Raw genomic sequence first — 57,072 nt, 5'->3', positions numbered from 1 at the left:
GAACTCATCGCCAGCCTTGAACAGCTCTTCACCCTTCTGGATCGGCTTCTTGCGCTCGATGATGCTGTCCAGCTGATCAAGCTCGTTGTCGTTCAGAGTGAAGGGAATACAGAGCTGACTGATGCTGCAATCCTGGCAATGAATTGCACAGCCACCGCTCTGGATACGTCTGCCAGGTTTCTTTTCCGGGATCATAGGCTCATACGAATAATTGATTTATATCAAACAAGTTTACCATCAACTCATCCGTTTTGGATAGGGTTTCAAAAGGAAGCAATGCCAATCCAGAAGGTATGTACCCCGAACAAAATGAGCAGCAGGGCCCCGCCAAGGCGCAAACTGCGCAGGGTGAGCCAGTATCTCAGGCGGTCGGCAAGCCCGCCCAACGCGAACAAGGTGGGCAGGGTGCCGAGACCAAAAAAGAGCATGATGAGCGCACCGCCACTGGCCGAACCGGCCGCCGCGCTCCAGGTCAACATGGAGTAGACCAGCCCGCAGGGCAGCCAGCCCCACACCATGCCAAAGGGCAATGCCTGCAGCGGTGAGGTGAAGGGGAGAAACTTGCCCGCCAGCGGTTTGATTCGGGGCCAAAGTCTGGCGCCGAGCCGCTCCAGCAGCAAGATCCCTTGCCACCAGCCCGCCAGATAAAGGCCAAGCGCAATCATCAATAGCGCAGCCACCAAGCGCAATCCGGCGATGGCGTGTTTGCCAGCCCCCAGCTCGCTGGTGGTGGCGAGCAGGCCGCCCACCAGGGCACCTGCAATGACATAGCTCAGGATCCGGCCGAGGTTGTAGTTGAGCAGATAGGCGAGTCGCCCCCAAAAATGCTGTTTGTTGGCGGGGATCGCCATGGAGAGCGCGGCAGAGACACCCCCGCACATGCCGATGCAGTGGGCGGAGCCTGCCAGTCCGACCAGCAGGGCGCCGGCCAGGTCAAGGTTGTGGGTCATTGTCAGCAGGCTTTGCGGGTTTGTGGGTGGGTTGCTCTTCGTCAAACAGGATGTTGGAACCCTGCCGGTCGAGATCTTCAAACTGTTCGGAGCGAATGGCCCAGAAGAAGACGACCCCAGCGATGATCACAAACAGGATAGCGATGGGGATCAGGACAAAAATTATATTCATGAGAGGTACCTTGGCGTTCATCCTTGGCAAGCGTCCCCTATGGTAACCCTGTTCGGGCAGAGGGCCAGCCGCTATCAATTAGAAATGTGGCCAGCATCGGAGGCAGGCCACATTTTCAGCTATTTTCCGCCACCGGTCTCATCGGTTGAGGCGCATGGAGTTGGTTACTACGATGAGTGAACTTAGCGACATGCCCGCCGCCGCCAGATAGGGGGGCAGCCAGCCGCAGGCCGCGAGCGGTAACACCAGCAGGTTGTAACCGATGGACCAGGCGAAGTTCTCGATGATGATCTTGCGGGTACGCATTGCCAGCACTCTGGCCTCGAGCAGTCGGCTCAGGTCATCGGCCAGCAGGATGGCATCGGCGCTGTTTTTCGCCAGATCGGTGCCACCAGCCATGGCAAACGAGGCGTGAGCGCCAGCCAGTACCGGCGCGTCGTTGATGCCATCGCCCACCATGATGCTGATATCCCCTTGGGCTTCCCGGGCCTTGAGGTAGGCCAGCTTGCCATCGGGTGAGACCCCCTTGACCAGCTCATCCACTCCCAGCTCGCGGGCAATCTCTTCTGCTTGCAGAGAGCTGTCACCAGTCAGCACGGTAGTTTGCAGACCAGCTGCCTTGAATGCCGCGATCAGCGCCCTGGCATCGGGGCGCAGGGTATCTTCCAGATTGAAGCGGGCCAATACCTGCTGCTCGTCGGCCAGATAGATAGCCAGACCGCGGCCATGCTCTTGCGCCGGATCCAGCCCAAGCCAGCGGGCACTGCCGATGCGGTAGCGTACGCCATCCACCAGCGCTGTGATGCCGTGACCGATGACCGGGGTGATCTCGCGGGCGGATGGCAACACGGCGATGCTGTCGGTGGGCAGCCGGAAGGCGCGAGCTATGGGGTGTTCGGATTGCGCCTCCATGGCCCGGGCGATGGCGAGGCAGTGCGTCTCGTCCATCTCTGCCAAGGTGGTGGTGCCTGTCAGACTGATCTCCCCTGTGGTCAGGGTGCCGGTCTTGTCCATCACGATCCGGTTGGCCTTGGTCAGCACGTCCAGCACATGACCACGGCGCAGCAGAATGCCGTTGCGGGTCAGATTGGCGGTGGCCGAGGTCAGTGCCGTCGGGGTGGCCAGCGACAGGGCACAGGGGCAGGTTGCGACCAGCACGGCGAGAGTGACCCAGAACGCCTGATCCGGTTGATGGAAGTGCCAGAAGGTCCAGACCGCGGCGGCAATGATCAGCAGCACCAGAATAAAGTGGCGCGACAGCTGATCCGCCATCTGGGCGATGGCTGGTTTGTCATCGAGGGCGTGATCCTGCAGCCGCATGATCTGGGCGATCCGCGACTCTTCGATGCGGTGGCTGACCCGGATCTGCAGCGGCGCATCCGTGTTGATGGTGCCGGCATAGACCTGATCACCGCGCTGTTTGAGCAGGGGCAGCTGTTCACCGGTCAGCATGGATTCGTTGAGGCTGGCTTGTCCTTCGACAATGATGCCGTCCGCCGGCAAGGTGGCGCCAGCCAGCACACGTACCCGATCGCCGACCTGCAAGGTCTTGGCCGCTACCTCATGTTCCCCTTCATCATCGATGCGGGTCGCCATGATGGGCACCAGTCTGGCCAGGTTGGAACTCGACTCCGACGCCTTGCGCCGGGCCCGCAACTCGAGAAAGCGTCCCAGCAGCAGGAAGAAGACGAACATGGTGATGGAGTCGTAATAGACCTCACCGGTATTGAACACGGTGGCCCACATGGAGGCGATAAAAGCCCCGATCAGCGCCAGCGACACCGACACATCCATCGACAGGTGACCCTGCTTCAGGCTGCGCCAGGCCCCCACGTAAAAGGGCTGGGCCGAGTAGATCATGATGGGGGTGGAGAGCAGCAGGCTTATCCACTTGAAGTAGACCATGAACTCATCTTCAACGCTGATGAAGAGATCCATGTAGAGAGCCACGGCGCACATCATCACCTGCATCGAGCCAAGCCCTGCCAGTGCCAGCCGGAACATATAGCTGCGCACCTCTTTGGCGTAGAGCGCCTCCTGTTGATGGGTCTGGAACGGATAGGCGCGATAGCCGATCTGGGCAAATCCCTTGAGGATGTCACTCAGGGAGAGCTGGTTCGGATCCCACTTGATGCGGGCCCGGTGTGTGGTGGTGTTGACGTTGATGTAGCGCAGGCCGCCAAGGGTCATCAGGTGGCGTTCGATAAGCCAGGCACAGGCGGCGCAGCTGAGCCCTTCAACTGTCAGCTGGATTTCGCGAAGGGTACCGTTGTCGGTGACAAACTCCTGTTGCACTTCTGCCAGATCGTAGTGGATGAGGGCAGCCAGCTCCTCGGGCACCAGATCCCCCTTGGTGCCGGGTGCGGTGCGGTGATCGTAGTAACTGGCGAGGCCGCACTCCATGATGGTTTCTGCCACAGCCTGACAACCGGGGCAGCACATGGGGCGAACAATCCCCTTTATCTCGAGGGAATAGCCACTATTGGCGGGTACCGGCTCGCCACAGTGAAAGCAGGGGGTCATGCGTTATACCCCCCTGAATGCAGAATGCAAGCAGCAGGGGCGCTGGCGAACACCGGCTCGCCACAGTGAGAACAGCCGGTCATGGCTTAGCGTCCTTTCGGGTCGAGTTCGACAGGGGCCAGGGTGGGCAGCTGGACGGTCTCTTGCAATCGCCATTGGTGATCGAAGGCATCGACCCGAATGTGCCACTTGCCGACCAGCGGCTTGTCGAAATGGAGGCGATAGGTGCCGCTCGCATCGGCGGTGATCATGTGTTCGCTGTCCTGACCGGCCAAGGTCGGGTGAAACAATGAAAGATAGAGAGCTTGCCCGGCAGGAATATCGCCGCTGATAGGTTTGAGGGTCAGCTCGTTGCCGTCAACTTCCAGCCCAAAGCGGATATTGAGCGCTTCGGAGCGGTCAAACTTGCTCAAGTCCTGATTGATCTCTTTCCCTTGTTTGTAATAGTCCTCGGCTACTAGATTGACCCCATCCTTGCTGGCGATGATGGCGGTGGCGATGCTGCCGACAACGGCGGCAGTGGGGAGGGCGATGATAAACCAGGGCCAGAATTGGCGATACCACGGTTTGGAGAGAGGTTGGGTCATGATTGCTACTGCCATGAAACGAATGATTAACGTGGAAGATGGTTTTTACGCAACACAAGATAACAAAAAGCCTCGAGGAGTCGAGGCTTTTTGCTGTGTAATCACGTGTTTATCACATGTTACAACGTTACGGGCGAACCTTATTTGGCAGACTGTTGATGAGACAGGCTGTAAACGTAGGAGGCCAGCAGGTGAACCTTGTCCTCACCCAGAATGTCTTTCCAGGCTGGCATCACACCGTGACGACCATGGGTGATGGTTTGTACCACCACTTCGCGGGAGCCACCGTAGAGCCAGGTGTTGTTGGTCAGATCTGGCGCTCCGACGGCAACACCGCCCTTGGCATCAGCCCCGTGGCAGGCAGCGCAGATGGCAAAGCGTGCTTCACCTTTCTTCGCTTCCACCAGGTCGACCTTGCGACCGGAGAGGCTCAGCACATAGGAGGCCACTTCCTGAACGCCATCTTTGCCGAGGATTTCACCCCAGGCAGCCATGATCCCCTGACGACCGCCCATGATGGTGGTCTTGATTTGATCAGGCTGGCCGCCCCATTGCCATTCGCTGTCGGTCAGGTTCGGGAAGCCGCGGCCACCACGGGCATCGGAGCCGTGGCACTGGGAGCAGTTCTGCAGGAACAGACGCTGACCCACTTTCAGGGCTTCCGGATCCTTGGCGATCTCGGTAATGGCACGATAGGTTTTGCCATCCGCTTCGTAGGTGAGTTCACGGAACTTGGCGCCGTAGATCTCGTCAGCCTTGGCGACCTCGCGGTCATACTCCACCGCGCGACCTTCGGCCTTTGCCGATGCGGTTGCAGCCTTGGACTCGGCCAGCGAGCGCACGTCCTGGTTGGAACTTTGCCAGCCCAGCAGGCCTTTGAAGTTGCCAAGCCCCGGGAAGGCGACCAGATAGACCAGACCGGTGACGATGAAGAAGAGGAACATGTATGTCCACCACTTCGGCAGCGGGTTGTTGATCTCCTCGATGCCATCGAAGGAGTGACCCATCGATTTGCCTTCTTCAACACCCATCTTGTCCTTGCGGCACCACATCAGCAGCAAGAAGCAGCCGAGGATGGTTCCCAAACTGATGACAGTCACAAAAATGCTAAACAGAGTGCTCATTATTGTTTCGCTCCTGCGTTCTTTTTATCAGCACCGGGTTGCTCATCATCGGCAAAAACCAGATTGGCAGCCTCGTCGAAAGAGGTCTTGCGGCGTTTGCTGTAGGCCCAGACGATGATGCCAATCATGATGGCCATCAACAGCAAGGTATACAGACCGCGAAATGTGCCGTAGTCCATTTTCGCCTCCTTATTTCAGGGCATGACCCAGTGATTGCAGATAGGCCACCAGCGCATCCAGCTCGGTTTTGCCCTTGACGGCTTCGCCCGCACCCTGAATATCGGCGTCGGTATAGGGCACACCGAAGTGATCGCGGAACAGCGCCAGTTTTTTGCCGGTCATCTCGCCAGTCAGCACATTGGTATCAAGCCAGGGGTAGGCGGGCATGTTTGATTCCGGTACCACATCGCGCGGGTTGATCAGGTGAACCTTGTGCCACTCGTCGGAGTAACGGCCACCGACACGGGCCAGATCCGGACCAGTACGCTTGGAGCCCCACAGGAAGGGGTGCTCCCAGACGCTCTCACCTGCGACCGAGTAGTGACCGTAGCGCTCGGTTTCGGCACGGAACGGACGGATCATCTGGCTGTGGCAGTTGGTGCAGCCTTCGCGAATGAAGATGTCGCGCCCTTCCATCTGCAGAGCGGTGTAGGGCTTGAGGCCCTCCACCGGCTCGGTGGTTTGCTTTTGGAAGAACAGCGGGGTGATTTCAACCAGGCCCCCCAGACTGATGGCGAAGATGATGCCGACCACCAGCATGGGAACGCTTTTTTCAAATATTTCGTGACGGTTATTGTTGCTCATGGGTTGACCTCTTCAATCATGCTGGCTGGGCGACAGGTTCCAGAGAACCTTTGGGCGCAGTGATGGTGCGATAGGCGTTGTAAGCCATCAGCAACATGCCGGTGACGAAGAAGCAGCCACCCAGGAAGCGCACGAAATAGAAGGGATAGGATGCCTGCAGCGCTTCAACGAAGCTGTAGGTCAGGGTGCCGTCTTCGTTGACTGCTCGCCACATCAGGCCCTGCATCACGCCGGAAATCCACATGGCAACGATGTAGAGCACGGTGCCCACTGTCGCCAGCCAGAAGTGAACGTTGATCAGCTTGACGCTGTACATCCGGCCCTGGCCGAAAAGGTTCGGGATCAGGTGATAGACAGCACCGATGGAGACCATGGCAACCCAGCCCAGCGCACCGGAGTGCACGTGACCGACGGTCCAGTCGGTGTAGTGGGAGAGGGCGTTGACGGTTTTGATTGCCATCATCGGGCCTTCGAAGGTCGACATGCCGTAGAAAGAGAGGGAGACGATCAGGAAGCGCAGGATGGGGTCATAACGCAGTTTGTGCCAGGCACCGGAGAGGGTCATGATGCCATTGATCATGCCGCCCCAGGAGGGGACAAACAGGATCAGGGACATCACCATGCCCAGTGACTGGGCCCAGTCAGGCAGTGCGGTGTAGTGCAGGTGATGCGGACCTGCCCAGATATAGAGGGAGATCAACGCCCAGAAGTGCACGATGGAGAGGCGATAGGAGTAAACCGGACGACCGGCCTGCTTGGGCACGAAGTAGTACATCATCCCCAGGAAGCCGGCGGTCAGCAGGAAGCCTACCGCGTTGTGGCCATACCACCACTGCACCATGGCGTCCATGGCGCCGGAGTACATGGAGTAGGACTTCATGCCGGAGAGCGGCACTTCCATGTTGTTGACGATGTGCAGCACCGCAACGGTGATGATGAAGGCGCCGAAGAACCAGTTGGCCACATAGATGTGGGAGGTGGTGCGCTTCATCAGGGTGCCGAAGAAGACGATGGCATAGGCGACCCATACCACAGTGATAGCGATATCAATCGGCCACTCCAGCTCGGCATACTCTTTGGCGGAGGTGTAACCCAGCGGCAGAGAGATGGCGGCAGAGAGGATGATTGCTTGCCAGCCCCAGAAGACGAAGGTTGCCAGCGGGCCACCAAACAGTCTGGTTTGACAGGTGCGCTGCACCACGTAGAACGAGGTGGCCATCAGTGCACTGACGCCGAAGGCGAAGATCACTGCGTTGGTATGGAGGGGCCGCAGACGACTGTAAGTCAGCCACGGGGTCTCGAAGTTGAGGGCAGGCCAGATCAACTGGGCTGCTATCAGTACGCCAACCGACATGCCGACAATTCCCCAGACAATCGTCATGACGGTAAACTGGCGAACAACGGTGTAGTTGTACTCAGGATGGTTAGTTGTATGGCTCATCGTTATATTCCGCTTCCGATGCTGCTGTTGTTTGGTTTTGTATCCGGAGAACCGGACTGGCTTCATCAGCCACCGCCGACCAGTTGTTAACATCTGTTAACGAAAGGAAAAGCAAAAGATGGCTAAATGAAAACTGCATGGGAATGATACTGAACTGACAGGTAAAATAACAGTATAAACAGTGATATATTTGGCTCCGTCCGGTCTCGATATGGCAGTTTTTTACCTTGTTCGAGATCACAAAAAACTATTTTAATTGCATCTTAATCGGGCTGTTTTTGATGAAAGAGAGACTTACCGCACGTAAAGTTTTGCACCTCGTACTGGTATTGGCGCTGTTATTGGCGCTGATGGCCTATCGCACCTGGTTTTCGGCCGATAACAGCGTCTCTGCTGACCAGAAAAAAGATCAGATTTGTGATCTTTCCCACACCCCTTGCAGCGCGCTGATTGGTGACAAGCCGCTGACGATCGCCATCAAGGAGTTACCGCTGCGTGCTGAACATGACTTTGCCATCGCTATTACCGGCGGCGATCCGGCCATCAAGCCGGTGAAAGCGACACTCGAAGGCAAAGATATGTTTATGGGCACCATCCCGGTGAGTTTTGAGCAAATAGACGGACAGTGGCAGGGGGTAACCCAGGTGGGGAGCTGTACATCACCCGTCATGATCTGGTTGTTAAATATCGAGTGGAGTAATGGTCAACGCCAGCAATTGGCGCTTTCCGTTGCCCGGGAATAACGGCGCAAGAGGTGGGGAGTGGAAAAAATATTTGAAATTTCCCGGCCAGGCGTTACCTTCCCCAAACCATCAGGGAGTGAAGTTCATTTAATCATGATTGAAAAACAACCGTTTTATCGCACCCTCAACCAGCAGGCCAAGGCGCTGCTGGAGGGGGAAACCGATCTGATTGCCAATCTGGCCAACCTCTCCGCGCTGCTGAATCAGGAGCTGGCGGAGATCAACTGGGTCGGTTTTTATCTGTTGCAGGGCGAGACCCTTGTATTGGGGCCATTTCAGGGCAAACCGGCCTGCGTGCGGATCCCGGTCGGCCGTGGGGTGTGTGGTACGGCAGTGGCAGAGGGGAGAACCCAGCTCATTGACGATGTCCACCAGTTCGACGGTCACATCGCTTGCGATGGCGCGAGCAACTCGGAAATCGTGATCCCGGTTCGCCGTGGTGGCGAGATCATCGGGGTGCTCGATATCGACAGTCCGATTTTTAACCGTTTCGACCAGCAAGACCGGATTGGCCTCGAAGAAACGGTGCAAATTTTGGAAAGCATGCTCTAAGTCATTGCTAGATGGTTCGCAAAAGGCCCCAAGCTCTCTATAATGGGGCCTTTGTTGTGCTCGGGACGTGCCCGTGCGTTTATATGAAAGCCAAGGTTATACATGGAAAACACTGAGAAGCTGAAGAACAGTAAAGAGATCGTTGCCTACCTGGTCGAGAAATTCCCGGCCTGCTTCGTTGCTGAAGGAGAGGCCAAGCCGCTCAAGATTGGCATCTTCCAGGATTTGGCCGAGCGTCTTGCTGACGATGCCAGAGTCTCCAAGACCATGCTGCGTTCCGCACTGCGTCAATACACCTCCAGCTGGCGCTATCTGCACGGTCTCAAAGCTGGCCAGGCTCGCGTTGATCTGGATGGCAACCCGGGTGAGCTGCTGACCGAAGAGCACATCGAGCACGCCAAGCAAGCTCTGAAAGAGAGCAAAGAGCGCGTATTCGCCAGCCGTCGTACCAATACCAAAGAGAAGGATGAGAAGGCCAAGAAGCCCCGTCGTCCTGCTGTGCGCAAAACCGAGAAAGCTGATGTAGCTGCCAAGCCGAAAGCTGCCGCCAAGGCACCGGTCGCTGACGCTCCGCTGGTTAAAGTGGATGCCGCTACGCTGAAAGTGGGCCAGGATGTGCGCGTCGTTATGGGTAAATTCCCGGTTCCGGCAACCATCAAGGAAGTAACCAAGGACGATGTACAGGTCCAACTGCAGACCGGCATGATGGTGCGGGTCAAATCAGAGCACTTGGTTCTCTAAGGAGACAAATGTTGAAGCATGGCGTAATTCGTTTTTCCCTCGTTGCCTGTAGCCTGGCGCTTGCCGGGCTTGCACAGGCCATCGAGCCGGTGCTCAAGGAGAGTGATTTGCCTGTGTTGGCTCAAGAGAGCCAACATGCTACGGCCAGCAAGCGAATTACCAATCTGTTTACCCGCTCGCACTACAAACAGTTCAAGCTGGACGATGCCTTTTCCTCCGTGATTTTCGATAAATATCTGGAGAATCTGGACTACAGCCGCAACCTGTTTTTGGCCTCTGATATCAGCCGTTTTGAAAAGTACCGTAACGGTTTTGACACCGACCTCGAAAGAGGCCGTCTGGCTCCCGCCTACGAGATGTTCAACCTGAGTCAGCAGCGGCGTTATGAGCGGTTCGAATACGCCCTCAAACTGCTTGATACTCCTTTCGATTTTACCCAGACCGACAACTATGTGTTTGATCGGGAAGGGGCGGCTTGGCCCAAAGATGAAGCAGAGCTCAACGAGCTGTGGCGTCAGCGGGTCAAGTTCGATGCCCTGAGTCTCAAGCTCAGCGGCAAGGAGTGGCCCGAGATCAAGGAGCTGCTTGGCAAGCGTTACAACAACGCCATCAAGCGGATGTCCCAGACCGAGAGCGAAGATGTCTTCCAGCTCTTCATGAACTCCTTCGCTCGCGCCATCGAACCGCACACCAGTTACCTCTCACCGCGCAGTGCCGATCGTTTCAACACCGAGATGAACCTCTCGCTGGAGGGGATTGGTGCCGTGTTGCAGGCGGAAGATGACTTTACCGTCATCCGTTCTCTGGTGCCCGGTGGCCCGGCTGCCAAATCCAACCACCTCAAACCCGATGACAAGATCACCGGGGTGGGGCAGGAAGATGGCAAGATTGTCGATGTGATCGGCTGGCGTCTTGATGACGTGGTCGAGCTCATCAAGGGGCCCAAAGGGAGCAAGGTCAAGCTGGAGATCCAGCGCGGCAAGGGCGCAACTGCCAAGACCGAGCAGATCGAGCTGACCCGCGACAAGGTGCGCCTTGAAGACCGGGCTGCCAAGTCCAAGGTGATTAACGCCGAAGGCAAGAAAATTGGCGTCATCGAGATTCCGAGTTTCTACGTCAATCTGCACGACGACGTGATCAAGGAGCTCTCCAGCCTGAACAAGAAGAAGATCGATGGTCTGATCATCGATCTGCGCGGTAATGGCGGTGGCGCCCTGACCGAAGCCTCCGCCCTGAGCGGTCTCTTCTTTGCCAGCGGTCCCGTGGTGCAAATTCGTGATCATATGGGCCGTATCACGGTCAATGGCGATGACGATGGCAACGTCTACTACGGCGGCCCGATGTCGGTGATGATCGACCGCTACAGTGCCTCGGCCTCCGAGATCTTCGCTGCTGCCATGCAGGATTATGGCCGCGCCCTGATCCTGGGTGAAAACTCGTTCGGCAAGGGGACGGTGCAGCAGCATCGCAGTCTCGCCAAGGTCTATGACTTCTACGAGCAGCCGCTGGGTCACGTGCAGTACACCATCGCCAAGTTCTACCGGATCGACGGTGGCAGCACCCAGAACAAGGGCGTTGCACCGGATATCAGCTTCCCGACACCGGTTGCTCCGGAAGAGACGGGCGAAAGCCGTGAGTTCAATGCGTTGCCGTGGGACAAGATTGCCTCCGCCAACTACGAGAAACTCGGCAACTTCGCCAGCGTACTGCCCAAGTTGCAGGCGGCGCACGATGCCCGGATCGCCAAGGATCCCGAGTTTGCCTATGTGATGCAGGACATCGCCGACTACAAGGAGGAGAAAGACAAGAAGTCGGTCTCCCTCAACGAGGCGGAGCGTGTTGCAGAGCAGGCGAAACAGGATGAGAAAGCGCTCAAACGTACCAACGAGCGTCTGGCACGTCTTGGCAAGCCGGCGGTGAAGAGTCTGGATGAACTGCCCGCTGATTTTGAAGCGCCCGATGAGTATCTCATCGAAGCGGCCAATATCACGGCGGATCTGGCCAAGGTCAGCAAACGCAGCTGACAAAGCGACCTGTAATGCACAAGGGCGACTTCGGTCGCCCTTTCTTTTTGTCTGGCGTATCTGACGTAATGCAAATTGTTTGACCCCGCCAGTTGGTTGTGACAGCCTCTTTCTCGCCTTTAACAAGCGTGGAAGCAGACAATAATGACCGATCACTCTCAGGCCATGACGGCCAAATATCGCCAGGATTATCAGGCGCCGCTCTACTGGATCGACACCATCGACCTCGATTTCCAACTGCAGGAGCCGCTGACCCAGGTCACCGCCATCACTCGCATTCGTCGCAACGGCGAGCACAATGCGCCGCTCGTCCTCGATGGTGAGCAGCTGACCCTCAAGAGCGTTGCCATTGATGGCATTCCCTGTGACCACTACGAGCAAGGCGAGAGCAGTCTGACCCTGTTCAACCTGCCGGCCGAATGTGTGCTGACCATTGTCACCCTGCTGGATCCGGCTGCCAACACCGCGCTGGAAGGGCTTTACAAATCGGGTGATGCCTACTGCACCCAGTGTGAAGCGGAGGGCTTTCGCCGCATCACCTATTATCTGGACCGCCCCGACATTCTGGCGCGCTACAGCACCCGCATTACCGCCGACAAAGCCCAGTTCCCCTTCCTGCTCTCCAACGGCAACAAGGTCGATAGCGGTGATCTGGATGGTGGCCGTCACTTCGTGCAGTGGCAGGATCCTTTCCCCAAACCGAGCTACCTGTTTGCGCTGGTGGCCGGTGATTTCGATGTGGAGCGCAGCAACTACACCACCAAGAGCGGTCGCAAGGTGGCCCTCGAGATCTTCGTCGACAAGGGCAACCTCGATCGCGCCGGTTTTGCCATGGAGAGCCTCATCAACTCCATGCGCTGGGACGAGCAGCGTTTCGGCCTCGAGTATGATCTCGACATCTACATGATCGTTGCGGTGGACTTCTTCAATATGGGCGCCATGGAGAACAAGGGGCTCAACATCTTCAACTCCAAGTTCGTGCTGGCCAATCCGGCCACCGCCACCGACAGCGACTACCACGGTATCGAACGGGTGATCGGTCACGAATATTTCCACAACTGGACCGGCAACCGCGTCACCTGTCGTGACTGGTTCCAGCTCAGCCTGAAAGAGGGACTGACGGTATTCCGGGATCAGGAGTTCTCCTCCGATCTTGGCTCCCGTGGCGTCAACCGCATCAACAACGTGCGTACCATGCGCGGCCCGCAGTTTGCCGAAGATGCCGGCCCCATGGCACACCCGATCCGCCCGGATGTGGTGATCGAGATGAACAACTTCTACACCCTGACCGTTTATGAAAAAGGGTCAGAAGTGATCCGCATGATGCATACCCTGCTGGGGGAAGATGCCTTCCAGGCCGGTATGCGTCTCTACTTCGAGCGTCACGACGGCTCGGCCGCTACTTGCGATGATTTCGTGCAGGCGATGGAGGATGCTTCCGGTGTCGATCTCTGCCGTTTCCGTCGCTGGTACAGCCAGTCCGGCACCCCCGAGCTGACCGTTACCGACGAGTATGATGCCGCCAGCGGTATCTATCGCCTCCATGTGAGCCAGCACACCCCGCCGACTCAGGATCAACCGCAAAAGCTGCCGCTGCACATCCCCCTCGATATCGAGCTTTATGACGAGCAGGGTGCCGTCATCCCGTTGCAGTATCAGGGCAAGGCCATCGGCAACGTGCTCGACGTGCTGGAAGCGGAGCAGACCTTCGAATTCGATCGGGTGCCGGTCAAGCCGGTTCCCTCCCTGCTGCGGGACTTCTCCGCGCCGGTCAAGCTGCACTATGACTACAGCGACGAAGCGCTCGCCTTTCTGATGCGCTTTGCCCGCAACGAGTTTGCCCGCTGGGATGCGGCCCAGATGCTGATCAACAAAGCGGTCATCGACGGAGTGGCGCGGGTCCAGCACGGGCAGGGGGTTGAACTCTCCCAAACCCTGCTGGCCGCCTTCGTCGCCATTCTTGACGATAGCGATCTCGATTTGGCCCTCAAGGCGGAGATCCTGGCGCTGCCCGGTGAGGCGACCCTGGCCGAGCTGTTCGAGGTGGCCGATATCGATGCCATCCATCAGGTGCGCGACGCTATCCACACCCGTCTTGCCGAGGCCTTTGGTGCGCGCTTGGCGGCGACCTATCAGAGTCTGCGTCTGAGCGGCTATCAGGTGGTGCATGCCGACATGGCCAAACGGGCCCTCAAAGGGGTAGTGCTCGGCTATCTGGCGGCGCTGGATGTGGAGCATGCCGATGCGCTGGTGCGCGAGCAGTATGCAACTGCCGACAACATGACCGACACCCTGGCGGCGCTGCAGGTAGCCAACGGCTATCTGTTGCCATGCCGCGCTGCGCTGCTGGCCGACTTTGAAGGCAAGTGGGCCAAGGATGGACTGGTGCTGGACAACTGGCTGCGGCTGATTGGCAGCAAACCAGCTGCCGATGTACTGAGCGAAGTGAAACAGGCGATGAATCACCCCACTTTCAGTATTCGCAACCCGAACCGGCTGCGGGCGCTGATCGGCAGCTTCGCCATGAGCAATCAGGTGCAGTTCCATGCGGTGGATGGCAGCGGTTACCGTTTCCTGACCGATCTGTTGATCGAGCTCAACGAGGTCAACCCGCAGGTCGCTTCCCGCCTCATCACGCCGCTTATCCAGTTCAAGCGATTGGATGAGGCGCGCAAGGCGCTGATCCGCGCCGAGCTGACCCGTCTTGCCAACCTTGAGGGGTTGGCACGGGATCTGTTCGAGAAGGTCAGCAAGGCGCTACAGCAGTAAGTATCGACGGGGCAGGGGCGTGAATGCGCCTGCCCCTATTGTGTGATTTGTCGTGTGATCAGGAGCAAGCGTGAAGCAGTTTACTTTTCGGCTCTCATTGAATAGCGATGAGGTGATGCTGATGTATCAGGGCCATGCCAGACGGCTGGTGGTGCGCAGCGAACAGGGATTGACCCTGGAACTTGGCATAGAAAAAATACGCCCCTTTGTCGCCATCAATGGTGTGCATGGCTACTTTCGGCTGAAAACCCAGGACGATTACCGCTTTATCAGTCTCGAACGCATAAATTAACAAAAATCGAACAGATTACCGACTGTTTATCTGCTTTGCGTCACTATCTATCCGGTAAACTGGCACAAAGGTAGTGGGAATTTCTGTATTTTTGGTTATTTGCAAAATTTCTCACAGTTTAAGCCGTGATCTGCACCTTGTTTTTAACATCTCATTAGCACCTTTCCTCGCCTTCCCTTAGCCAAGCCATTACACTTCGCAACAACTCTGCACCAGCGGGTAACCAGGGTGGTTGCCTCTGCGTCGGTGGTTAATGTCGTCCGATAAGGAATATAAAAATGGCATTGAAAGACGCCCCTACCTCAGTTCTGCTCGAAAACGTTCTCAGCCTGATCCATCAGAAGTTGCCCAAAAACAGCGCCTCTCTGGTCGAGCGCTTCGTTGCCAAGTTCTACGGCAACATGGCGAGCTCCGATCTGCACGATCGCAATGACAGCGATCTCTACGGCGCGGCCCTGAGCCTGTGGAATGCCCTCAATCAGCGCAGCGGTACCGATCCCTACATCCGGGTCTACAATCCCGAGCTGACCCGTCACGGCTGGCAATCGCCCCATACCATCGTCGAGGTGATCCTGCAGGACTCGCCCTTCCTGGTGGACTCCATCCGGATGGCGCTTAAACGGCTCAATATCACCGCCCACATGATGCTGCACCAACCGCTGCACCTCATTCGCGGTGCGGATGGCAAGATTGACGCCATTCTGGAACTCGACAACACCGACGGGCAGACCTCGGTTGAAACGGCATTCCTTATCGAGATCGATCACCTCACCAGCGAGGAGCAGATGGCCGCGCTGGCTGCCGAGCTCAACTCGGTGGCCGGTGAAGTGGCGCTTGCCGTGGGCGACTGGCAGCCCATGCTGGCCAAGCTCAATGAGATCATCGACGAACTGCCCAAGCGCAAGCACCCGGTCAGCAAGGAGGAGGTGGCCTCCTGCGTTGCTTTCCTTAAATGGGTGGCTGCCCACAACTTCACCCTGATGGGCTATCGCCGTTACGACGTCAAGGCAGTGGAGGGGGATCACGAGATCCTGCCGCAGGCGAGCTCCAGCCTGGGGCTGATGAAAAACTCCATCAAGGAGGTGGGCCAGCGCCTTGGCAATATGCCGGCCAGCGCCCGTCACGCCGCCCTGAGTTCTGACCTGCTGATCCTCACCAAATCCAACAGCAAGTCCCGGGTGCACCGTCCGGCCTATGTGGATTACATCGGCATCAAGCGCTTTGACGAGCATGGCAAGGTGATCGGGGAAGATCGCTTCATCGGCCTCTACGCCTCTTCCATCTACAACACCAGCGCGACCCAGATCCCGCTCATCAGCCATCGTCTCGAGCGCATCATGGCCGCCTCCGGTCATGAGAAGGGCTCCCACGCCTACAAGGCGCTGCTGAACGTATTGGAAACCTATCCCCGTGACGAGCTGATCCAGGCCCGCGAAGAGGAGCTGTTGGCTACCGGCCTTGGGGTGCTGGAGATGCAGGAGCGGGACATGCTGCGGCTGTTCGTGCGCCGCGATGTGTACGGCCGTTTCTTCTCCTGCATGGTCTATGTCACCAAGGAGCGCTACAACACGGCGCTGCGGATCAAAACCCAGCAAATTTTGCAGAAATATTTTGGCAGCAACGAAGAGGTGGAGTTCAACGTCTACTTCACCGAAGGCGTGCTGGCGCGGACCCACTACATAGTGCGGGTCAACAACAACAACGTGGATGTGGATGTGAACGAAGTACAGAACAACCTGATTGAAGCGGCCCGCAGCTGGGACGACCGACTCGACTCCGTGCTGCTCTCTCACTATGGCGAGGCCCGTGGCAACGAGCTGCGCCGCCGTTTCAGCACCGCATTCCCCCGTGCTTACAAGGAGGATGTATTGCCGGGCTCGGCCGTGGCCGACATCATGGCGCTCGATAACCTGAGCGAAGCCGAGCCGCTGGGGATGCTGTTTTACCGCGCGCAGGAGGAGGAGAACGACCGTCGGGTACGGCTCAAGCTGTTCCATCGCACCGAACCCATTCACCTTTCAGACGTGTTGCCGATGCTTGAGAACATGGGACTGCGGGTGATCGGCGAGACTCCGTATCAGGTTCGCACTCCGGGCGGTGATCTGTTCTGGATCCTCGACTTCTCCATGCTGCTGCATGGCGAGCAGCCCTTTGATCTGGCCCAGAGCCAGCAGCGCTTCCAGCAGGCGTTTGCCGCCATCTGGAACAAGCAGCTGGAAGATGATGGCTTCAACCGGCTGGTATTGGGGGCGGGTCTCACCGGGCGCCAGGTGTCGGTGCTGCGAGCCTATGCCAAATACATGCGCCAGACTGGCGTCTCCTTCAGCCAGTCCTATATCGAAGAGACCCTGACCCGCTACCCCGACATCGCCCAGCTGCTGTTTACCCTGTTTGAGCAACGCCTCGACCCAGCCGGCAAGCAGGACGCCCAGGTACAGGCCAAGCTGCACGAAGAGCTTGCCGCCAAGCTGGATCAGGTGGCCAACCTGGATGACGATCGCATCATTCGCCGCTATGTGGAGATGATCGACGCCACCCTGCGCACCAACTACTACCAGCTGGACAAGGCGGGCAACATCAAGCCCTATATCTCCTTCAAACTGGCACCCTCCAGCATCACCGACATGCCGCTGCCGCTGCCGAAATTCGAGATCTTCGTCTATTCGCCGCGAGTGGAAGGGGTGCATCTGCGCTGGGGCAAGGTTGCCCGTGGCGGCCTGCGCTGGTCCGATCGTAAAGAAGATTTCCGTACTGAAGTGCTGGGTCTGGTGAAAGCCCAACAGGTGAAGAACACCGTCATTGTGCCGGTGGGGGCCAAGGGCGGCTTCTACTGCAAACAGATGCCGGCAGGCGCCCCCCGTGCCGTTATTCAGGAGGAGGGCAAGGCCTGCTATCGCCTGTTTATTCGCGGTCTGCTCGATGTGACTGACAACATCATTGGCGGCGAGGTGATCCCGCCGAAATCCGTGGTGCGTCACGATGAGGATGACTACTACCTGGTGGTTGCTGCCGACAAGGGGACTGCTACCTTCTCGGATATTGCCAACGAGATCAGTCTCGAATACGGTCACTGGCTCGGTGATGCGTTCGCCTCCGGCGGCTCGGTCGGTTACGACCACAAGAAGATGGGCATCACCGCCCGTGGTGCCTGGGAGTCGGTCAAGCGCCACTTCCGCGAGATCGGCGTCAACTGCCAGACCACCGACTTCACTTGCGTGGGGATTGGGGACATGGCCGGCGACGTGTTCGGCAATGGCATGCTGCTCTCCGAGCACACCCGGCTGGTGGGTGCGTTCAACCACATGCACATCTTTGTTGACCCCGCTCCGGATGCGGCCAAGAGTTTTGTCGAGCGCCAGCGCCTGTTCGATCTGCCGGGCTCCAGCTGGGATGACTACAACCGCGAGCTGATATCACAAGGGGGCGGCATCTTCCTGCGCTCGGCCAAGTCCATCAAGCTCAGCCCCGAGATGCAGACCATGCTCGGCACCGACAAGACCAGCATGGCGCCGAACGAGCTGATCAAGGCGCTGATTTGCCTGAATGTCGACCTGCTGTGGAATGGCGGCATCGGCACCTACGTGAAGAGCGCTCGCGAGAGCGATGGGGAAGTGGGCGATCGCAGCAATGACGCATTGCGGGTCAATGGTCGCGATTTGCGGGCCCGTATCGTGGGTGAGGGGGGCAACCTCGGCTTTACCCAGCTTGGTCGGGTGGAGTACGCCAGTCAGGGCGGTCGCATCAATACCGATTTTACCGACAACGTGGGGGGGGTGGATTGCTCCGACAATGAGGTGAACATCAAGATCCTGCTGAACCAGTTGGTGGCGGCAGGGGATCTGACCCTCAAGCAGCGTAACCAGATGCTCTATGAGATGACCGACGACGTGGCGCAGATCGTGATCACCAACGCCTATCGCCAGTCTCAGTCCATCTCGGTCACCAGCTTCCGCGGCTCTGAACAACTGAAAGAGCAGCAGCGCTTTATTCAGGGGCTGGAGCGGGAAGGCAAGCTCGATCGTGCGCTCGAGTTCCTTCCCTCTGACGAGGAGCTCTCCGAACGGATGGCGGCAGGGCAGGGGCTGACCCGCCCCGAACTGGCGGTGCTGGTGGCCTACGGCAAGATGGTGCTGAAAGAGCAGCTCAATTGCCCGGAAGTGACCGACGAACCGTTCCTGGCCAACATGCTGGTCACCAGCTTCCCGGCCAAAGTGCAGCAGCAGTTTGGTGCCCAGCTGGCCGATCACCCGCTACGCGGCGAGATCATCGCTACCCGGGTGGCCAACATGCTGGTTAACGACATGGGGCTCAACTTCGCCAGCCGGATGAAGGACGAAACCGGTGCCTCGGTCGCCGAAGTGGCCTGCTGCTTTGCCATGGCCCGCGAAGTGTTTGGCATGAACCAGCTGTGGCGCGATATCGAAGGGTGCGACAACCTGGTGGATGCCCAGACTCAGCTCGAGCTGATGTTCTACAGCCGCCGGATCGTGCGCCGTGCCACCCGCTGGTTCCTGCGCGCCCGCAATCGCAGCTGGAGCATCAGCGAGAACATCGCCTTCTTCCGTCCAGCGTTCGAGACCTTAGGGAAGCACCTCTACGAGGTGATGGATGAGAGCGAAGTGGCCGAGCATCGTCAGGCTGTTGCCAAGTGGATGGAGAAACAGGTGCCTGAAGCCATTGCCCGTCAGGTCGCCCATATGAGCAGCCTCTTCTCCAGTCTGGATCTGGCGCAGATTGCCGCCGAGCACAAGACCGATATCCTGCGTGCCGCCAATGTTTACTATCGCCTCGGTGCCAAACTGGATCTGCACTGGTTCCTCGACCAGATCAACCATCAGCCGGTCGGCAACCACTGGCAGGCGATGGCGCGAGCCTCCTTCCGCGAAGATCTTGACTGGCAGCAACGCAGTCTCACTTCTGTGGTACTGGAAGGGTGCAAAGATCAGGGAGAATGCGCTACCATACTGGCCGACTGGATTTCGGAGCATGAGCAACTCTTGTCCCGTTGGACCCACATGTTGGCCGACTTCAAGACCACCAGTACTCACGAGTTCGCCAAGTTCTCGGTGGCCTTGCGAGAGTTGAACCTGCTCCAGTTGAATTGTCGGGCACTTTAATTGCCAGATTAAGGCATGACACCGACATTACACCCAAAGCCCCGGCCAGTTGCCGGGGCTTTCTTTAAGGAGCAAAGATGTTGTACCCCATCGCCAGGCATTTCCTGTTCAAACTCAATCCGGAACAGGCTCACGATCTCTCCATGAAATATTTGCCCCGCCTTCTCGGTACGCCACTCGATTGTTTCTTCCGCCAGAATTTGCCGAAACGCCCCGTCACTGTCATGGGGCTTTCTTTTGCCAATCCGGTGGGATTGGCGGCCGGTCTGGATAAAGATGGTGAGTGCATTGACGCGCTGGGCGCCATGGGATTTGGCTTTATCGAGGTCGGTACCGTCACCCCCAGACCCCAAAGCGGCAATGACAAGCCCCGCCTGTTCCGGGTTATTCCGGCAGAGGGGATCATCAACCGGATGGGATTCAACAACAAGGGGGTGGATCATCTGGTGGCCAAGGTAAAAGAGGCCAAATATCAGGGGGTCATCGGCATTAATATCGGCAAAAACAAAGACACTCCCATCGAACAGGGCAAGGATGATTACCTGATCTGCATGGACAAGGTTTATGATCATGCCGGTTATATTGCCGTCAATATCTCTTCCCCCAACACCCCGGGTTTGCGTTCACTGCAATATGGCGAGGCGCTGGATGAATTGCTGGCAGCTCTCAAGGTGCGCCAGCAAGAGTTGGCCGCCCAATATAAAAAGTATGTGCCGCTGGCGGTTAAAATTGCCCCGGATTTAAGCCTTGAAGAAATAGATCAGGTGGCCGCTTCGCTGGTGCGTAATGGCATTGATGGGGTTATCGCCACCAATACCACCCTCGAGCGCGAGATGATTTATGACATGCCTCATGCCGGTGAAGCGGGTGGCTTGAGCGGTCGTCCGCTGCAACACAAGAGTACCGAGGTGATCCGCCATCTGGCCAAGGCGCTCAATGGTGCTCTGCCAATTATCGGGGTGGGTGGTATTGATAGTGCCATGGCCGCCCGTGAAAAATTGGCCGCCGGTGCCAGTCTGGTACAAATTTATAGCGGCTTTATTTATAAAGGGCCGGGGCTGGTCAAAGAGATTGTGACCAATATTTAAGAAATAGATGGTGGAGCCCTTTATTTGACGTTGCTGATTTCCTGCATATGGAATAAAGTCAACTGGTAATTATCAAGTAAGGGCTCCAACATGTTTATCCAACCGACCGATAGCTGGCAATGGCACTATGATGCCCAGAGTGACCGTCTGATGTTGGACCTGTCTGATAACATGTTATTTGCGACCGAGTATAAAGGGCGGCAATTGGTGCCCAGCTCGTTTACGACCCAACCTTTTTGTGTCGATGATGCCGCCCTCTATTATCAGTTGATGGATAAAGCAGCCGAACTTGAGTGGAGTATTCCCCATCAGGTGCAACTGGTGCTTAATGCTATCGCGGTCAGTCGCTTTTATAAACCTCTGATGCCGCAAAGCTGGTTTTTTAGTGAACAGCATCCGCAAGTGATCCCGCAAAACGGTGATCTGGTCCTGATGAATACACCTCATGGCAACGGCGAATTTATGGTCATTGAGGCAGGGGATCAGGCTAGCGTCTGTTTGAACCTCACTGCCGATCTGGTATTGACCACCAGTAAAACCTTGCCGCGTTTCGGGGTGATCAAGGTGATGAATAACCGGATGAAGCCGCGTATTACCGTGACCGAGCAATATCGTCAGGTCAGTTGATATATTTTCATCAATCTTTTTATCTCTGTGATTACACCGCTGCCTCTTTTTACTGTTGTCACCTCAATCGCGCCTCGTTTCTGATACTTCATTGATCCGCGAACATCTTGCCCATTCTGATTGATCTTCATGGTTGTGATCCAGCCTCTCCTGAGGCTTATTACATCCTCTTGCACCTTGTATTCTGACCCACGCAGTATCTTGGTCTTCCGTGCTGCAAGCATGGTGCCTTCCTCTTGTTTCGTTCTGCTTGCGTAGTGCCTCCACCTCAGTGTCAACACATCACTCACTGCAGCGATTTTCTTCATACGACATTTTATGCTTGAAACGAGAGCTATTCTCACTTACATTTTGTTATAACATAACAAAATGGAGTTGCCATGAAGCCTCATATTCATCCTGATTATCGTTTGGTGCTGTTCCATGACACGGCGGCAGATGCCTTTTTCCTGGTCGGTTCAACCATCAAGAGCGATCGCCGCTATACGTGGCAAGACGGGAAGGAGTATCCCTATGTATCGCTCGATGTTTCCAGCCAGTCGCACTCGTTCTATACCGGCAAGCAGAAGCAGGTATCGAGCGAGGGGAGTGTGGCCCGTTTCAACAAGCGCTTTGGCGCATTTTCAAGCAAGAAGGAGTCCTGAATGCAGGTCGTCTGTTCACTCAAATCCGCACGGGCACGTCATCCCGATTGTCAGTTGGTGCGTCGTCGGGGAAAATTGTTCGTGATTTGCAAAAGCAATCCCCGTTTCAAGGCTCGCATGAAGTGATTCGTTAGATGATGTCTGGCCCCATGATCTCGCCATCGGGTAGTCATGGGGCCTTTTACCTTTTCGCCACCTATCAATCTGTTTCCATCCTGCTGTTTGCGCCGACTTTTGCATGCTCCAGCCCGCCTGATGAGGTATAATGCGGCACTATTTTTATGGGTTCCCCGTGAGCGTGATGAAAGAATTTTTTGCAACCTGCCCCAAGGGGCTGGAAAACCTGTTGGCCGATGAGCTGACCAATCTTGGCGCAGAGCAGGTCCGTGAGACCGTGGCTGGCGTCCACTTCAAAGGCGAACTGGCGATTGGCTACAAGGCCTGCCTGTGGAGCCGTTTTGCTTCCCGCATCGTGCTGGTGCTCTCCGAATTCCAGATGAACGATGACCTGGATCTCTATCTGGGCGCCCACACAATCCCCTGGGAAGAGCACTTCTCCGGTACCTCTACCATCGCGGTGGACTTTACCGGTACCAACCCTGCCATTCGCAATACCCAATATGGCGCGCTGAAGATCAAGGATGCCATCGTCGACCGCTTCACCAAGCGCGGTCACGTGCGTCCGGACGTGGACAAGAAGTCGCCGGATATTCGCATCATGGCGCACCTGGGCAAAGGCAAGGCCAATATCACGCTGGACTTGTCAGGCCCGGCGTTGCATCAGCGTTTCTATCGTCAGGGCACCGGTGAAGCTCCGCTCAAAGAGAACCTGGCCTGCGCCATGATTGCCCGTAGCGGCTGGGCCGGTGAGCCCATGATGGACCCGATGTGCGGTTCCGGTACCTTGCTGATTGAAGCGGCCTTTATCGCCGCCGACATGGCACCGGCGCTGCGCCGCGAGCGCTTCGGTTTCGATCGCTGGCTGCAGCACGATAGCGAGCTGTGGCAAAGCCTGATGATGGAAGCGCAAGTGCGAGCCAAACGCGGCATGCAGCGTTGCGAAGTAAAACTGTTTGGTTGTGATGCCGACCAGCGTGTGCTGCTCAAAGCCCGTGATAACGCCAAAGCGGCCGGTGTAGCGCATCTCATCACCTTCAAGCAAGCCGATGTCACCAAGCTGGAAAACCCGCTGCCGATGCCTGCCCCTGTTGAAGGGGAAGAAGGTCAAGGGGAGGCCCGCCAGGTCGGTATGCTGATCTCCAACCCGCCTTATGGCGAGCGTCTTGGCGAGTTCCCGGCGCTGTTGGAAGTGCATCAGGCCCTTGGCGATGCCCTGCGTCGCAGCTTCCAGGGTTGGAAAGTCTCCATTCTTTCCGCATCGCCCGAGCTGCTTAGCTGTCTGCGCCTGCGCGCCGACAAGCAATATCGCCTGTTCAACGGCGCCCTCGAGTGTCAGCTGCGTAACTACCAGATCGCACTGGACTCCGTGGCTTCCCAAAAAGAGGTGGCACAGGACTTTGCAAACCGTCTGCGCAAGAATCTGAAAACCCTCGAGAAGTGGGCCAACAAAGAGGGCATCGATTGCTATCGCATCTACGATGCCGACTTGCCGGAATACAACGCCGCCATCGACCGCTATCAGGACTATCTGGTGGTGCAGGAGTATGCCGCGCCCAAGGACATCCCCGCCCAGAAGACCCGTCAGCGTCTGCTCGACATGGTTCAGGCCGCCATCAAGGTGACCGGGATGGACGGCGAGAAGGTGATCCTGAAGGTGCGCGAGCGTCAAGAAGGTAAACAGCAGTATCAGAAGCTCTCCGAAGAGCAGCACCGGATGGAAGTGCAGGAGTACGGCGCCCGTCTGTGGGTCAACCTCTACGACTACCTCGATACCGGCCTGTTCCTCGACCACCGTCAGACTCGCCGCATGCTGGGCCAGATTGCCAAGGGCAAGCGCTTCCTGAACCTCTTTGCCTATACCGGCAGTGCCACCGTGCATGCAGGTCTTGGCGGTGCCAGCGAGACCACCACGGTCGACATGTCCCACACCTACCTGAACTGGGCGCAGGACAACATGCGCCTCAACTCGCTGGTGGGCCGTCAGCACAAGTTTGTCCAGGCCGATTGCCTGAAGTGGCTGTCGGAAGCCGATGAGCAGTACGACCTCATCTTCATCGATCCGCCCACCTTCTCCAACTCCAAGCGGATGGACGAGAGCTTCGACGTACAGCGCGATCACCTGCTGCTGATGCAGCACCTGAAGCGTCTGCTGGCGGCCGATGGCACCCTGGTCTTCTCCAACAACAAGCGTCACTTCAAGATGGATCTGGCTGGTCTCGAGGCCACTGGTCTCAAGGCCCAGAACATCACCCAGAAGACGCGACCGAAGGATTTCGAACGTAACCAGCACATCCACAACTGCTGGATCATCACCCATGCGCCGGAGCAAGGCGAGGCGTGATGCTGACCCTGTTTCATACCGACGGTTGCCACCTGTGCGAGCAGGCCTGGGCGCTGGTGGAGGAGGCTGGTCTTGCCACCGCCACCCGCCAGTGCGACATCATGGATGATGAGCAGTGGCTTGCCGCCTATCGGGTGCGCATTCCGGTACTGTGTGACGAGGCGGGCCGCGAGCTCGGTTGGCCCTTCACACTGGCCGAGCTCAAAAGCTGGGCCGCCCGTCAGGGGTGAGAGTGATTTGACGATAAAACGGGGGCAGACCCAGTCTGCTGCCCGTTTTTTTCATATGAAATAAGGAACACACATGGCTCTTTTAACATTGCACGGCGCATGTCTGTCGTTCAGTGATTTCCCGCTGCTCGACAATGCCGAATTGACCATCGAGCGGGGCGAGCGCCTCTGTCTGGTTGGCCGCAACGGGGCGGGCAAGTCCACCCTGATGAAGGTCATTGCCAGTGAATTGCCGCTGGACGACGGCCGCCTGGTGCTGCAACAAGATTTGAAAGTAACCCGCCTTGAGCAGGATCCACCGGCCTCCAGCGAGCTGACGGTGTTTGACTATGCCGCCGAAGGACTGGCCGGGGTAGGGGAGCTGCTCAAGCAGTACCACCACATCTCCATGGAGCTGGCGAGCGATCCGTCAGACGCCAACATTCGCAAGATGAGCGAGTTGCAAGAGCAGCTCGATTATCAGAACGGCTGGCAGTTCGAGACCCGCATCAGTCAGGTGTTGACCCTGCTGGGGCTGGATCCTGACGTGACCCTCGACAGCCTCTCCGGCGGCTGGCTGCGCAAAGTGGCGCTGGCCCGTGCGCTGGCCTGCGATCCCGACTTGCTGCTGCTCGATGAACCGACCAACCACCTTGATATCGAAGCCATCAACTGGCTGGAAGATTTCCTCAAGGATTTTCGCGGCGCCATCGTCTTTATCTCTCACGATCGGGAGTTCATCCACAAGCTGGCAACCCGGATCATCGATCTGGATCGCGGCGCCATCACCTCCTGGCCGGGTAACTACGACGAGTACCTGCAGGGGAAAGAGGAGTGGCTGCGGGTCGAAGAGCTGAAAAATGCCGAGTTCGACCGCAAGTTGGCGCAGGAAGAGGTGTGGGTGCGTCAGGGTATCAAGGCTCGCCGTACCCGTAACGAAGGTCGGGTGCGCGCCCTTGAGGCAATGCGCATGGAGCGCAGCCAGCGCCGCGAGCTGCAGGGCAAGGCCAAGCTGCAACTGGACGAGGTCAATCGCTCCGGCAAGCTGGTGTTCGAGACCGAAGGGCTGGGGCTGGACTTTGGCGATCGCACCTTGTTCAAGGGGCTCGATCTGCAAGTGCTGCGTGGCGACAAGATTGCGCTGGTCGGCCCCAATGGCTGCGGCAAATCGACCCTGATCAAGCTGTTGCTGGGGCAGCTTGAGCCGACCCGTGGCACCGTCAAGGGGGGCACCAATCTGGAGGTGGCCTACTTCGATCAGTACCGCGAGCAGCTTGATCCCGAGCAGACAGTGGTGGACAACGTGGGGGAGGGCAAACAAGAGGTGATGGTGCGTGGCCGCTCCCGTCATATCCTCGGTTACCTGCAGGACTTCCTGTTCGAGCCCAAGCGGGCCCGTACGCCGGTCAAGGCGCTCTCCGGTGGCGAGAAGAACCGGCTGCTGCTGGCCAAGCTGTTCCTCAAGCCCAGCAACCTGCTGATCCTCGATGAACCGACCAACGACCTTGACGTCGAGACACTGGAGCTGCTGGAAGAGCTGCTTTCCGACTACCCCGGCACCCTGCTGCTGGTCAGTCACGATCGCCGCTTCATCGACAACACAGTGACCGGCTGCTGGCTGTTTGAAGGGGATGGCCGCATCAGCGATTACGTGGGTGGTTACGCCAACATGATGGCGACCCGCGAACAGCAGAATGCCCAGCAACAGGCCAAGAGTGCACCGGTCAAGGCGCCCGAGCCGGTCGTTTCCGCCGCGCCAGAAGCGCCGAAGAAGAACAAGAAGCTCTCCTACAAGCTGCAGCTTGAACTGGAAGGGTTGCCCGCTCGTCTCGAACAGCTGGAAGCCGAGCTGGATGCGCTGCAAAGCGAGATCAACCAGCCAGGGTTCTTCTCGCTGCCGGCAGATAAAACCCAGCCGAAACTGGATGCGCTCAATGCCGCTGAAGCAGCGCTGGAACAGGCATTTGCTCGCTGGGAAGAGCTGGAAGGACTCAAAAATCAGGAGTAAGTTCCCTGTAATTAAAACTTAATCCAGTTCAGTGTCTTGTGTCACATAGCCCGGTTAGGGTGGAATTTTTTGTTTGACCGAGTGCGCTCGCAGGAGTAAAGATGAAAGCGACCGATGCAGAATTGGTCGCTTTTTTTGTTCCACGAAGAGGGTCGTAGATGATGAAGAGACAGAAGCGGGACCGTCTGGAAAGAGCTCGTGCTCGTGGTTATCAGGCTGGCGTGGTCGGCAAACAGAAAGAAGCGTGTCCGTATCAATGCCTGGATGCCCGAGGGCATTGGCTTGGTGGTTGGCGTGACGCCATGGAAGGGCGGGGCTCAGGCCTCTTCATGAAGTAGCAGGTACTTCATCACTCATTACAAAAGGAAAGGGGCCGTTGTGGCCCCTTTGCGTTAATGCTGTTTTACCACCAATCAGAGAGATCAGAATGCGGTGGTATCTTTGAACAGGCCCACTTTCAGGTCGGTGGCGCTGTAGATCGGACGGCCGTCAACTTCGACCACACCATCAGCAATCCCCATCACCAGCTTGCGGTTGATGACGCGCTTGAAGGTGATCTTGTAGGTCACTTTCTTGGCAGTCGGCAGGATCTGGCCGGTGAATTTTACTTCACCCACGCCCAGAGCACGACCTTTGCCGGGGCCACCTTTCCAACCAAGGAAGAAGCCAACCAGCTGCCACATGGCGTCCAGACCGAGACAGCCAGGCATCACAGGATCCCCCGGGAAGTGGCAATCGAAGAACCAGAGATCCGGAGTAATGTCGAGCTCAGCCAGGATCTCGCCCTTGCCGTGTTCGCCGCCGTTGTCATTGATCTTGACGATGCGATCCATCATCAACATGTTGGGGGCAGGCAGCTGACTGTTACCCTCACCAAACAGTTCGCCACGGCTGCAAGCCAGCAGCTCTTCACGGGTAAAAGAGTTCTTGCCCTGTTCGCACAGGGAAAGGCGGGCTTCCATGGTGGTATTGTCTACGGTCACGCGGTATTTCCTTCAAATGGGTCAAAGCCGGGCCAATTTAGCTTACAGTTGTTCGCTAAACAACTCCGATCACTTCATCAGCGGCCAAACAGGCGCCCCAGCAGGGATTGCAGCAGTCCGACTTTGGCAGTGGAGCCGTTCAACTCGTCCAACCGCTCCTGAATACGGCCAAACAGGGTATCGGGCATATCAGGCTCACCGGCGACACAGCCAGTCAGCAACTCGATGGCCTCTTCCACATGATCTACCGGGTGGATGTGGAACTGGCCTGCTTCAACCGCTGCAATCACCTCGTCAGAGAGGTTTAGCTGCTGGATGTTGGTGCCCGGCAAAATGATCCCTTGCTTGCCGGTGATGCCGTGGATTTTGCACACCCGGAAGAAGCCTTCAATCTTCTCGTTGACGCCACCAACGGCTTGCACATTGCCAAACTGATCGACCGCACCGGTCACGGCGAAGTGCTGATAGATAGGCTGGCGGGCGAGGGCAGAGAGCAGGGCACACAGGCCGGTTAGGGAGGCGCTGTCACCGTCAATTTCGTGGTAAGACTGCTCGAACACCAGATTGGCCGACAGGGGGGAGGGGTTCTCTGCACCAAATTTGTTGGAGAGATAGCCGTGGATAATCATCATCGCCTTGGCGTGGATATGACCGGCCAGCTCCGCTTTGCGCTCGATATCCGCCACATCGCCATCACCAAGGTGTACGGTAGCGGTTAGGCGCACCGGCTCGCCGAAGTCATAAGGGTGACCGGAGATCTGAATGACAGACAGGCCGTTGATCTGGCCAATCTCTTCGCCATCGGTTTGCAGCAGGATCTGGCCGTCGATAACCCCCTGATCGGACTGCTCAACCAGATAGTTGAGGCGGTAATCCTGCTCCTCCAGTGCGCCGCGAATATGCTCGTCGGTGACCACATCGGATTCCAGCTCCCGGGCCAGACTGTCAGCCATCCGCATGATGGCGGAGAGTTGCACTTCGGAGAGCGACAACCACTCCTGATGGTCACAGAGGCGGCTGGCATGACGACAAAGGGCGGCGAGGGCGGCTGGCGTGAAGTCCAGCAGGCTCCAGCGCTGGCGCAGCCAGGCCAGGTACTGCAGAAACTCCTGCAGATCCTCTTCAATATTCACCTCTGACACCAGATCCGCGCGCAGGAAAATGCGCTCGGACATATCGCGATCCAGCATCTGGAACTCGGCCACGTCGAGTCGGTCACCGACCAGGATCAGCTTGAGCTTGATGGGGGTCGCTTCAGGCGCGAAGAAGGGGGTCAGGGTTTTCCCTTCCTGATAGGCGTTCCAGTCCAGCTCGCCTTTTTGCATGGCATTTTTCAGTTTGAACCAGAGGTGCGGCTGATCCAGCAGCTCGTCCAGTTGCAAAATGAGGTAGCCGCCGTTGGCTTCGCGCAGCAAGCCAGGCTCCAACAGGTGCTGGTTAGCATAGACAGAGCCTTGCTCGGTCTGGTAGTTGATGGAGCCAAACAGGGTATCCCAGTTGAGATCACGGCCATAAATCACCGGCGCTTCCTGCGCTTCGTGATGGATCAACAGGTTGATCAGAATGGGGTGCTGAAACTCCAGACCCAATGCCACGTGAGCCGCCAAATCGGAGAGGAAATCATCGATTTTCGGATCATTGTTCTGCTTGCGCATGATGCGGGTCACGATGCGTTCGGCATCGAGATGGTGGCTCAACAGCTTGAGCAGCTCGCCAACCATTTCGCAAAACTCGACGCCGGTGCCCGGTTGCAGGCGCAGCCAGATAGGTTTGTAGGGGTTGTTCAGATTCTCGGTGTAGCAGAGATCAAACAGGTCACCGTCCTTGCCATTGGAGTCGGCAATCAACGTTTGGCAAACGCCTTCGTAATCTGCGCCGGGGAACCCGTTGAGCAGCATGACCGGACAGTCACCATCAAAACTGGCAAGACGTTTGATGCCGGAAATGGCTCTGGGTTGCAGTGCAGCAAAAGGGATAGGTTCAAGCTCGCTAAGCTTGGGGAACTGTTCAATCGCAAAAGCAGGTTTTAATTGTTCTGATGTTAATTCAGCCACTTAAGACATCCGGTCGAAGATAGGATCAATTGTTGCCATTATACACAGTTCAATAAGTGGTGACAGGAAACAAGATACTTAATTTAACATAATATACATTATGCGCAATGACGGGTGCAGGAGGACAGAATGAAGAAACCTGAGCAATGGAGCCGTTTTGATGTGGCTGACGGCTTGGCCACCGAGGCCGACATGGTTGCCTATCTGCAAGCAGCTCTTGAAGATGGCGATCCGGCGCTGCTGACTGCGGCGTTTGATGATGTGGAGCGTGCTCGCGCCAAACTGCGTGGCCAGCCGCGCTACACGCTGGAAGAACTGTTGGCTCAGTGTGATCCCAATGCTGGTACATTTGATGCGCTTGATAGGATGTTGAATTCAGGGTCAGAGATTTGATCTTTTATTCTCGTATGCCGTTCAACTTGTCCATGGGAATGTATTGTGCGATAAAAATGAGGCCTCTCATGAGGCTGCGCTAATCAACTATAGAGGATCCTTGAATGGCAAAGAAGCCTGCACCTAAGTACCGTGACGCAGAAACAGGACAGTATGTTCCAAAGAAATATGCAGATAAGCACCCCAGTACAACGGTGAAAGAAACTGATAAACCGAAGAAAAAGTAAATGAGAGCTACTTGTAATTAATGCCGATAATCCCATTTATCGGCATCATCGCGAGAGATAACAAGGCTTTATTCAGCCGGTTCTGCGGCACAATTCCTTCACCAATCCAGCGCATGACGATGAACCGTCACGAATGCCAGTCTCGGCCAGCTTAAGAAGATCCTCACCCAAGTCAGCAAGACCTGCCATCCGGTTCCCCTGCTGTTTGGCAATGTAGAGGTCGGCCAACTTGGCCCACTGATCCGCCAAAGCCCCCTCGCCCACAACATCTACTCGCTCAACCAGGAAGTCAGGCGGTGCCTTTTCCTGGTTGAAGTAGTCATCCCAATGATCAGACATACCCCCTCCCCTTAGTCGATATTCTGAAACCACAAATGTCCCATTTTGAGACAAGAGTCCACTATTAATCAGTACGTTGTGCTGGAGTCCCTTCCCCTATGGAACGTTAAGTTTGATTTTCACCGTTATAACCAAAGTCATTACCGTGAATATTCTTAGAAATATCTGCCCCTGACTTGAGAGGTCTCTCTCTGGAAATATTGATACTCTTTCTTGTAAAACAGCCATAAAAATGCCGACTATCGCGATAGACTCCCCTCCCCTTAAATCGTCACGGCTTATTCGGCTTGAAGAGTATTCGCCATTTCATTTTGGAAGTTGGGTCAATTCATATTCAAGGCACGTTTGGCGATGGCCAATGTGGGTGGCTGGCAGGTCAAGTAGAGGTTGCTGTTGAATTGCTGCAATATGCGTTTGAGCTCGTTCATATCATCGGGATGGAGGGTTAAGGACCAGAGTGCTCTGGGCTGGCCGTGATGGAGGCCATTGGTATAGATAATGGTGCAATCTTCGATACGCAACTCTTTGCAGTGGGCCTCCATCTGCAGGCCCACATCCGGAAACCAGATATGCAGTGTGCCTGAAGAGATAAAGGTGAACTGGGCCATGAGCGACCCTTTGCCAACGATCCTGAAGGTCTTTTCCACCACTGCCACTTGCATACCCGCTCCTTGGTAGCTCGTTAATATTGATATCAATATCACCAATGATGACTGGATATGCAAGTGTGATAACAAGGCGCTGTTCAACCGAATATGATTGCTTCCGGCATGTTACTTAGCTTTCGGCATCGGGTGTTCTCGGTGTTTCAGCAAGCAATTCCGTTTTTTGCTTCTCTGTTACGCGATAAATATGTATGCCGCAGATGGCAAGGAGCCTGTTCTGAATCATCCATGTGAGCCAAAAATATTCCCTGAACCGATTGCCATCCAGAGAAGTACAACATCGCCGCACCAACTTCTATGACATCCCAAACAAGCCATTCTGTGTTCTAAGAGCAGTCAATACAAATCAGGGTCATCATGTCACGTTGTTCGTTAGCTCCTGTGAATGTTATCTCTCACATGTTGGTTCAATCGGTCCAGCGGCTTTTGCTGGGCGCTCTCATGTCGTTCACTGTTGCTGGTGTGCAGGTATTTCGAAGTGGTGTCGATGCTGTCATGTCCTGCATCGGCTTGTACGTGGGAGAGCGGCCGCCCGTGCAGATTGATGTCATGGGTGATCCCGGTATGGCGGATCGCATGGGGAGAGAGTTGCCGCATTTCGGCTGCATCCTGGGCAAATCCATCCTGCTCTGCCAATTCTGCACCTTTACCGATGATCACCATGATCAAATCCCGTAGCTGGCGAATTCCCAGGTTGGCGTTTAGCTCACCCTGCTCGCGGCCGTGGGCTGCCGCTTTATGGCGAACGAACAGTGGCGTCTGTTCATCCGGTGTTGGCAAGGGAGAGAGACCGAGGAAACGGCGGTAGCGTTCGAGTGCCGCCAACAGCGCTTGGGATACAGCTACGGTACGCCGTTTGCCCCCTTTGCTTTGCGGAATAAAGTATCCCCAGACGCCAGTTTTGCGATCCCGCCTGAACTGCCCCATCACAGGGGTAAAGCCCGGCCGGGCAGCAACCTCAGAGATCCGCAGATAGCAGGCGTACATCAGAATGGTGAGAAAACGGCTGCGCTCGTGCTGCTCCGGATGGTCGTTGGCAAGGGTATCGGCGGCCTGCATCACGTATGACCACTGCAACTCGCTGAAGGCCTGCACCTGATCATCGGCCTCCAGCTGTTGCGGCCGTTTGACCCGCTGCAGTAGCAGAGCGGGATTCCTGTCCATGTACTCCTCCTGGATCAGGAACTGGAAGAAGGCCGACAGGATGGCGAGCTTGGTCTTCATCGCCTGCTCGCTCAGGCGATAGGGCAAGGTGCGGCCCAGCTCCCGTTTGCCGAGAAACGGTCGCCATTGCGGATTAGGCAACCGCTCTCCCCACTCCTTGTCGAGGATAAACTGCGCCACGTTGCGATAGGCGATCAACTCGTCAGGGGGGGACTGACAGTAGTCGAGATAGCGGATCATGATGCGGCGAGTGAGATCTGTCGGGCTGATGGCCGCCTCGCGAAAGCACCAGTGCAAAAAAGTGGTCAGTTCGCTGCGATAGGTTTTGTAGTTGTTTTCGCTGTTGCGCTGCTCCAGCAGCCAATCGACCGCCAGTTCGTAAACCAGCCCGGCATCGGGTACATCGTTGAGGCTGAGGTTGGCAAGGTACTGATTGACCTGCGGATTGCCAGCTTCCAGATAGATAAGGCTGTCAAACAGCGGCATGGCTGGCGGCAAGGATAATGGTTGTTGAGTCATGGTGTTGCTTGTTGATGCTGAGATGAATCGAAATGAGCCTGTGAGCCGAGTTGATAGAAAAGGTCTCGTGATACATGAATGCTGCTTCTATTGGGATTGGTACTGCCTTTTGCTGTTGCTGATTAAGGTCACCGGGAGCGATCTGGATAACGTTCTCTCCACTGTTTGCTCATTATTTCCTCATAGATCTGGTTAATGTCGCTCAGTGGTGCACGCTATTCAGTTATGCATTGGATATGCACCATTGTTAAAAAATTCTCGGGGTAAATAGCCGCAAAAATGGTTTTAAATGCAAATAAAGTGAATGCATTGAGCCATTTATCCCGAGAAATAAGGTCTGTGCAATCAGGCCACCTGCTTTAGTGGCTTCTCCTTGCGCTTGGCTGCTGGGGCCTCTTCCTCTTTCGTGCCTGCCTGAACCTTGCCGCCACGCAGCAGGGTTTGCAGCACATCACGCTGCTCTGCCAGGTAGAATGCCAGACTCTCTTGCTGCTCTGGCGCCAACTCGATCGGGGCGCCAGCCAACAGGGTCATCAACTCATCGGCCGTATCCAGCAGCTTGTCATAGGCATCGGCCTCTTTTTTGCTGGCAAAGGTCATTTTTTCCACTCCCCCACGAACAACCACATATTTGATCTCGACAGCCATGATGGCCTCCTCTTGGTGATGATGGATAGAGTATATGTATGGATATACAGTATTGCAAATAACCTCACCGGAAAAGAGTTCGCCGGGGTTTAGCGACAAAAGCCGCGCTGGATCAAGCTGTCTCAAAGTGCCATTTGACTTCCACGCCTGACTGGTCGGATCATGGCCTTATGACGATCGTACGACACCTGTTTATCCTGCTGATGGTAGAGGTGCTGCTCCTCGGGAGTATCGCCCACTTGGTCGTGGGACTCCCCTGGCTGCTGACCCTGCTGTTTGTGGTGTTTACCCTGCTTGGGTTGCGCTGTCTGGTGGTGCTCGGCAGCTGGCTGTTTACCCGTTTCTACCCCTCCCCGGCTATCGGCCCCTGGCGCAGGGTGAAGATGATGGCGCAGGAGATGCTGGCCTACCTCTACACCTTCACCTTGCTGTTGCCATTCGAGCCTTTGTTGATGGCTCCCGATCGGCTGCGGCCATGCCAGCGTCCCGTATTGCTGGTACATGGTTACGGTTGCAGTCGCGGTATCTGGCGCACCCAGCGCGCCCGATTGGAAGCCGCAGGCCATGTGGTCGCCACCATTACCCTGATGCCACCATTTGGTCATATCGATGAGATGGTGCCGTTACTGGCCAAGCGAATTGACGATGTGCTGGCGCAAACCGGGGCTGACAAGCTGGTGCTGGTCGGTCACAGCATGGGCGGACTGGTCTGCCGCGACTATCTGGCTATCCATGGTGGTGACAAGGTCGTGCGCCTGATCACCCTGGCTACGCCTCATCAGGGCAGTCAGCTTGCCGCCCTAGGGCTTGGGGCCAATGCCCGCGAGATGGAGCCCGGTTCCGGCTGGTTGCAGCGTTTTGCCTCTGTGCCGCTTTGCGTGCCCGGCATCTCGGTGCGCACCAGTCACGACAATGTGGTGATGCCGCAGGAGCGGCAACGATTGGCGGGAATGGAAGATATCGAGTTGCCCGCCATTGGCCATCTCTCTCTGCTCTACTCCCGTCGTACGACAGATCTGCTGCTTGATCTGCTGTCCCGAGTCTGACCCTCCTTATTCGTCCTTCAACTGTTATTTCAAATAAAACAGGGGCCTGATTGCTCAGGCCCCTGTTGATCTCTTTATCCCATCATCCGGTTAGAAGTGTATCCCCTTGATCAGGGTCGAGACGGCAACCTGATCGGCGGTCGCCTTGGACTTGTCGCCATCCTTGGGATCGGCAAAGGTGCGGAAGCTGGTGTTCATGATCACCTGGGCGACGCGCGGCGCCAGGGCATGCACCACCTGACCAAACACCCCGAGGCGAGTGGCCAGACGAACGTGCTTGTTGATGATGGTATCGCATACCAGATCGGCAGCCTCTTCCGGCGTCATCATCGGTACCTGCTCATAGACCTTGGTCGGTGCGACCATCGGCGTTTTCACCAGCGGCATATTGATGATGGAGAAGCTGACCCCTTTGTCGGCAAACTCGGAGGCGGCGGTACGCACCCAGGCATCGAGGGCCGACTTGGAGGCAACATAGGCGGAGAAGCGCGGCGCATTGGTCAACACCCCGATGGAGGAGATGTTGATGATGTGCCCTTTTTTCTTCTCAATCATGGTGGGCAGTACCCCCATGATCACCTTGAGTGCGCCAAAGTAGTTGAGCTGCATGGTGCGCTCCAGATCGTGGAAGCGATCGAAGGAGTCCTCGATGGAGCGGCGGATGGAGCGGCCGGCATTGTTGACCAGAATATCGACGCCACCGTGATCGGCCACGATGCGAGCGGTGATCTCCTCGGCCTGCGCCAGATTGGAGAGATCCCCCTGATAGATCTCGATGGTCAGCCCCAGCTCGGCAAACTCGGCTTTAGTCTCGGCAATTTTCTGCTCGTCGCGAGCGATGGTAACGACGTTGGCCCCCGCCCCCGCCAGCTTGCGCGCGGTTGCACGGCCAATGCCGGAGGTGGCCCCGGTCACCAGCACCACCTTGCCCTCTACCCGACCACGCAGGGAGCGATCGATAAAAAGCTCCGGGTCGAGATGACGCTCCCAGTAATCCCACAGCCGCCAGGCGTAGCTGTGCAGCGGTGGCACTTCGATGCCTGTCCCTTTCAGTACCCGCTGGGTTTCGCGACTGTCGAAACGGGTGGGATAGCTTATAAGGCGGAACACATCCTTGGGCAGACCAAGATCGGCGATGGCGGCATCGCGGATGCGGCGTACTGGCGCCATGGTCATCAGCATGGCGGTCAGGTGGCGGGGAATGAAATTAAAGAGAGAGGCGTTGATGCGGATCGCGGGCTCCGGCGCATGGGCGGCGCGGGAGAAGGTGCTCAGCATGTCGCCGACCCGCATCGGGTTGGGGTCGGTCAGATGGAAGGTTTTGTTCTCCTCTCCCTCCTGATGGGCGATATGCACCATGGCATCGACCACAAAGTTGACCGGCACTATGTTGATGCGCCCGCCCTCAACACCGATGGCCGGCATCCAGGGCGGCAGCAGACGGCGCAGCTTCTGGATGGTCTTGAAGAAGTAGTAAGGGCCGTCGATCTTGTCCATCTCGCCGGTATTGGAGTCACCGACAACGATCCCCGGTCGGTAGACCCGCCACGGAATAGTGCACTCGTTTCGCACAATCCCTTCCGCTTCGTGCTTGGTCTGGAAGTAAGGCATGTCGAGGTGTTCGGCCTCATCGAACATGTCCTCGCGAAACAGACCGTCAAACAGGCCCGCTGCAGCGATGGAGCTGCAGTGGTGGAACTGGCCCGCCCCCAGCCGCTCGGCAAGTTGAACAGCCTGACGGGTCCCTTCGGTGTTGACCTGCTGCTGGATCCCGGCCTTGGCGTTCAGATCATAGATAGCAGCCAGATGGAAGAAGTGGTCTATCTTGCCGATCAACTGCTCCTGCATCTCGACCGATACCCCCAGCAGCGGTTGCGTCATGTCGCCAAAAACCGGGACTGCACGCGATTGATCCACATTCCAGAATGCAAATAACTCCGGCAATTTATCCTGATGAGAGGCGCGCATCAGAAAATAGACGATACAGTCGGGATGCTGTTGGAATAACTTTTTGATCAATCGACGCCCGATAAAACCACTACCGCCAGTAATGAAATAGTTCATAAAGAGAATCCTGCTACTGATTAGGGTGTTACTAGGTTGTTAGATATATCACGATTCATATGGGAATCCGCAATTTGATTGTCGGTTCGTGAGCAAACCCTAATTTCGGTGGTGTGCCTGTTCCGTTATTAGGTAGAACCCTCTATTTTTTGTCCCTAGACTGAAGTTGAAAAATCAGTAATGCCACAACCCGATTGCAGTTTCGTTGTCGCCATTACATTTATCTGTCGTTATTCAAGGAGAAGATCATGGCTAAGAAATTGAAAGCGCTGGCAGGGTCAGTGACCGACAACCAACTCACCTCCACCATAAAGGAGTCCACCCAGCAGATCTGGTTGGCGGGTCTGGGTGCTTATGCCAAAGCACAGGAAGAGGGTGGCAAGATCTTTGAAGCCCTGGTGCAGGAAGGGGAAGCATTGCAGGCCAAAACCCGTCAGAGCGCAGATGAGAAGATTGCCGCTGTGACCGACAAGACCGCCAATACCTGGGGCCGTCTGGAGCAGGTGTTTGAAGATCGCGTGGCCCGCGCTGTGGCCAGCCTCGGCATCCCGACCCGCAAGGATATCGACAAGCTCTCCAAGCGCATGGCCGAGCTGACCGACGTGGTCCAGCAACTGCTGGATGCACAGGAAGAAGAAGCCCCGGCCGCAGAAGCCAAACCGGCTGCCGCCAAAAAGCCCGCTGCCCGCAAGCCTCCGGTAAAGAAGGCACCGGTAGCCAAGGCTAAAGAGGCCGTGGTTGAGCAGGCCGCCGATCTCCTCTCCGCCGCCGAAGACGCGGTGAAAGAGGTGAAGGCCAAAGCAGAGAGCGTCCTGCCCTGATCCCTCGCGGTGACGGAAGGTGATTGATACCGGCCCATGCCCTGCGCTGGGCCGGTCTTGTCATGGTGAATGTCATGGATAGGGAGGCAACGCTATGAGTACCATCGCAATTGCCCTTGCTGGCGGCGGGCCGCTCGGCGGCATCTACGAGATCGGTGCCTGCGCAGCCCTCTCTGACAGCATCAACGGCTTGCGCCTTGACCATGCCGATATCTATGTTGGCGTCAGCTCGGGGGCCGTGGTGGCCTCGGCGCTGGCCAACGGCATCTCGCCGGCTAAGCTGGTGCGGATCCTGCTCAGCGATGATTCGGGGGAGATGTTTGACCCGGCTACCTTGTTGCGACCCGCCTTTCGTGAATATGCCGACCGCCTGACCTCGATCCCGCCACTGGCGTGGCAGAGTCTGACCTACTATCTGGCGGCGCCCTGGAAGCGCAGCCTGTTTGAATCGCTGCAGGGACTCTCCAAGGCCATTCCGACCGGACTGTTCGACAACCGCGGGGTGGATCGCACCCTGACCCAGTTTTTCTCTCGTCCCGGCCGCAGCAACGATTTTCGCCAGCTGCGCAGCCGACTGTTTGTGGTCGCTACCGAACTCGATACCGGTCATCCGGTCGCCTTCGGCAGCCCGGGGCTCGATGATGTGCCCATCTCGGCGGCGGTACAGGCGTCGGCCGCCCTGCCCGGCCTCTTTCCCCCTTCATTGATCAACGGTCGTTACTATGTGGACGGGGCGCTGATCAAGACTCTGCACGCTTCGGTAGCGCTGGAAGAGGGGGCGGATCTGGTGTTCTGCATCAATCCGCTGGTGCCCTATGATGCGGACATGGCCGCCGGCGCGCCGACCAATCTGGTGGACAGCGGTCTGCCGGTGGTGCTGGCCCAGACCTTTCGCGCCATCATCCACTCCCGCATGCATGTGGGGATGGATCGCTACAAACACCAATATCCCGACGCCGACGCCTTGCTGTTTGAGCCCTCTTCTGCCGATGGCGAGATGTTCTTCACCAATGTGTTCAGTTACCGGGATCGCCGCCGTCTCTGCGAGCACGCTTACCAGCATACCCGCCGCGATCTCTGGCAGCGTCGTAACGAGCTGGCGCCGGTGCTGGCCAAGCATGGCCTCGAGCTCAATCTGGCCGCGCTGGCCGATGAAGATCGCACCCTGCTGGCCCCCGGCATTGGCTCGGTCGCCGCCCTCGACAAGTCGCTGGAGCAGTTGCAGCACTGGCTTGCCAAACGCTATCGCCACGGCGTGCGCCGTTCATTACCAAAGGAGTAGCATGGATCGCAAACCCAAACGTCGTACCCGGGAGCGGATCCTGACCACTGCCCTCGCCTGCTTCAATCGACAAGGGGAACCCAGCGTCACCACCTCGGCCATTGCGGCCGAGATGGAGATCAGCCAGGGCAATCTCTACTACCACTTCCACAACAAGGAGGAGATCGTCAACGCCCTGTTCTGCGAATTTGAACAGCAGATGGATCGCCTGCTGGAGGCGGTCAGCACCCCGTCCGATGAGCCAGAAGATATCTGGCTCTTTCTCCACCTGATGTTTGAAGCCATCTGGCAGTACCGTTTCCTCTACTACGATATCGCGACCCTGATGAGTGGTTATCATCAGGTGGAACAGCGCTTTTCCGCCCTGCTGCGCCGCAAGGAGCAGACCGCCATCGCCATTTGTAACCATCTGCAAACGGTCGGGCTGATGGAGGGCACGGCGCAACAGATGCGCACGCTGGCGGCCAATGTGGCGCTGGTGGGCACATTCTGGATCTCTTACCAGCGGGCACTGCACCCCAAGGCGGACGCCGATATCGCCCTCGGCGTCTTTCAGGTAATGCAACTGGTCGCCCCCTATTTGCGGGCCGATGCCCGCGCTCATCTGGGCGCCCTCGCCCACCACTACACCGACAAGGTTTGATTCACATGCTACAGGGAGAACAAGCATGACCACTTCACAACTCGAATTTGTCCCCTTCCCCTACGCGGATGCGGCCTATGACTATGCTGGCCAGAAGCTGGCGGACAACTGGGATCGTCTCCATCAGGGGGATGCCGAACCCTGGCCCGAGGATGAACAGGTACAGGATGCCTGGCGGGCCTATCATGCCGGGGATTTTGCCCGGGCCGTCGCCCTTGGCGAAGCGGCCGGTGAGGCGGGCCTCAATGTGGCAAACAAGGCACTGGTGATCCACGCCAGCTATCTGCTGGAAGACAAGTATGCCAAGCGCGCCGCCTTCGAGCGGGCGGCCAGCCATGCCGAGAAGCTGCAAAAGCGCCAACCCAAGAACGCCAACGCCTGGTATTTCCACGCGCTGGCCCTCGGGCGCTACAGCCAGGTGATCTCCATCTCCAAGGCCCTCTCGCAAGGAATTGGCGACAAGATCAAGGCAAGCCTTGAGAAGGCGCTGGAGCTGGCGCCAGATCACGCCGAGGCCCATATTGCCTTTGGCGCCTGGCATGCGGAGATCGTCGACAAGCTGGGGGCCATGATCGGCGGCCTCACCTATGGCGCCAAGAAGGAGGAGTCCGAGCGTCACTTCAAGGAAGCGCTGGCGCTGATCCCCGACTCGGCTATCGCCCGCATGGAGTACGCCAACGCTCAGGTGATGCTGCACGGCAAGAGCCGCCTGAAAGCCGCCGAAGCCCTCTATGCCGAAGCGGCCGAGTGCGAACCGATGGATGCCATGGAGCGCCTCGATGTGGAGGCGGCGCGCGAGGATCTGGAGGATTAACCGCCATTCCTACCGCTAAGAAAAACAAAAGGCCAACCCGCGGGTTGGCCTCTTTCATGATGGGAGCTGACCGGTTGGCTACGCCGTCACCGGTCGCTCAAGTGCACACTCAACCGAGCAGCGCATCCAGTCCGTTGGGGTCAAACAGTAGCTCCGGCTCCATCAGCACCAGCAACAGCAGTTGCTCGAACTCCACCGCAAACCGCTCGACCACCCGATCCGGGTCCGGTACCAGCTTCTTGTCGGTGATTAGGCCCAGTTGCACCTTGTGATCGTAAGAGAGGATGGAGACGCCGACGCCGATATCCCCCGATTGCGGCACCCAGAACAGCGGCTGACGCAATTTTGCTCCAGCCAGATAGAGGGTCTGCTGCGGGCCGGGCACATTGGTGATCACCGCGCTGGCCTTGGCCGTGAGCAGCTCGACGGCCTGCTGTTGCACCGCATTGGGGGCCATGCCAAGGGCATGTAACAAGTTGAGCACCACCACGGGTTGCAGCGAGGTGCGTAGCGCCTGCATCCGGTCACGCACGGTATAGAGCCGCTGCAACGGGTGTTCAACATCCAGTGGCAAGTCCAAGGCCACCAGCCCGAAGCGGTTGCCAAGTGCCCCCTCATCGTCCGGTGCACGCATATTGACTGGCACCAGGGCGCGGACCTTGACCTTGTTGGCATCATCCCCCTTCTCCTGCAGGTAGTGGCGAAACGCCCCTGCGGTGGCGGCGATCAGCAGATCGTTGACCGAGCAGCCCAGTACCTTGCCCACTGCCTTGATATCCGGCAGATCAATTTGCTCCGACCAGGCCACCCGCTTGGTGCTAGTGGTCTTGCCCCGCAGGCGGCAGGGTGAATCATCACCGAGGGTGGCGATATTGCACAGCTCGCTCGCCACATCCCGCCCGGTCTTGAGGTAATCCACCGCCTTGGTGGGATGGGTGACCACTTCGACATATTTGGACCAGAGGCTACCGGTCAGCTTGAGACCGGCCCGCACCAGACGGCTGCCCTGGTGGCAATCCTCCTCATCCTCGTCATCGCTGTCATCCAGTGGCTCCGGTGACGGTGGTCGCGGCGCCCCTTCCGGGGTGTTATCCATCATGGTCAGCATGGCCCGCACCAGCGAGAAGCCGTCGCCCATGGCGTGGTGAATGCGCACCACCAGCGCTTGCCCACCCAGCGACGTGTCGGTGAGGTGCATATCCCACAGGGGGCGCTGGTGGTTGAGCGGCGTCGAGGCGAGATCGGCCACCAGCTTCTCCAGCTCCAGCTTGCCCGCTTCACCCGGCAGGATCACTCGCTTGAGGTGCTGATCGAGATCGAAATCGGGATCATGACGCCAGTAGTAGGAGCCCCCCTCCAGCACGGCCCGCTGGTGGAAGCGGGGTTGCACCGAAATGGTATGGCGTAATCCGGCCCGCAGACGCGCTTCATCAAGCTCTCCTTCAAACATCAGGACACCGATGATCTGCATCAGGTTGTTGGGTCTGTCCATGCGTAACCAGGCGGTATCGACGCAGGAGATAAATTCACTCAGTGGCATGGTTGTTTCCCTACAAAATGAATTTACCGAGACGGCAAATTGCTACTGTCCTCATATCCGGATGAAGACTTGATGCAATCAGAATGACATTAATGAGTGCCGACTCGAAATATGAAATAAAGATGAAAGATTACTGACAAATAGAATCAAGGCCTCGCCGGATAATAAATCTGACAAACCTTATGGCTTGCCAATTTATTTCAAACAACCATCGTTTACAGCTGGTTTATTTAAAGCCAGTGCAACGAAGAGTTTCAAACACGTTTGGGACAAGGTAAGCGATTGTCGACATAATCGAGGATCTCTTGCTCCAGTACGCTGCGTACTGGCAACAGCATCAAACCAAGATGCACTTCCAGTTCCAGGGTATCTTCGTCCAGGGTGAGAGTGCCATGTACCCCTGAGCCGCGAAAGTGTAGCTCGGTCTCCTCTTCATCCGCCCATTCGCAATCGAGTTGATAGCTCTCGCTCATGTCCGCAGCGATGGCTTCGGCCGCGATCCGGGCGGCGGCCAGTCCCAGCGGATGCTGACGGCTGATCTGGATGGTAGAGAGTGCGCTGCTGCCAGCGAGCGAGTTGAAGAACATGGTCGTTACTCTGGGTCATAAGTTAGTTATTGATATTAAACACATGTTCACAACAAATGAAAGGATGGTTCACATAAATGGGACTCACTTAACAGAGTCGAGAGGGATGCAGGCCATCAACGGGGCATGGCATTTATTCCCTCCCCCGTGCGCGCTACACTTGTCACGGAACGGTCAGCAAAAGCTGCTTGTTTTTCATTCACTTGTATCTTCGTATCACCGAATTCCCATCAATGGGCCCAAGGCCAGAGAGCTGTAGATGACGCATCAAGAACATGCCCACGACGACGATAGCACCCTGGGTCGGCTCTACCGCCAGCTCAAGCGGGTTGCAGCCTTGCGCGAGCAGATGCGTGCCCACCCGGAAGATCAGCAGGATCGGGATCGGCTACGCCAGTGGCAGGCCGACCGGTTGGGGCGAACCCATCGTGATCTGCTGGAGAGTGACCGCTACGGCCCCGCCGCCGAGTTTTTCCTGACCGATCTCTATGGCCCCGGGGATTGCGCCCGCCGCGATGCAGATGTGATGCGGGTGATGCCGACCGCCGAGCGGCTGTTGCCGGAGTCCGGTCTCAAGGTGCTGGCGCAGGCGATCGAGCTTGATGCCCTCTCCGAAGAGCTGGATTACCTGATGGTGGTGGCGCTGCGGCGCATTGATGGCATTGATCCCATCACGCCGGACCATTACACCATCGCCTATCGTGCCGTAGGTGAACAGGCGCGCCGGGAACATCAGATTGCGCTGGTGAGCGAGCTTGGCATGACGCTGGATAGGCTAGCGAGAAAACCGCTGCTGGGGGCAACCCTCAAGCTGGTGTCAGGGCCCGCCCATCTAGCGGGGCTTGGCGAGCTCTTCTCCTTTGTCGAGCGGGGCTATCAGGTGTGTCATCACATGGGGCGTGCCAACGAGTTTCTTGAAACCATCGCCAGTCGCGAGACGGCGATCATGACGGCGCTCTTTAGCGGTGATAGCAGCGTGCTGGCTTAAGCTCGATAGACGAAGATTGTTGCAAATAAATCGAGTTAAAATTGGTCATTGTTACGTCAGTGAAACAGTGTGCGGGAAGCGGATCGTTGCCGTGGTGGTGACATTACAACAACGCGAGGCCCGATCGTTGGTAACAGGCAGAAGTAGCAACGTCTGAACGTTTGATTGTGCAAGAAGTTGCCAGACGACAAAGCGGGCCGCTGGGCCCGCTTTTCGTTTATCGCTGTTTGCCGGTAGATATCGGTCAGATCACCAGCAGATCCATAAAGGCGTGTACCGGGGTGGCGGCAAGGCGCGGCCCATCCTGACAGAGGGCCAGAATGTCGCTGACCCGTTTGGCCGGGAAGCGGGTGGCCAGATTGTGCTGGAATTTATCCACCAGCAGCGGGATCCCCTCCTCCCGACGGCGACGATGGCCGACCGGATACTCCACTTCCACCTTGGCGGTGTGAGTGCCGTCCTTGAAGAAGATCTGGATGGCGTTTGCGATGGAACGCTTGTCTGCCTCCAGATACTCGCGGCTGTAACGCTTGTCCTCCTGCACCACCATCTTGCTACGCAGCGCGTCGATGCGGGGATCGGCGGCAACATCGTCCTCATAATCCTCGGCGATCAGGCGACCGAAGATGAGAGGCACCGCCACCATGTACTGCAGGCAGTGATCCCGATCGGCCGGGTTGTTGAGGGCACCGACCTTGCTGATGATACGAATGGCCGACTCATGGGTGGTGAGCTCGATACGGTCGATCTCCTCCAGACGCCCCTTCACCTGACCGTGCAGCTTCATGGCGCACTCCACCGCGGTCTGGGCATGGAACTCGGCGGGATAGGAGATCTTGAACAGCACGTTTTCCATCACATAGCTGCCGTACCCTTGATGCAGGGCGAACTGATTGCCCTTGAACAGCACGTCGTAGAAACCCCACTTGGGCGCGCTCAGTACGCCTGGATAGCCCATCTCGCCGCTCATGGTGATAAGGGCGAGGCGCACCGCGCGAGAGGTGGCATCCCCCGCCGCCCAGCTCTTGCGCGACCCCGCATTGGGGGCATGCCGGTAGGTACGCAGGCTCTGGCCATCGACCCAGGCCTGGGAGATCGCATCGATCACCTGATCACGGGTACCCCCCAGCATGTGAGTCACCACGGCGGTGCTGGCGACCTTGACCAGCACCACGTGATCGAGACCGACCCGGTTGAAGGAGTTTTCCAGCGCCAGCACACCCTGAATTTCGTGGGCTTTGACCATGGCCACCAGCACATCGGCCATGGTGAGCGGCGCCTTGCCCTCGGCCACGCGAGTACGGGAGAGCCAGTCGGCGGTGGCCAGAATGCCCCCCAGATTGTCGGAGGGGTGACCCCACTCGGCGGCCAGCCAGGTGTCGTTGTAATCGAGCCAGCGGATGATGGCACCGATGTCCCAGGCTGCCTTGACCGGATCGAGGCAGTGCTGGGTGCCGGGCACCCGGGCGCCGTGGGGTACGAGGGTGCCGGGTACGATGGGGCCAAGGTGTTTGGTGCACTCGGGGAAGCGCAGGGCCAGCAGGCCACAGCCCAGCGTATCCATCAGGCAGTAGCGGGCGGTGTCGAGGGCCGCCTCGCTGGTAATGGGGTGGTTGCAGACATAATTGGCAATATCGACCAGCACCTGATCGGGCTCGGGTCTGTGGTTGACGTCGACGTTGGCGGACATCGTGACTTCCTTATCGTTGTTGTAGAGAGACAAAGTGACGGGGGGCCGGGCCGACATAATCGGCGCTCGGGCGTATGATCCGGTTGTGCTCGCGCTGCTCCATCACGTGGGCGCACCAGCCGGTGACCCGCGAGCAGACGAAGATAGGCGTGAACAGCTTGGTCGGGATCCCCATGTAGTGATAGGCGCTGGCGTGGAAAAAGTCGGCGTTGGGAAAGAGCTCTTTCTCTTCCCACATCACCTTCTCAGCTTCGCAGGAGACGCGGTAGAGGCGATCATCACCCACCGCTTCGGCAAGTTTGGCCGACCACTCCTTGATGATGACGTTGCGCGGATCCGAGGTGCGGTAGATGGCGTGGCCAAAGCCCATGATCTTCTCCTTGGCCGCCAGCTTGGCCAGCAGTTCGCGCCTTGCCTGCGTCTCGTCTTGCCAATGTTCGATCATCGCCATGGCCGCCTCGTTGGCGCCGCCATGGAGCGGGCCGCGCAGGGTGCCGATGGCGGCGGTGATACAGGAGAACATATCGGAAAGGGTCGAGGCGCAGACCCGCGCTGCAAAGGTGGAGGCGTTGAACTCATGCTCGGCGTAGAGGATGAGGGAGACATGCATCACCCGCCGCTCCAGCTCGCTCGGCGCTTTCTGGTGCAGCAGCGCGAGGAAATGGCCACCGATACACTCCTCGTCGGTATCGAGGGCGATGCGAACGCCCTCGTGACTGAACTTGTACCAGTAGATCAGAATGCCCGGGAAGGCGGCCAGCAGCCGATCCGCCACTTCATGCTCATGCTCATGCTCGAAGCCATCTTCCGGCTCCAGATCGCCGAGCATGGAGCAGCCGGTGCGCAGCACATCCATGGGATGAGCATCGGCGGGAATGCGCTCCAGTACCTCCAGCAGCGCCGTCGGCAAAGTGCGCAGGCGACGCAGTTCGCGCTTGTACGCGTCAAGCTGCTGCTCACCGGGCAACTCCCCCTTGAGCAGCAGATAGGCGACCTCTTCGAACTGGGCGCTGTCGGCCAGCTCCTTGATGTCATAGCCGCGATAAGTAAGACCGGTGCCACTCTTGCCCACGGTGCAGATACTGGTCTCCCCTGCGCTTTGACCGCGCAGACCGGCTCCGCCCAACGGTTTTTGCTGTCCCATAAGCTGCCTCCTATTCCTTGGCTGTAAACAGACGATCCAGTGTCTGCTCGTAGTGGTGATAGCCGAGATAGTCGTAGAGCGACTCCCGGGTCTGCATGGTCTCCACGACGGCGCGTTGATGGCCATCCTGGCGAATATGGTGATAGACGTTGAGGGCGGCCTGATTGGCGGCCCGGTTGGCACTCAAGGGGTAGAGCACCATGTCGACGCCGTGGGCGGCGAGCAGCTCCTTGTCAAACAGCTCGGTTTTGCCAAATTCGGTCATGTTGGCGAGGATGGGCACTTTGGCCGCCTGCTTGAACTGGTCATACTGGGCCAGTTCGGTCACCGCCTCGGCGAAGATCATGTCGGCGCCAGCGGCCACATAGGCGGCGGTGCGTTCAAGAGCCGACTCCATCCCCTCCACCGCCAGTGCATCGGTGCGAGCCATGATGACGAACTCGCTATTCTCGCGGGCATCCACCGCCGCCTTGATGCGATCGCACATCTCCTCCAGCGTGACCACCGCCTTGTTGGGGCGATGACCACAGCGCTTCTGGGCCACCTGATCTTCCATATGGACGGCGGCGACCCCGGCCCGCTCAAACGCGCGAATGGTGCGGGCGATATTGAATGCCCCGCCCCAGCCGGTATCGATATCGACCAGCAGCGGCACTCGGGTCGCCGCGGTGATCCGCTCGGCATCGATCAGCACGTCGTTGAGGGAGGTCATGCCGAGATCCGGCAAGCCGTAGGAGGCATTGGCTACCCCGGCGCCGGAGAGATAGAGGGCTTGAAAACCGCTGCGCTCGGCCATCAACGCCATATAAGCATTGATGGTGCCGACGATCTGCAGGGGATGTTCATTGGCAAGGGCGGTGCGAAAGCGCAGGCCTGCCGAGGGGGACAAACTGGACATCATGACTCCTTTCACCTGTCTAGTCTGGCTATCTAATATCACGTTTACGTTAACGTCAATTATACTTTCGTAACATTTCGGCCGCAGGCAAGACAGGAAACCGGTTTTAGGGTAAATTTCACCAATTCCTTCAACAGGTTGAATTGTATGATGGAGCCCGGTTCCGTAATTGTCTGTCCGGCGTGCGACTTGCTGATCCAGCGCAAAGCACTGCCGCTGCGTCGCCATGCCCACTGCCCGCGTTGTCACCAGCATCTCTATGGCCGTTATGCCTTTCGTCCCTCCCAGTTGATGGCCCTGACCATCACCGGATTTCTGCTGCTGCCCTCCGCATTTTTTGAGCCGTTGATCTATCTGCGGCTGGCGGGGGTCAACACCGACGCCGATCTGCTGCGCGGTATCCTGGTGCTGTTTGGCGAAGGTGAATGGTGGGTAGCCAGCCTGGTGCTCTGGTGCGCCGTGTTGGCGCCGGTGGGGTTATTGGCGGGGATCTTTGTGCTGGCTTCGGGTCTGGCCAAACGTTGGCACATTCTTCCCGTCACTTTGAAGCTGGTCGAGGTGTTTCGCCACTGGGCCATGCTGGAGGTCTATATCGTCAGCCTGCTGGTTGCCCTGTTCAAACTGATCGACATCGCCGATGTGCGCCTCGGTGGCGGGTTGCTCAGCCTCGGTATTTTGATGCTGCTCAACATGACCCTGCTGATCCTGTTTGACCCCGTCCCCTACTGGGCGCGGATCCCGTTAAAGGAGCCTGAACATGACCAGCGCCCGTGAGATGGGGCTCTGCCGCTGCCATACCTGCGGTCTGCTGGTGCGTTATCAAGCCGGGGCAGTCTGCCCCCGTTGCAGCAGCAAATTGCAGGTGCGCATTCCCCGCTCCCTTGCCTGGTCATGGGGCTTGCTGGCGCTCGCCACCTTCATGTTGCTGCCTGCCAACCTGCTGCCGATTACCCATTTCTACAACAAGGGGTTGCTGCAGTCAGATACCATCTTCAGCGGTATCATGATGCTCTATCGCAGCAAAATGAGCGGGATTGCCACCATAGTTCTCACCGCCAGCATACTGGTGCCAGTTGGCAAGATATTGGGGCTGGGCTGGATCTGCTGGCAGTTGCAGCGGGCCAAACCGGTGCGGCGCAAGCGCCAGCTGGTGATGTATCGGGTGATCGATTTTATCGGTCGCTGGTCGATGCTGGACTTGTTCGTGATTTCGCTGATGGTGGCACTGGTCGATCGGGGGGTGCTGCTGAGTGTCCGCGCTGGCCCGGGGGCCACCGCCTTTGCCGGTGTGGTAGTGCTGACCATGATGTCGGCCCGTATGCTCGATACCCGTTTACTGTGGGACAAGGCGGCCCGTTGATGATTTCTCTGTTTTTGTCTGATGTGCTGTTTAATCCAGCCAATAAGGAGTCACTATGATCGGGGCTGAACCCGTCATCGAAAAGCGTCGCTGGTTATCGCCGGTCTGGCTGTTACCCCTGATAGCCCTGCTGCTGGCAGGTGGCTTTCTCTATCAGCAGGTATTGAGCCGTGGCCAGCTTATCCAGATCAACTTCGCCCAGGGCAACGGCATCTTGCCGGGTAAAACCCAGGTTCGTTATCAGGGGGTGGCCATCGGCGTGGTGCAGGAGCTGGAGCTGGCTGAAGATGGCCGCAAGATTGCGGTGATGGCCAAGATTGACAGCCGTGCCAGACCGCTGATCCGCAAGGGATCCGACTTCTGGCTGGTGAGCCCCAAGGCATCGCTGACCGAGATCTCCGGTCTCGATACCCTGGTCTCCGGCAACTACATCAACCTGCAACCGGGGCGTGAAAGCAATCCGCTGGAGGAGACCTTCGATGCCCTGGAGGGCCCTCCTCCCGGCTATCAGGCTCAGGGGCGCATGCTGCACCTGACCGCCGATTCTCTGGGGTCGGTGGGGATTGGCGCCAAGCTTTATTTTCGCGGCATCGAGGTGGGCAGCGTCATCAATACCCGCTTGGGTCAGGACAACCAGAACGTCATTCTGGATCTGGTGATCGAGCCGCGTTTCGAGCATCTGGTCAAAGCCGATACCCGCTTCTGGAACATCAGTGGCATCAAGGGCTCCTTCAGTCTGGCCGGGGTGAGCGTGGAGGCAGGCAGCCTCACCTCCATCCTGAGCGGCGGCATTGCCTTTGACTCGCCCAAAGATTCACCGGAACCTGAGAAGGGACAGACTTTCGTCCTTTATAAAGGGCTGGCGGAAGCAGCGCGCGGCGAGCGTATCGACATTGCGGCTGGCGATCTTCCGGTCAAGGAGGGGATGCCCATCCTCTATGAGGGGATCGAGATCGGTCGTATCGACCCCATTCGGCTTACCGATAAAGGCCGGATGGTCACAGCGCTGATCAACCCGGAGCAGGCTTATCGCATTACCGACAAGAGTCAACTGGTGTGGGAGAGCGTCTCCCTCTCCGCGACCGGCGTGCAGCATGCAGATCGCCTGCTCTCAGGCCCTGCCATTCGTCTCGACTATGTGGTGGGCAAACCGGCACAGAAGATGACCCTGACCGATCGCGCCCCCCAGAGCGGCACCAAAGTGACGCTGCAGGCCGACGATCTGGCGGGGCTCAATCAGGATGCACCTATCTGGTACAAGGGATTGCAGGTAGGCCGCATCAGCCAGCTCATCCTGGATACGCGTGGCAATGCCAGCATCGAGCTGGTGATGGCGCCAAATTATGGCCATCTGCTCAATCGTGCTCGCTTCTATCGCGCCGCCCCGTTGCAGATTGATGCCGATCTGAGTGGCATCAAAGTAGAAACCAGTCCGGCCAGTGCTTGGCTGGGGGGCGGGATCAAGCTGGTGCAAGCCAGCAGTGGCGAGCGGATTAATCGTCTCTACCCGAGTCAGGAGCTGGCACTGCTCGGCACCCGTGATGCCAAGCCGCAGCGCTGGTTGCTCAAAGCAGATCAGGCCGATGGCATTGGCATTGGCTCGCCAGTGCTTTATCTGGGGCTGGAAGCGGGCAAGGTCAAACAGCTGCGCGCCGCCAAAGAGGGGGTCGAGATCGAACTCGAGATTGATGGAGTCTATGCTCCCCTCCTCGCCCAGCAACCCCAATTCTGGAAAAAACCGGCCATCGACACCAAGGTGCGGGTCGATGGGGTGCAGGTCAAGGTGGGCAACCTCGGTACCCTGCTGCGCGGCGCCATCGAGTTCGATCGGTTGGCCAATGGCCGCAGCAGCCATCAACTGTTCGATTCCAGGGAGCAAGCCAAGGCCAAGGTGCGCCAGCTGTCACTGGTGGCAGAGAGCAATCCGGGGCTCGGGATTGGCAGCCCGATCCGCTATCGTGGGGTCGATATCGGCAAAATTGAAGAGATCGAGCTGGAGCCGTCTCTGGGTCAGGTGATCTTTAAGGCCGAACTAGATGGCCACTATGCCGAGCGTTTCCTGCAGTCCGGTGCCCGCTTTACTCTGGTGCAGGCCAAGCTGGGGCTGGGCGGTGTCGCTCACCTCGACACCCTGATCAAGGGGGCGTTTGTAGAGGCACAACCCGGTAAAGGCGCTGGCAAAAATCGCTTCCCCTTGAGTCAGGTCGGCCCGGTGGGTCTGGCCCTGACCCTCAAGAGCCCCTCCGTCAATGGCCTTAGCGTCGGCAGCCCGCTGCTGTTTCGCAAGATGGTTGTGGGCAGTGTCACCAAGGTGGCGCTGGCTCGGGATGGTAGCGAGGTGGTGATCGACGTTAACGTGGATCAGGAGTATGCCCATTTGGTGCGGGCCAACTCCCGTTTCTGGAATGTCTCCGGGGTCAAGGCGGATATCGGGCTGACCGGCGGCACCATCGAAGTGGAGACGGTGCAGAGCCTGCTGGCTGGCGGTATTGCTTTCAATACGCCGGAGAGAGAAATGGGTCCAACCGTCAAGGCAGGACACAGCTATCCGCTCTACGGCAAGGCCGAGAAAGAGTGGCTGGAGTGGAGTCCGCGTATCCAGCCCTGATCTCTTCCCTTTGTATCTCATCAAAGCCCGGCACTGTGCCGGGCTTTTTTATATTCCGGTGCTTGTTGATAGGGTTCAGATTCAGAATATTCTTAGCCTTGTGGTAGGATATCGCCCCTCTTTTTCGGTCAACGAGACGGCACAGTGCACGACAACACCTTCCTTCCCGATTACTTTTTACGCCACATTGCGGCCATCATGCCGGCCCATCTCTCGATGGAAGACTTTGTGGCCAGTTGTCGACGTCCGCTGCGCCGCAGCATTCGGGTCAACACCTTGAAGATAGCCGTCTCGGATTTCGTCGCCCTGATGGAGCCACTGGGTTGGCAGCTCGACCCTGTGCCCTGGTGTGATACCGGCTTCTGGCTGACCCGCAGCGATGAAACTGTCCCCCTTGGCAACACCGCCGAGCACTTGAGCGGGCTCTTCTACATTCAGGAAGCGAGCTCCATGCTGCCGGTGACGGCACTCTTTGCCAGCGACAAGATCAAAGCGGATGGCATGTTGCTGGATGCGGCGGCGGCCCCCGGCTCCAAGACCACCCAGATCGCGGCTCTGATGAACAATCAGGGAATGCTGGTTGCCAACGAGTTTTCCAGCAGCCGGTTGAAAGTGCTTAGCGCCAATATCCAGCGCTGCGGCGTGACCAATGTGGGGATGACCCATTTTGATGCCAAGGTATTTGGTCAGTGGTTGCCGGAGACCTTCGATGCCATCCTGCTCGATGCCCCCTGCTCCGGTGAAGGTACGGTGCGCAAGGATGAAGATGCGCTGCGCAACTGGAGTATCGAGAGCATCGACGAGATTGCGGCGGTGCAACAAGGGTTGCTGGAGAGCGCTTTCCATGCCTTGAAACCGGGTGGCGTACTGGTCTACTCCACCTGTACCTTGAGTGAACAGGAGAATCAGGCGGTCTGCCAATCCCTGCTGGACAAGTTTGGCGATGCCTTGAGTTTTGACTCGCTGGCAGACCTGTTCCCCCATGCAGAGCAGGCCTGTACATACGAAGGATACCTGCACGTTTGGCCCCAGATCTTCGATAGTGAAGGCTTTTTCGTCGCCAGATTGCGCAAGCATCACTCGGTGCCCAACACCATGTTCAAGCCTGGCAAGCTGGGTAAATTCCCTTTTGCGCCGCTTCCTGCCAAAGAGGCGGAACCCATGTTGCGCGAGATCGAAGCCAACTTCGGGGTGGCACCGCAGGGTCAACTGTTTGGCCGCAATGACGAGATCTGGCTCTTCCCCCAGCTGTTTGATCAGGTGCAGGGCAAGCTGCGCTTCGATCGCATCGGCATCAAGTTGGCCGAGACCTTCAAGAAAGGTTATCGCCTCACTCATGAGTGGGCACTGGCCTATGGCGATAAAGCGAGCAAGGGCGTGGTTGAGCTTGATAGCGCCAATGCGCGGGAATTCATGATGGGGCGGGACGTCTGGCCAGAACAGGATGCGGGCACTGGCGAGGTGATCGTCCGCTATCAGGGACATACCCTGGGGATGGGGAAATGGGTGGGTAGTCGGGTCAAGAATGCCCTCCCCCGCGAGCTGGTGCGTGACAACAATCTGTTCAATGCGTAGTGGGCCGTTCGGTGCATAAGCACTTGAACGAGTCTGAAATACCCACACTCTGGTTGAACTTTTCTTCGGATCTTGAAAAGCCTTGAGCCTTGTCTAAGCTTAAGGCAATCCGAACACCAGTTAGCGCACGGCTCTGCAAGGAGCCAATTCCCCTATGCCAGGTACAAGGAATTCGTACCTGGCTTTTTTTATCTCTTCACGTATCGCTGTTACTTCACTCTTGTGTCTATTCAACGGTCTCTTCGACCTGTGTGGTGACTCTGTTTTCAAACGGAGTTTCTCTACCCAGCTCATGTTGGTAGAGCAGATCGATCGCCTGCTCGATGAGTGATGCCTGACTGTCTTCGAGATGAAGACCCAGTGCGGCCAATCGTTCGGCGTGGCGATTGCTGATCCAGCATTGCAGCCGGGTATGGGTCTCCTGCTTGCGTTTTACATGTTGGCGCTGCCGCTCGGCATTGTTTTGGGACACCGCCTCTTGCTCTTCACGCACTGTCATTTCTTGGCTCATATGTCCTTGCGATGTTCCATTTCCGGATTTGTTATCTCTCATCACATGCCATTATCCATAGGAAGATGGCCCATCCCCTTTGGGCTGCAGGCTGCACGGCAAATATATCATCAGATCAACAAGATATCATTTAACATAAAAAATGAAGTGACGCAGTTGTGTCAAAGCAAGCCATCAAGGGCATGATCGGAGAATTTGTGGGCGTCATCGAAGTACTCCTGCAGGGTTCGCATATCCTTGTGGCGAGTGACTTCAATGATCTTGTTCATCGGCTTTCCGGCAGTCACCGCCGAGGTGATGAACCCGCGACGCAGGCTGTGGCCACTGACGTAGAGATCGTCAATGGTTTGGCCGGTTCGGCGCTTGATCATCAGATTGATGCCCTGAGGGCCGAGCGGTTCGGCCATCAGTTGACCCCAACGATTCATGCGCCGAAATAGTGGCCCCTCGCTGATCCCGCTTTTGTGTAGCCACTTTTGTAGTGCCGAGACGGGACAGTAATGCTTGCCCGGGATCAGGGCGATCTCGGTTTCATGCAGCTGATGTTTGCTCGGTTTGAGGCGAAGGCGGATCCCCTGCCCCACAAAATCGAGATCGCTCACCTCAATTCGGGCTGCTTCCGAGCGGCGCAAGGCGCCACTGAACATCAAGAGCAGCAGGGTGTGATCACGCAAACCAGCCAGATCACCGGTGTCGATGCCATCCAGCACCTGGGTCAATGGTTGCAGCGTCAGGGCGCCGGTTTTGTGTTTACGGTTATCCCCCAACCTGACAATGCCGCGCATCATCTCCTTGATTTCGGGATGTTCGGTGGGCATGGGATGAATGCCTTTCTGCTTGAAGGCATAACGGATCCCGGCAAGCCGTCTCACCAGGGTTGCCGGTTTTCGAGGCTCGCCATTACGCAGCTCTCCCTTCCCCTCCTCTTTATCCAGCCATATCCAGTCGGCCAATACGCCGTCGGCCTGATCAGCGAGAAAATTCATGATGTCGTGATGGGTGGTTTGCAGTGGATCCAGTCCGTGCAATTGACACCAGAAGACAAAAATACGGGTATCCGCCTGATAGGCATTGAGTGTGGAATCCGCTTTTGCACTGCGCAAAAAGCGGCGTGCCCGACTATTTAGCTGTGCATCAAAAACAGTCTGCAGTGACTGATGAGCTGGATTAGACAAGGATGGATATGCCACTGAACTCTATGATTCATATGAAGTTTGAGAGGATCTTACAGGATCCTTCCCATACATCAAGTACCGATAATGAATATTATCGATACTTAAAACATGCTGTTTTTATACTCTTTGGCCACATTAGATAAACGAAACATCGGAGTATCATTCAACTCTGTATCTATGGATGAACAGGTTACATTGGCTAGAAAAGGTGAGAGATAACGCAGCTCGGTATTGATATTCAGGTGGGTAATCAGCTTGGTATTTGAAAATTAAAAAGCCCCGAATAACGGGGCTTGGGGGTTATTTTTTCGCCAGCTTGAACAGTTCAAAGAAATTCCGGCTGGTGGCTTCTGCCAATTCATTGAGCGGAATATGACGCAGGTCAGCAATAAACTGCGCAACGTCTCGCACAAAGGCGGGTTCGTTCTCCCTCCCCCGATGCGGTACGGGGGCAAGATAGGGCGAGTCGGTCTCGACCAGCAATCTGTCGAGGGGCAGAGCCTTGACCACCTCTTGCAGGGCGGACGCATTTTTGAAGGTGGCGATCCCGGAGATTGAGATATAGAACCCCATCGCCATCGCCGCTTGCGCCATCTCGAGGGATTCGGTGAAGCAGTGCAGCACACCGCCGACCTGATCCGCGCCCTCTTCACGCATGATCTGCAAGGTATCTTGCTGGGCATCGCGAGTGTGGATGATCAGCGGCTTGTTCAGCGCGCGAGCAACCCGGATATGTTCGCGGAAAGAGGCTTGCTGAACTTCCTTGTTCTCGGGCGAGTAAAAGTAATCGAGACCGGTCTCACCGATGGCCACCACACGTGGATCGGCAGCTTGCTTGAGCAGCAACTCGGCATCGACACCGGGTTCCTGATTGAGCGGGTGTACACCGCAAGAGGCAAACACCTGGGGATAGGGAGCGATCGCCTCGAGCATGGTCGGGAACTGTGCCTGAGTCACACTGACACAGAGAAAATATCCCACGTCCAGTTTCGCGGCCTTGGCAAGTACATCAGACATGCTGGTCTGCTTGCTGCCATAGCTGAGGCGATCGAGATGACAGTGGGAATCAACGAGTAACATATAAAACCTTTCTGCTTGTCGGTACTTATAACCAGCGACTGAGCCAGTTCATCAGATGGATGGTGGGATTGGAGAGCTGACCCGGCTGACAGGCCGCTTTCAGGGCAACCAGATCTTGTTCTGCCTCCAGCAGTTTTTCGCTGGAGTGCTGCTCCGCCAACCGCTGGCTCAAGATGGCCAGATCAGGCATGGCCAGCTGATGGTGACCACATCCGGCCTGGGTTTTCAGGGCATCACACAAGAAGAGCTGCAACCAGTGCAACCTGACCTGCGTCTCCTGACCAAGCTGGCTGCACAGTGCCGTCGCCTTGACCGGACTTTGACTCAGGGCGACAAACTGTTCCAGCAGTTCGCGGCGAGTACCGTCCTGTTGCAGCTCGATATAGTCGAGTACCCGCAGCGGTGCCCCCTGACAGATCCGCACCTGAGCCAGAGTGGCCTGATGACCCTGCTCGGCCAACCAGCGTACTGTTTCCCCTTCCGCAGGCAACTGACAGACATGTTTGTGACAGCGACTGAGAATGGTGGGAAGCAACCGGGAAACCTGGGAGGCAATCAGCAACAGCAAGCTGTCGCCGGCCGGCTCTTCCAAGGTTTTCAACAGGGCATTGGCTGCCGATTCGGTCATCCGCTCCGCATCAGGAATGATCACCACCTTGCCACGGCCGAGCTGGGCAGAGCCCTGCAGCCGGGTGCAGATCTCGCGAATGGCCTCGACCCCGATGGTCTTGCTGTCGCGCGTTATGGTGCCGAGATCCGGGTGGTTGCCCTTGTCAAACAGCTGGCAGGAGTGGCACTGACCACACGGTTCTCCACGATCCGGTTGTTGGCAAAGGTGCAAACGCGCCAGCCGCTCAGCCAGTTGCTCCTTGCCAAGACCGGGATCGCCCAGCAACAACCAGGCGTGGCCGAGACGACCGGACTGGGCCGTCTGGCTCAGGGCATGCCAGTCAGGGATCAGCCAGGGATACATAGCGGCTCGTTCGACAGATAGTGATCCAATGCACACTCGATGGCCGCTTTGACCTGTTCCGGCGTTTGCGCCGCATCGATCACCACAATGGAATCATCCTGGGCGGCCAGTTCGAGATAACGAGTTCGGGTACGCTCGAAGAAGCTCAGTTGCTCCAGTTCGATGCGATCCAGCTCGCCGCGATGGCGTGCGCGCTGCAAGCCAAGGGCAGGATCGATATCGAGATAGAGGGTGAGATCCGGCTTGAAGTTGCCGAGCACCGCCTGCTTGATGGCTCCGATAAGCTGGGCATCGATACCACGGCCGCCCCCCTGATAGGCCTGGGAGGAGAGATCGTGGCGATCCCCCACCACCCAGATACCATCGGCCAGTGCCGGCTTGATGCGGGTCTCCACCAGTTGTACC

54 protein-coding genes (1 of these 54 only partly in view) are annotated in these 57,072 nt (G+C 57.4%); 27 read left to right on the top strand and 27 right to left on the bottom strand.

Going from position 1 to position 57,072, the window contains the following annotated elements:
• From AB5Y82_RS13095 to ccoN, 9 genes are all read right to left on the bottom strand, one after another.
• Positions 1-195: the beginning of an FNR family transcription factor gene (locus AB5Y82_RS13095; protein WP_005351934.1), read on the bottom strand. Its footprint begins 561 nt before the window's first position; 195 of the gene's 756 nt are visible here — the first part of the coding sequence; it begins with the start codon at positions 193-195; its stop codon lies beyond the left edge, outside the window.
• A 68-nt stretch (positions 196-263) separates the two neighbouring features.
• Entirely contained in the window at positions 264-950 is a 687-nt protein-coding gene (locus AB5Y82_RS13090; protein WP_058057692.1) for a sulfite exporter TauE/SafE family protein, read from the bottom strand.
• Complete coding sequence (gene ccoS, locus AB5Y82_RS13085) at positions 934-1,122, bottom strand: cbb3-type cytochrome oxidase assembly protein CcoS (RefSeq protein ID WP_033138318.1); 189 nt, start codon at positions 1,120-1,122, stop codon at positions 934-936. The genes AB5Y82_RS13090 and ccoS overlap by 17 nt, the downstream gene beginning before the upstream one ends.
• A gap of 138 nt (positions 1,123-1,260) precedes the next feature.
• A complete protein-coding gene (locus AB5Y82_RS13080; RefSeq protein ID WP_111901089.1) occupies positions 1,261-3,645 on the bottom strand; it encodes a heavy metal translocating P-type ATPase in 2,385 nt (794 codons plus the stop codon).
• 86 nt (positions 3,646-3,731) lie between these two features.
• Entirely contained in the window at positions 3,732-4,232 is a 501-nt protein-coding gene (locus tag AB5Y82_RS13075) for a FixH family protein (protein ID WP_005345427.1), read from the bottom strand.
• 140 nt (positions 4,233-4,372) lie between these two features.
• Positions 4,373-5,356 (bottom strand): cytochrome-c oxidase, cbb3-type subunit III, encoded by a 984-nt coding sequence (gene ccoP / locus AB5Y82_RS13070; protein WP_111901090.1) that lies wholly within the window; start codon positions 5,354-5,356, stop codon positions 4,373-4,375.
• Positions 5,356-5,535, bottom strand: coding sequence for a CcoQ/FixQ family Cbb3-type cytochrome c oxidase assembly chaperone (locus AB5Y82_RS13065; RefSeq protein ID WP_005336620.1), 180 nt, complete (start codon positions 5,533-5,535; stop codon positions 5,356-5,358). The genes ccoP and AB5Y82_RS13065 overlap by 1 nt, the downstream gene beginning before the upstream one ends.
• 10 nt (positions 5,536-5,545) lie before the next feature.
• Entirely contained in the window at positions 5,546-6,160 is a 615-nt protein-coding gene (gene ccoO, locus AB5Y82_RS13060) for a cytochrome-c oxidase, cbb3-type subunit II (RefSeq protein ID WP_021230095.1), read from the bottom strand.
• Between the two features lie 16 nt (positions 6,161-6,176).
• Positions 6,177-7,601: a cytochrome-c oxidase, cbb3-type subunit I gene (gene ccoN, locus AB5Y82_RS13055; protein WP_005336616.1), complete on the bottom strand. Its 1,425-nt coding sequence runs from the start codon at positions 7,599-7,601 to the stop codon at positions 6,177-6,179.
• A gap of 281 nt (positions 7,602-7,882) precedes the next feature.
• Here ccoN and AB5Y82_RS13050 point away from each other — a divergent pair, with 281 nt between their 5' ends.
• The 9 genes from AB5Y82_RS13050 to AB5Y82_RS13010 all read left to right on the top strand — a co-directional run bounded on the left by AB5Y82_RS13050 (position 7,883) and on the right by AB5Y82_RS13010 (position 21,554).
• Positions 7,883-8,344 (top strand): hypothetical protein, encoded by a 462-nt coding sequence (locus tag AB5Y82_RS13050; protein WP_139477031.1) that lies wholly within the window; start codon positions 7,883-7,885, stop codon positions 8,342-8,344.
• Positions 8,345-8,437: 93 nt separating this feature from the next.
• Positions 8,438-8,896 carry a GAF domain-containing protein gene (locus AB5Y82_RS13045; protein WP_005360536.1) on the top strand — a complete coding sequence of 153 codons (459 nt, stop codon included), beginning with the start codon at positions 8,438-8,440 and terminating at the stop codon, positions 8,894-8,896.
• A gap of 102 nt (positions 8,897-8,998) precedes the next feature.
• The gene (gene proQ / locus AB5Y82_RS13040) at positions 8,999-9,637 is read left to right on the top strand and encodes an RNA chaperone ProQ (protein WP_005351923.1); all 639 of its coding nucleotides are present in this window, start codon (positions 8,999-9,001) and stop codon (positions 9,635-9,637) included.
• An 8-nt stretch (positions 9,638-9,645) separates the two neighbouring features.
• Positions 9,646-11,661 (top strand): carboxy terminal-processing peptidase, encoded by a 2,016-nt coding sequence (gene prc, locus AB5Y82_RS13035; protein ID WP_005351922.1) that lies wholly within the window; start codon positions 9,646-9,648, stop codon positions 11,659-11,661.
• A 144-nt stretch (positions 11,662-11,805) separates the two neighbouring features.
• Positions 11,806-14,430 (top strand): aminopeptidase N, encoded by a 2,625-nt coding sequence (gene pepN / locus AB5Y82_RS13030; protein ID WP_368174064.1) that lies wholly within the window; start codon positions 11,806-11,808, stop codon positions 14,428-14,430.
• Positions 14,431-14,500: 70 nt separating this feature from the next.
• On the top strand, positions 14,501-14,722 hold the full coding sequence (locus AB5Y82_RS13025; protein ID WP_005351919.1) for a DUF2835 family protein: 222 nt from the start codon (positions 14,501-14,503) through the stop codon (positions 14,720-14,722).
• 278 nt (positions 14,723-15,000) lie between these two features.
• Entirely contained in the window at positions 15,001-19,839 is a 4,839-nt protein-coding gene (locus tag AB5Y82_RS13020) for an NAD-glutamate dehydrogenase (protein ID WP_368174063.1), read from the top strand.
• Positions 19,840-19,916: 77 nt separating this feature from the next.
• Positions 19,917-20,927, top strand: coding sequence for a quinone-dependent dihydroorotate dehydrogenase (gene pyrD, locus AB5Y82_RS13015; RefSeq protein ID WP_005336601.1), 1,011 nt, complete (start codon positions 19,917-19,919; stop codon positions 20,925-20,927).
• A 90-nt stretch (positions 20,928-21,017) separates the two neighbouring features.
• On the top strand, positions 21,018-21,554 hold the full coding sequence (locus tag AB5Y82_RS13010; protein ID WP_005336600.1) for a cell division protein ZapC: 537 nt from the start codon (positions 21,018-21,020) through the stop codon (positions 21,552-21,554).
• On the opposite strand, the gene AB5Y82_RS13005 is transcribed toward AB5Y82_RS13010, so the two are convergent.
• A complete protein-coding gene (locus tag AB5Y82_RS13005; protein ID WP_159143733.1) occupies positions 21,542-21,862 on the bottom strand; it encodes a hypothetical protein in 321 nt (106 codons plus the stop codon). The genes AB5Y82_RS13010 and AB5Y82_RS13005 overlap by 13 nt on opposite strands.
• Before the next feature lie 72 nt (positions 21,863-21,934).
• Here AB5Y82_RS13005 and AB5Y82_RS13000 point away from each other — a divergent pair, with 72 nt between their 5' ends.
• The 6 genes from AB5Y82_RS13000 to rmf all read left to right on the top strand — a co-directional run bounded on the left by AB5Y82_RS13000 (position 21,935) and on the right by rmf (position 27,214).
• The gene (locus tag AB5Y82_RS13000) at positions 21,935-22,198 is read left to right on the top strand and encodes a type B 50S ribosomal protein L31 (RefSeq protein WP_005336598.1); all 264 of its coding nucleotides are present in this window, start codon (positions 21,935-21,937) and stop codon (positions 22,196-22,198) included.
• Positions 22,199-22,324 (top strand): type B 50S ribosomal protein L36, encoded by a 126-nt coding sequence (gene ykgO, locus AB5Y82_RS12995; protein WP_005336596.1) that lies wholly within the window; start codon positions 22,199-22,201, stop codon positions 22,322-22,324.
• 139 nt (positions 22,325-22,463) lie between these two features.
• Positions 22,464-24,659 carry a bifunctional 23S rRNA (guanine(2069)-N(7))-methyltransferase RlmK/23S rRNA (guanine(2445)-N(2))-methyltransferase RlmL gene (gene rlmKL / locus AB5Y82_RS12990; RefSeq protein WP_201296050.1) on the top strand — a complete coding sequence of 732 codons (2,196 nt, stop codon included), beginning with the start codon at positions 22,464-22,466 and terminating at the stop codon, positions 24,657-24,659.
• Positions 24,659-24,889 carry a glutaredoxin family protein gene (locus AB5Y82_RS12985; protein WP_159143735.1) on the top strand — a complete coding sequence of 77 codons (231 nt, stop codon included), beginning with the start codon at positions 24,659-24,661 and terminating at the stop codon, positions 24,887-24,889. Before rlmKL ends, AB5Y82_RS12985 begins: the two co-directional genes overlap by 1 nt.
• A gap of 73 nt (positions 24,890-24,962) precedes the next feature.
• Positions 24,963-26,876 (top strand): ABC transporter ATP-binding protein, encoded by a 1,914-nt coding sequence (locus tag AB5Y82_RS12980; protein WP_159143736.1) that lies wholly within the window; start codon positions 24,963-24,965, stop codon positions 26,874-26,876.
• Positions 26,877-27,037: 161 nt separating this feature from the next.
• Positions 27,038-27,214: a ribosome modulation factor gene (gene rmf / locus AB5Y82_RS12975; protein WP_010674759.1), complete on the top strand. Its 177-nt coding sequence runs from the start codon at positions 27,038-27,040 to the stop codon at positions 27,212-27,214.
• Between the two features lie 84 nt (positions 27,215-27,298).
• Here rmf and fabA read toward each other — a convergent pair whose 3' ends face one another.
• Complete coding sequence (fabA, locus tag AB5Y82_RS12970; RefSeq protein WP_196783564.1) at positions 27,299-27,838, bottom strand: 3-hydroxyacyl-[acyl-carrier-protein] dehydratase FabA; 540 nt, start codon at positions 27,836-27,838, stop codon at positions 27,299-27,301.
• Positions 27,839-27,936: 98 nt separating this feature from the next.
• The gene (locus tag AB5Y82_RS12965) at positions 27,937-29,913 is read right to left on the bottom strand and encodes a Lon protease family protein (protein ID WP_368174062.1); all 1,977 of its coding nucleotides are present in this window, start codon (positions 29,911-29,913) and stop codon (positions 27,937-27,939) included.
• A gap of 129 nt (positions 29,914-30,042) precedes the next feature.
• Here AB5Y82_RS12965 and AB5Y82_RS12960 point away from each other — a divergent pair, with 129 nt between their 5' ends.
• Together AB5Y82_RS12960 and AB5Y82_RS12955 are read left to right on the top strand one after the other, a co-directional pair.
• A complete protein-coding gene (locus tag AB5Y82_RS12960) occupies positions 30,043-30,306 on the top strand; it encodes a DNA-binding protein (protein ID WP_111901097.1) in 264 nt (87 codons plus the stop codon).
• A 104-nt stretch (positions 30,307-30,410) separates the two neighbouring features.
• Positions 30,411-30,533: a multidrug transporter gene (locus tag AB5Y82_RS12955; RefSeq protein WP_108540654.1), complete on the top strand. Its 123-nt coding sequence runs from the start codon at positions 30,411-30,413 to the stop codon at positions 30,531-30,533.
• Between the two features lie 72 nt (positions 30,534-30,605).
• Here AB5Y82_RS12955 and AB5Y82_RS12950 read toward each other — a convergent pair whose 3' ends face one another.
• The 4 genes from AB5Y82_RS12950 to AB5Y82_RS12935 all read right to left on the bottom strand — a co-directional run bounded on the left by AB5Y82_RS12950 (position 30,606) and on the right by AB5Y82_RS12935 (position 33,868).
• Positions 30,606-30,872, bottom strand: coding sequence for a hypothetical protein (locus AB5Y82_RS12950; protein ID WP_368174061.1), 267 nt, complete (start codon positions 30,870-30,872; stop codon positions 30,606-30,608).
• A gap of 323 nt (positions 30,873-31,195) precedes the next feature.
• Entirely contained in the window at positions 31,196-31,534 is a 339-nt protein-coding gene (locus tag AB5Y82_RS12945) for a hypothetical protein (RefSeq protein ID WP_005333109.1), read from the bottom strand.
• Positions 31,535-31,909: 375 nt separating this feature from the next.
• Positions 31,910-33,187, bottom strand: coding sequence for a tyrosine-type recombinase/integrase (locus tag AB5Y82_RS12940; protein WP_162632598.1), 1,278 nt, complete (start codon positions 33,185-33,187; stop codon positions 31,910-31,912).
• 378 nt (positions 33,188-33,565) lie between these two features.
• Positions 33,566-33,868, bottom strand: a complete 303-nt coding sequence (locus AB5Y82_RS12935; RefSeq protein WP_005333111.1) for a YebG family protein — start codon at positions 33,866-33,868, stop codon at positions 33,566-33,568.
• 170 nt (positions 33,869-34,038) lie between these two features.
• Between AB5Y82_RS12935 and AB5Y82_RS12930 the strand changes: the two genes are divergently transcribed.
• Positions 34,039-34,914 (top strand): triacylglycerol lipase, encoded by an 876-nt coding sequence (locus AB5Y82_RS12930; RefSeq protein WP_111901100.1) that lies wholly within the window; start codon positions 34,039-34,041, stop codon positions 34,912-34,914.
• Between the two features lie 90 nt (positions 34,915-35,004).
• Here the strand turns inward: AB5Y82_RS12930 and AB5Y82_RS12925 are convergent, their stop codons facing one another.
• The gene (locus tag AB5Y82_RS12925; protein WP_368174060.1) at positions 35,005-36,978 is read right to left on the bottom strand and encodes an SDR family oxidoreductase; all 1,974 of its coding nucleotides are present in this window, start codon (positions 36,976-36,978) and stop codon (positions 35,005-35,007) included.
• 248 nt (positions 36,979-37,226) lie between these two features.
• Here AB5Y82_RS12925 and AB5Y82_RS12920 point away from each other — a divergent pair, with 248 nt between their 5' ends.
• From AB5Y82_RS12920 to AB5Y82_RS12905, 4 genes are all read left to right on the top strand, one after another.
• Positions 37,227-37,799, top strand: coding sequence for a phasin family protein (locus AB5Y82_RS12920; RefSeq protein ID WP_005333118.1), 573 nt, complete (start codon positions 37,227-37,229; stop codon positions 37,797-37,799).
• Between the two features lie 94 nt (positions 37,800-37,893).
• Complete coding sequence (locus AB5Y82_RS12915; RefSeq protein WP_368174059.1) at positions 37,894-39,081, top strand: patatin-like phospholipase family protein; 1,188 nt, start codon at positions 37,894-37,896, stop codon at positions 39,079-39,081.
• A gap of 1 nt (position 39,082) precedes the next feature.
• Entirely contained in the window at positions 39,083-39,724 is a 642-nt protein-coding gene (locus tag AB5Y82_RS12910) for a TetR/AcrR family transcriptional regulator (protein WP_005345492.1), read from the top strand.
• A gap of 25 nt (positions 39,725-39,749) precedes the next feature.
• On the top strand, positions 39,750-40,538 hold the full coding sequence (locus AB5Y82_RS12905) for a hypothetical protein (RefSeq protein WP_368174058.1): 789 nt from the start codon (positions 39,750-39,752) through the stop codon (positions 40,536-40,538).
• Positions 40,539-40,647: 109 nt separating this feature from the next.
• On the opposite strand, the gene AB5Y82_RS12900 is transcribed toward AB5Y82_RS12905, so the two are convergent.
• Positions 40,648-42,078, bottom strand: coding sequence for a wax ester/triacylglycerol synthase family O-acyltransferase (locus tag AB5Y82_RS12900; RefSeq protein WP_338774919.1), 1,431 nt, complete (start codon positions 42,076-42,078; stop codon positions 40,648-40,650).
• 254 nt (positions 42,079-42,332) lie between these two features.
• Entirely contained in the window at positions 42,333-42,665 is a 333-nt protein-coding gene (locus AB5Y82_RS12895; RefSeq protein WP_139441359.1) for a polyhydroxyalkanoic acid system family protein, read from the bottom strand.
• Positions 42,666-42,924: 259 nt separating this feature from the next.
• Between AB5Y82_RS12895 and AB5Y82_RS12890 the strand changes: the two genes are divergently transcribed.
• Entirely contained in the window at positions 42,925-43,653 is a 729-nt protein-coding gene (locus tag AB5Y82_RS12890; RefSeq protein ID WP_338774918.1) for a hypothetical protein, read from the top strand.
• Between the two features lie 244 nt (positions 43,654-43,897).
• Here the strand turns inward: AB5Y82_RS12890 and AB5Y82_RS12885 are convergent, their stop codons facing one another.
• From AB5Y82_RS12885 to prpB, 3 genes are read right to left on the bottom strand one after another with little or no spacing between them, the layout of a single operon-like run.
• A complete protein-coding gene (locus AB5Y82_RS12885) occupies positions 43,898-45,343 on the bottom strand; it encodes a bifunctional 2-methylcitrate dehydratase/aconitate hydratase (RefSeq protein ID WP_368174057.1) in 1,446 nt (481 codons plus the stop codon).
• 10 nt (positions 45,344-45,353) lie between these two features.
• Positions 45,354-46,487, bottom strand: coding sequence for a 2-methylcitrate synthase (gene prpC / locus AB5Y82_RS12880; protein WP_368174056.1), 1,134 nt, complete (start codon positions 46,485-46,487; stop codon positions 45,354-45,356).
• Positions 46,488-46,497: 10 nt separating this feature from the next.
• Positions 46,498-47,385 carry a methylisocitrate lyase gene (prpB, locus tag AB5Y82_RS12875; RefSeq protein WP_368174085.1) on the bottom strand — a complete coding sequence of 296 codons (888 nt, stop codon included), beginning with the start codon at positions 47,383-47,385 and terminating at the stop codon, positions 46,498-46,500.
• A 147-nt stretch (positions 47,386-47,532) separates the two neighbouring features.
• Here prpB and AB5Y82_RS12870 point away from each other — a divergent pair, with 147 nt between their 5' ends.
• From AB5Y82_RS12870 to rsmF, 4 genes are all read left to right on the top strand, one after another.
• Positions 47,533-48,159: a paraquat-inducible protein A gene (locus tag AB5Y82_RS12870; protein WP_368174055.1), complete on the top strand. Its 627-nt coding sequence runs from the start codon at positions 47,533-47,535 to the stop codon at positions 48,157-48,159.
• Positions 48,137-48,745: a paraquat-inducible protein A gene (locus AB5Y82_RS12865; protein ID WP_368174084.1), complete on the top strand. Its 609-nt coding sequence runs from the start codon at positions 48,137-48,139 to the stop codon at positions 48,743-48,745. Before AB5Y82_RS12870 ends, AB5Y82_RS12865 begins: the two co-directional genes overlap by 23 nt.
• A 55-nt stretch (positions 48,746-48,800) precedes the next feature.
• Positions 48,801-51,353 (top strand): MlaD family protein, encoded by a 2,553-nt coding sequence (locus tag AB5Y82_RS12860; protein WP_111901110.1) that lies wholly within the window; start codon positions 48,801-48,803, stop codon positions 51,351-51,353.
• A gap of 144 nt (positions 51,354-51,497) precedes the next feature.
• A complete protein-coding gene (rsmF, locus tag AB5Y82_RS12855) occupies positions 51,498-52,928 on the top strand; it encodes a 16S rRNA (cytosine(1407)-C(5))-methyltransferase RsmF (RefSeq protein WP_111901111.1) in 1,431 nt (476 codons plus the stop codon).
• A gap of 226 nt (positions 52,929-53,154) precedes the next feature.
• Here the strand turns inward: rsmF and AB5Y82_RS12850 are convergent, their stop codons facing one another.
• From AB5Y82_RS12850 to tmk, 5 genes are all read right to left on the bottom strand, one after another.
• The gene (locus AB5Y82_RS12850) at positions 53,155-53,439 is read right to left on the bottom strand and encodes a RepB family protein (RefSeq protein WP_368174054.1); all 285 of its coding nucleotides are present in this window, start codon (positions 53,437-53,439) and stop codon (positions 53,155-53,157) included.
• A 161-nt stretch (positions 53,440-53,600) separates the two neighbouring features.
• Complete coding sequence (locus tag AB5Y82_RS12845; RefSeq protein WP_236758026.1) at positions 53,601-54,542, bottom strand: tyrosine-type recombinase/integrase; 942 nt, start codon at positions 54,540-54,542, stop codon at positions 53,601-53,603.
• Positions 54,543-54,914: 372 nt separating this feature from the next.
• On the bottom strand, positions 54,915-55,694 hold the full coding sequence (locus AB5Y82_RS12840; protein ID WP_111901114.1) for a TatD family hydrolase: 780 nt from the start codon (positions 55,692-55,694) through the stop codon (positions 54,915-54,917).
• 25 nt (positions 55,695-55,719) lie between these two features.
• Positions 55,720-56,667 (bottom strand): DNA polymerase III subunit delta', encoded by a 948-nt coding sequence (gene holB / locus AB5Y82_RS12835; protein ID WP_111901115.1) that lies wholly within the window; start codon positions 56,665-56,667, stop codon positions 55,720-55,722.
• The coding region (gene tmk, locus AB5Y82_RS12830; RefSeq protein ID WP_368174053.1) for a dTMP kinase at positions 56,652-57,072 on the bottom strand (421 nt) is incomplete at its 5' end. The genes holB and tmk, both read right to left, overlap by 16 nt.

Source organism: Aeromonas sp. s13 (genome assembly GCF_040907905.1).
Taxonomy (GTDB): domain Bacteria; phylum Pseudomonadota; class Gammaproteobacteria; order Enterobacterales; family Aeromonadaceae; genus Aeromonas; species Aeromonas veronii.
This window is presented reverse-complemented; position numbering and strand designations above follow the sequence as displayed.

Bases quoted from the DNA above. Each gene is read 5' to 3' on its own strand.
- fabA (WP_196783564.1), bottom strand. From the start codon at position 27,838: ATGGAAGCCCGCCTTTCCCTGTGCGAACAGGGCAAGAACTCTTTTACC.
- rmf (WP_010674759.1), top strand. From the start codon at position 27,038: ATGAAGAGACAGAAGCGGGACCGTCTGGAAAGAGCTCGTGCTCGTGGT.
- AB5Y82_RS12960 (WP_111901097.1), top strand. From the start codon at position 30,043: ATGAAGAAACCTGAGCAATGGAGCCGTTTTGATGTGGCTGACGGCTTG.
- AB5Y82_RS12920 (WP_005333118.1), top strand. From the start codon at position 37,227: ATGGCTAAGAAATTGAAAGCGCTGGCAGGGTCAGTGACCGACAACCAA.
- prpC (WP_368174056.1), bottom strand. From the start codon at position 46,487: ATGGGACAGCAAAAACCGTTGGGCGGAGCCGGTCTGCGCGGTCAAAGC.
- AB5Y82_RS12850 (WP_368174054.1), bottom strand. From the start codon at position 53,439: ATGAGCCAAGAAATGACAGTGCGTGAAGAGCAAGAGGCGGTGTCCCAA.
- AB5Y82_RS12910 (WP_005345492.1), top strand. From the start codon at position 39,083: ATGGATCGCAAACCCAAACGTCGTACCCGGGAGCGGATCCTGACCACT.
- AB5Y82_RS12955 (WP_108540654.1), top strand. From the start codon at position 30,411: ATGGCAAAGAAGCCTGCACCTAAGTACCGTGACGCAGAAACAGGACAG.
- AB5Y82_RS12930 (WP_111901100.1), top strand. From the start codon at position 34,039: ATGACGATCGTACGACACCTGTTTATCCTGCTGATGGTAGAGGTGCTG.
- pepN (WP_368174064.1), top strand. From the start codon at position 11,806: ATGACCGATCACTCTCAGGCCATGACGGCCAAATATCGCCAGGATTAT.
- AB5Y82_RS12900 (WP_338774919.1), bottom strand. From the start codon at position 42,078: ATGCCACTGAGTGAATTTATCTCCTGCGTCGATACCGCCTGGTTACGC.
- AB5Y82_RS13090 (WP_058057692.1), bottom strand. From the start codon at position 950: ATGACCCACAACCTTGACCTGGCCGGCGCCCTGCTGGTCGGACTGGCA.
- holB (WP_111901115.1), bottom strand. From the start codon at position 56,667: ATGTATCCCTGGCTGATCCCTGACTGGCATGCCCTGAGCCAGACGGCC.
- AB5Y82_RS12945 (WP_005333109.1), bottom strand. From the start codon at position 31,534: ATGCAAGTGGCAGTGGTGGAAAAGACCTTCAGGATCGTTGGCAAAGGG.
- AB5Y82_RS13010 (WP_005336600.1), top strand. From the start codon at position 21,018: ATGTTTATCCAACCGACCGATAGCTGGCAATGGCACTATGATGCCCAG.
- prpB (WP_368174085.1), bottom strand. From the start codon at position 47,385: ATGTCCAGTTTGTCCCCCTCGGCAGGCCTGCGCTTTCGCACCGCCCTT.
- ykgO (WP_005336596.1), top strand. From the start codon at position 22,199: ATGCAGGTCGTCTGTTCACTCAAATCCGCACGGGCACGTCATCCCGAT.
- ccoS (WP_033138318.1), bottom strand. From the start codon at position 1,122: ATGAATATAATTTTTGTCCTGATCCCCATCGCTATCCTGTTTGTGATC.
- AB5Y82_RS13065 (WP_005336620.1), bottom strand. From the start codon at position 5,535: ATGGACTACGGCACATTTCGCGGTCTGTATACCTTGCTGTTGATGGCC.
- AB5Y82_RS12860 (WP_111901110.1), top strand. From the start codon at position 48,801: ATGATCGGGGCTGAACCCGTCATCGAAAAGCGTCGCTGGTTATCGCCG.
- AB5Y82_RS13005 (WP_159143733.1), bottom strand. From the start codon at position 21,862: ATGAAGAAAATCGCTGCAGTGAGTGATGTGTTGACACTGAGGTGGAGG.
- rlmKL (WP_201296050.1), top strand. From the start codon at position 22,464: ATGCGGCACTATTTTTATGGGTTCCCCGTGAGCGTGATGAAAGAATTT.
- AB5Y82_RS12885 (WP_368174057.1), bottom strand. From the start codon at position 45,343: ATGTCCGCCAACGTCGACGTCAACCACAGACCCGAGCCCGATCAGGTG.
- AB5Y82_RS13045 (WP_005360536.1), top strand. From the start codon at position 8,438: ATGATTGAAAAACAACCGTTTTATCGCACCCTCAACCAGCAGGCCAAG.
- AB5Y82_RS12890 (WP_338774918.1), top strand. From the start codon at position 42,925: ATGACGCATCAAGAACATGCCCACGACGACGATAGCACCCTGGGTCGG.
- AB5Y82_RS12985 (WP_159143735.1), top strand. From the start codon at position 24,659: ATGCTGACCCTGTTTCATACCGACGGTTGCCACCTGTGCGAGCAGGCC.
- AB5Y82_RS12935 (WP_005333111.1), bottom strand. From the start codon at position 33,868: ATGGCTGTCGAGATCAAATATGTGGTTGTTCGTGGGGGAGTGGAAAAA.
- AB5Y82_RS13020 (WP_368174063.1), top strand. From the start codon at position 15,001: ATGGCATTGAAAGACGCCCCTACCTCAGTTCTGCTCGAAAACGTTCTC.
- AB5Y82_RS13050 (WP_139477031.1), top strand. From the start codon at position 7,883: ATGAAAGAGAGACTTACCGCACGTAAAGTTTTGCACCTCGTACTGGTA.
- AB5Y82_RS13080 (WP_111901089.1), bottom strand. From the start codon at position 3,645: ATGACCCCCTGCTTTCACTGTGGCGAGCCGGTACCCGCCAATAGTGGC.
- AB5Y82_RS12905 (WP_368174058.1), top strand. From the start codon at position 39,750: ATGACCACTTCACAACTCGAATTTGTCCCCTTCCCCTACGCGGATGCG.
- AB5Y82_RS12895 (WP_139441359.1), bottom strand. From the start codon at position 42,665: ATGTTCTTCAACTCGCTCGCTGGCAGCAGCGCACTCTCTACCATCCAG.
- AB5Y82_RS12840 (WP_111901114.1), bottom strand. From the start codon at position 55,694: ATGTTACTCGTTGATTCCCACTGTCATCTCGATCGCCTCAGCTATGGC.
- AB5Y82_RS12950 (WP_368174061.1), bottom strand. From the start codon at position 30,872: ATGTCTGATCATTGGGATGACTACTTCAACCAGGAAAAGGCACCGCCT.
- ccoO (WP_021230095.1), bottom strand. From the start codon at position 6,160: ATGAGCAACAATAACCGTCACGAAATATTTGAAAAAAGCGTTCCCATG.
- prc (WP_005351922.1), top strand. From the start codon at position 9,646: ATGTTGAAGCATGGCGTAATTCGTTTTTCCCTCGTTGCCTGTAGCCTG.
- AB5Y82_RS12915 (WP_368174059.1), top strand. From the start codon at position 37,894: ATGAGTACCATCGCAATTGCCCTTGCTGGCGGCGGGCCGCTCGGCGGC.
- AB5Y82_RS12940 (WP_162632598.1), bottom strand. From the start codon at position 33,187: ATGCCGCTGTTTGACAGCCTTATCTATCTGGAAGCTGGCAATCCGCAG.
- AB5Y82_RS12980 (WP_159143736.1), top strand. From the start codon at position 24,963: ATGGCTCTTTTAACATTGCACGGCGCATGTCTGTCGTTCAGTGATTTC.
- AB5Y82_RS12925 (WP_368174060.1), bottom strand. From the start codon at position 36,978: ATGAACTATTTCATTACTGGCGGTAGTGGTTTTATCGGGCGTCGATTG.
- AB5Y82_RS13000 (WP_005336598.1), top strand. From the start codon at position 21,935: ATGAAGCCTCATATTCATCCTGATTATCGTTTGGTGCTGTTCCATGAC.
- pyrD (WP_005336601.1), top strand. From the start codon at position 19,917: ATGTTGTACCCCATCGCCAGGCATTTCCTGTTCAAACTCAATCCGGAA.
- ccoP (WP_111901090.1), bottom strand. From the start codon at position 5,356: ATGAGCACTCTGTTTAGCATTTTTGTGACTGTCATCAGTTTGGGAACC.
- proQ (WP_005351923.1), top strand. From the start codon at position 8,999: ATGGAAAACACTGAGAAGCTGAAGAACAGTAAAGAGATCGTTGCCTAC.
- AB5Y82_RS13075 (WP_005345427.1), bottom strand. From the start codon at position 4,232: ATGACCCAACCTCTCTCCAAACCGTGGTATCGCCAATTCTGGCCCTGG.
- ccoN (WP_005336616.1), bottom strand. From the start codon at position 7,601: ATGAGCCATACAACTAACCATCCTGAGTACAACTACACCGTTGTTCGC.
- AB5Y82_RS12870 (WP_368174055.1), top strand. From the start codon at position 47,533: ATGATGGAGCCCGGTTCCGTAATTGTCTGTCCGGCGTGCGACTTGCTG.